Below are 55,511 nucleotides of genomic sequence, written 5' to 3'. Positions count from 1 at the left end.
GCACTACATCCCGCGTGCCGACGTCGACTTCGGCCTGCTGGAGCGGACGGACCACTCGACGTACTGCCCGTTCAAGGGCGACGCGTCGTACTACAGCGTCCGTACCGGTGACGGCGTCGCCGAGAACGCCGTCTGGACCTACGAAGCGCCGCACGACGCGGTCGCCGAGATCAAGGACCACGTGGCGTTCTACCCGACGAAGGTCGACGCGATCGAGGAGCGCTGACCGTCACGGGAGCTGGTTGATCCGGTCCCCGTCGGCCGCGAGCGAGGTGTCGGATTCGATCCGCCAGACCTCCAGCCCCGGTGCCTTGACCAGGGCGTCGACGAGGGCCTCCTCGCCCGCGACGAGGGTCGAATCGAAGTCGACTTCGGTGGCCACGCACCACGCGCGGTCGTCCGGCCAGAACAGGTTGGGCGACTGCGCCTCGAACCAGTTCGGCCGGGGCCGCCAGCCGAGTTCCGTCGCGGACGTCAACGGTCCGTGGAAGAGCAGGTAGTCCCGGCCGGGGTGGCGCAGTCGCGGCGCGTCCAGGTGCTCGCGGGACAACATCGCCTCGTCGGCCCAGCCGTAGCCGTCCCAGAGGCCGAACCAGGCGTCCGAAGCGGACGTGTGATCGCCGAGAACGGCCAGCAGCGCGGTGAGGCTGTGCGACGGCAGTGTGCCGCGCCCGGGAGGGGAGCCGCGCCAGAGCGAGCCGGTGAGATTCACCGGATCCGGGGAGCCGACCAGCGCGTGCCACTGCATGGCGCCATGGGCACGCCGTCCCGTTTCGGCGGCGGCTTCGCTCCAGCTCGCCCAGCCACCACGGTCGCGCTCGGCGGGGTGGCAGAGGCGCGCGTAGGCCGCGTAACCACGCGGAACCGTGCGGCCTGCCGCGCCGAATGCCCCGCCGAGCCTGGGGGAGATCCACTCGGCGGGGGACGGGTCGAGCACCGGTCGCAGCACGGCGGCAAGTCTTCATCAAGATCATGTGAAGCGCATCTTGTCGGCGGGCGGGGGCATACTGCCGGACGTGGGTGTTCCGCTGCGTCGCCGTTCGGGCCGTTCGGTGTACCGCCAAAGCACGCCGGTCGCGGCCGTGGCCGGCGTGGTCGAGAGCGCCTGGACGGGTGTGGTGGGCTGCCGTCGTCCGCTGCGGGTGTTCCCGGACGGCTGTGTGGACCTCGTCTGGGACGGGACGGTGCTCGCCGCGGTCACCACGGTGCGCGGGGTGCTGCGGCACGAGCTGCCGTCGGCGGAGTGGACCGCCGGGCTGCGCCTGCGGTGCGGCGTCGGCGGCGCGGTGCTGGGCCTGCCGATGACGGAGTTGGGAGCGGGTGCCACCCCGTTGCGCGACCTGTTGCCCGCTGGTGCTCGCCGCGCGGAGGCCAGGCTGGCCGAATGCGGAGCGCCTGGCGAGGCGCGGTCGGTGTTGGAAGCGCTGGTCGCCGAAAGGCTCCGGGACGTCGAGGTGGACGGGCTGTCTCTCGCGGCCGCTCGCGCGCTGCGTGCGCCGGGTGCTCGTACCGACCGGGTGGCCGCCGAGCTGGGTGTGAGCGAGCGCGGCCTTCGGCGGCATGTGCGGCACGACGTCGGTGTCGGTCCCAAGGAGTTGCAGCGGGTGCTGCGATTCCACCGGTTCCTCGAGCGCGTCGAGGCCGTGGCTCGGGACCAGGCGTCGCTCGCCGACGTCGCCGCCGATGTGGGCTACGCGGATCAGTCCCATCTCGGGCGCGAGTGCCGCCGGCTGTCGAGCGCTTCGCCCGGCGCGCTCGTGCGCTCCTGGACTGGCCGAAACGTTCCAGACTGAGCGGCCCGCCGGGGCGAAGATCGGGAGGTGCCCGAACCTTTCCGCGTCACCATCGACATCCGCACCGACGATCTCGACATCAACGGTCACGTACGCGGCCCGGCCTACTTGGCGTACGCCGACCACGCGCGCTGGGAGTGCGTCTGGGCGGCCGGCGTGGACCCGTTGGAGCTCAAGGCCGGGAACCTCGGCCCGGTCAACCTCGAAACGACGATCCGGTTCCGCCGGGAACTGCGTGCCCGCGCGCGGATCGACGTCCTGACCAGGTTCACCTGGGAGCCGGGCAAGGTGTCCCGGGTCGTCCAGGAATTCGTGACACCGGACGGCGCCGTCGTGGCCGAGGTGGAGAGCCTTTCCGGACTGCTGGATCTCGAAAGGCGACGGCTGGTCCCGGATCCGGGACGGCACTGGCGGAAATACGCTTCACGGCCGGAGATCCTCGGCTTGCCGTGACCCGGCCGCCTTTTCGTAGAGGCTGGTGGGCCATTTCGCCTCGGGCGGGTCGGCCACGTGCTCGAAACCCCTGCGCTCGTAGAGCCCGCGCAAGGCCGGATTGTCCCTCGTGGTCGCCACCCGGACGAAGGCCTTGTGGTGAACCGCGGCCTTCTCAGCGACCCAGTCGATGATCCTGTTCCCGAGTCCGGCTCCGGCCGCTTCCCGCGCCACCGCGAGGCGGCCCAGACAGTAGGCCGGTTCCGTCTTTCCGCCCCAGAGTCCGGGATCCGCCTCGGTCACCACACAGGTCGCGATCGGCTTGCCGTGCCTGACGACCAGCAACGCTCGCCCGCCTGGATCTGGTGGTGTACCGACTCCCGGGGAAAGCGTTGCGGCCACAGGTGGATTCCGCGTCCGGCGAGCCAGGCGGCGTCCTCCTCGCCCGGCCGGGCCGGACGGACGGTGAGTTCCGGGGTGAGCGGCTCGGAGCCGGTCAGGATCGGCATGCCCGCGCGGTGGTTGGATGTCCGTCGTGGTCGACGAGAACCTGGTACGGAAGCTGCTCGCGGCACAGTTCCCGCGGTGGGCCGGACGGACGGTCGAACGGTGGCCGTCCGGTGGCACGGTCAACGCCATGTTCCGGTTGGGCGACGACATGGTCGTACGGCTGCCACTGACCAAGGGCGGCGCGAAAGACGTGGCGCTGGAGCAGGAGTGGCTGCCGCGTATCGCGTCGCGGCTGCCCACGCCGATCCCCGAGGCGCTCGGCGCGGGGCTGCCCGCCGACGGCTACCCGTGGCCATGGTCGGTGTATCGCTGGCTGCCGGGCGAGAACCCGCGGCCGGACGCGCTCGGCCGGCCCGTACCGCTGGCCGAAGACCTGGCCGAGTTCGTGCTCGCGATGCGGCGTATACCCACCGCGCAGGCGCCGAAAGCACACCGCGGCGGACCGCTCACGACACTGGACGCGGAGACGCGATCGGCGATCGAACGCCTGCGTGCGATCCCTGAGGAGAACGTCGACTGCGACGCCGTCCTCGCTCTCTGGGAGAACGCTCTGGGGATGCCCGAGCCATCGGCGGCGCCGGTGTGGCTGCACGCGGACCTGATGCCGGGCAACATCCTGCTGGACGGCGACCGGCTCTCCGCGGTGATCGATTTCGGCTGCATGGGCGCGGGCGATCCGGCCTGCGACCTCTTCCCGGCGTGGAACCTCTTGCCCTCTTCCGGGAGGGAAGTCTTCCGGGAGGCACTGAGCGTCGACGACGCGACCTGGAACCGCGGCCGCGCGCGGACGCTCTCGCAGGCACTGATCGCGCTGCCGTACTACCGGAAGACCAACGAGGCGATGGCGGGAAACGCGCGGCACGTGATCCAGGCGGTGCTGGACGAAATGAGTTGATCACCGGTTTACGGTGCGAGTATGACGAGGACACTCAGGCTGGCCGAGGTCACCGCCGCCAACTTCGACGCCGCGATCGAACTGAAGGTCCAACCGGAGCAAAGCCATTTGGTCGCGCCGGTGGTGAAGTCCCTCGCCGAGGCCTACGTGCATCCCGGCATCGCTTGGCCCCGTCTCATCTTCGACGGTGACCGGCTGGTCGGTTTCCTCATGGCCTTCCTGGACATCGACTTCGCCGGCGACGGCACGGGTACGGACATCCGCTCGGGCCTCTGGCGGCTCAACATCGCGGCGGGCGAACAGGGCCGGGGCTACGGTCGTTTCGCGGTCGACGCCGTGGCCGCCGAGATCCGCCGCCGGGGCGGTGACCGCCTCACCGCTTGCTGGCACCCCGGCGACGACGGGCCCGAGCGCTTCTATCTGAAGCTCGGGTTCCGGTTGACCGGGGAGATGAGCGGGGACCAGGTGGTCGGTGAGTTGGCGTTGGATCAGGGATTTCCGCCTGGTGTCACGGGTTTGGATGGGGCAGGTGAGGTGAAGGGACTTTCCTCGCCCACGCCGGGGTTTCCGATGGATGGCGGGGCGCTGTGGCTGAGGTAGGGGCGCGCGGTCGTGTCGCTAAAGAAGCTTCGCAACGTGGCGAAGGCGGGGCAGTCGCCTTGGGGGGTGGGATATCGAGGGCAGGGCAAGGTGTGAACAAGCCCCTGTCTTGTAGGCATTCCGCGCTGGCCTCAAGGGCTGAGAGCCTTCGTGGGTGGGCTGGGCGGCGGGTCGGCCGTGCCCTCTGTGTCCACACTGGACACTCTGGTCGCCAGATGCCTGATTGGCGCCGCTGGGCATGCTTCTTTCTGGGGTCGTGAGTGATAAAGAGCGTTAGAACGCTCTTTATCACTCACGACGCCTTGCGAAGTGTCAAATCGGTGCTTTGACTCGGGACCACGTCTCACGTGGACAGTCAGAGATCTGGTAGGTCTCTGTGTCCGGTGTGCGACCGGGCCCGATCGGGTCGGCTTATGTCCTGAGGTGCATGGTGTTCCGCCTTGGTGTTCCGGTGGGGTCGAGGTAGGTGGGTGGGGTGAACTCCGGCAGGCCGTCTTGGGCGATCTGGACTTTCCATTCGCTGTGGTGGATCAACCGGTGGTGCTTCGTGCACAGCAGGACGAGGTTGTCGATTTTCGTTTCGCCGTGGTGGCGCCAGAAGACGATGTGGTGGGCGGTGCAGCGGGGTACGGGCATGTCGCAGCCCGGGAACGAACACCCACCATCGCGGAGGGTGAGTGCGTATTTCTGGGCGAGGGATACGGTGCGTTTGGAGCGTCCGATGTCGAGGGGTTCGCCTGCGGTGCCGAGGACGCCGGGTCGGACGCGGGCGTCGCAGGCGAGGATGCGGGCGTCAGTGGCGCTGATCGGGCCGACCAAATCGAGGTGCGCTTCGCCGATGTCCCGGATGAGGTCGTCGTAGGACATGGTGACCAGGATGTGAGTCGCCTCGCCCGCCTGGCCGGGAAGGTTGCGGCTGGTGGTCTTCAACCGCACGTAGTCGGTGAAAGCATCCCCGTAGCGTTCGTCCTGGCTGCGGGAATCCCGCACCCCGTCGATGGCCTTGTGAGGTTTGGCCATCGGATCGAGGTCGGACTTCAGGCGGGCGTAGGTTTCGAGGTCGAGTCTGGCTTTGAGGCCGAGGGTGCCGTCGCGGTGTTTGACGAACCGCAGCTCCGGGCGGGTGTCTTTGGGGTCCTCGTTGCGGGGTTCTTTCCCGTCGGGGTCGAGCTTGTCCAGCAGGCGGCGCCCGGCGCGGGCGATCTGCCGGGGCCCGGCGCGGCGGGCGAGGTCGACGAGGATCTTCTCCCCCGCACGCACGTCTTCTTCGGGGACGGAGGAGGGGATGCGTGCCAGGGTGCGGATGATGGCGTCGATCTGACTGCCGCCGATCGCGCCCTCGGCGGCAGCTTCGGCCGTCAACGGCGCCAGGGGTGGTTCGGGGTCTCCGCCGATGGACGGGCCGGGATGCAAAGCGAGGACCCGGTCGGCGCGGGCGTCGGCTTCCTTGTCGGTCACGAGGAAGTCCTCGAATATCAGGGCCGACAACGTCGAATGACCACTACACCCGCGAATCCCACGGGAATTGATTTCAGCCAGGATCGCGTTCTGCTCTGCGTCTATCTGACGTTTTTGGATCTCAAGTTCCTGTTTACGGGCATGTAGCGTCGCGGTATCGACGCGCCACCACTCGGTGGACGTCCTCGGGGATGTATCGTCGCTGGCCACGACACCGACATTACTCCGAATCGAACACCTGCGCTAGCCCAAACGGTCTAGCGGAGAAAATTGCCAAAAATGGCAGCCGCGAAGGGGATTTAAAGCAGCGAAGCGCCTTAACGGTGCGAAGAGGCTTAGTTCGCCGAGTGTCTTTCGGTTAAGCGAAAGAGGCAAGGTAGGTGCGCATCGGCCCGGTCCCGTGCTAACGTCGTCGTCGAGCCCCGTATGGGCCTACGCATGGAGGTAGCGGCTACTCGGCCACCAGAGATCGGCACACACCGTCTCTCGTTTTCAGTCATCCCCGCGTCGTGGGATGACGCCTCCATGCGATGCGCCCGAAAATCGGGTGCGTCCAGGCTTGTGTGCGCTCTTCCGGTGGCGGTTCCGCGCCCTCCTGTCGACACATCGACGGGAAAGGATCGCATTGACCGGCTTCAACGACCAGGTGATCGAAGAATTCAGGCGGAGCAAGGGAAAGCTCGGCGGCATGTTCGAGGGGTGGCAGCTGATCCTGCTCACCACCGTCGGTGCCAAGAGTGGTGAGCGGCGGACGAATCCGCTGGGATATCTCGAAATCGACGGCAAGATCGTCGTCGTCGCTTCGAACATGGGGGCGCCGGCGCATCCGGGCTGGTATCACAACATCCGGCGTGACCATCGGGTCACGATCGAGACGGGGACCGAGACCTACGAGGCCGTCGCGGCAGTTCCGCCCGCGGCGGAGCGTGACGCGCTGTTCGCGAAGATCGTCGCCGTGGAGCCGGGTTTCGCCGAGTACCAGGCGAAAACGACGCGCGTGCTGCCGGTCGTGATCCTGTACCGGATCGACGACCGGGTGCGGGGGTTGGGGGACTTCCTGGTGGAGGTCCACGACTGGCTGCGGGAGGAGCTCAAGACGCTGCGCACCGGGGTGGACGACATCGTGGCCGGGCGCGCGGACGCGCTCTTCATGGAGAAGTCCCTGCGGGCGCACTGTGTTTCGTTCTGCGAGGCGTTGACCAAACATCATACCGGCGAGGACATGGGAGCGTTTCCCATGCTGGCGCAACGGTTCCCGGCGCTCGCGCCGGTGTTGACCGAGCTCGGGGAGGGCCATGTCGCCGTCGCGGACCTGCAGAAGCGGATCCGGAAGCTCGTCGAGGGGTACGTCCACGGTGAGAGTGACCCCGTTCGCTTGCGCGACGAGTTCGACGCGCTCGCGGGGACGCTCGAAGCACATTTCGCCCACGAAGAGCGGACGCTCGTGGCGGCGCTCAACGTGACGGCACCCGGCTGATCGATGCGGACGCCCTGGGGTTCCGGCCCCGGGGCGTGTATCGTGGCGGATGGCGGCGCCTTCACAGCGCAACGCCGATCCGGCACGAGGCGGGTGGAATTCGCCCCCGGCCTCGCCGAAGACCGCGAATCCGCGGTCCCTTCGAAAGGGTTTCACCGTCAAAACTCACAGCACCGACAGTGCGCTGTTCAGCCACCCGCTCGACACCCAGGTCGAGCGTCACGATCCCGCGACCCCTCAAGGTGAGCGATACCGGGATCTTTTTCGCGAACCCTCTTATCCCGCACCGGAACCTTCGGCCGACGCCGTTCGTTGACCGGAGCAGACCAACGTTTTGGGTGTCGTGTTGTCCAAGCACGCTCGCGCAGAATTCGTCGCGGGCGTCGCGTTCCGTGCGTCGCGCCGTGACATCGGCTGACACCGCCGATACCAGTCCTGGCCACCGACAAGAAGCGACGATATGACTTCAGTTCTAAGACACCCGGACAGCGAAGAACGGCAGGCGCCACAGCCCCTGCTGTCCGGGGAGCAGACCACCACCGAAAACTTTCTCGTCAAGCTGTTCGCGGTGGTGCCCCTGCTGGCGCTCGCCGCCTCCGTCCCCTTCGCGTGGGGCTGGGGCCTCGGCTGGGTGGACCTCGGCCTGGCCGCCGGGTTCTACTTCCTCACCGGTCTCGGCGTGACCATCGGTTTCCACCGCTACTTCACCCACGGCGCCTTCAAGGCCAACCGCGGCCTGCGGATCGCCCTCGCGGTCGCCGGCAGCATGGCCATGCAGGGCCCGGTCATCGGCTGGGTCGCCGACCATCGGCGCCATCACGCCTTCGCCGACCGCGAGGGCGACCCCCACTCCCCGTGGCGGTTCGGCACCACCCCTGCCGCGCTGGCCCGCGGCTTCTGGCACGCCCACATGGGGTGGCTTTTCGAGCGCGAGAAGACCAACGCGCAACGGTTCGCCCCCGATCTGCTCGCCGACCGTGACATCGCCCGGATCGATCGCCTGTTCCCGCTGCTCACCGTCGTCACGCTGCTCGCGCCCGCCGTCCTCGGCGGCGTGATCACGATGTCGTGGTGGGGCGCGGTCACCGCCTTCTTCTGGGCGAGCCTGGTCCGCGTGGCGCTGCTGCATCACGTCACCTGGTCGGTGAACTCGCTCTGTCACATGATCGGCGACCGCCCGTTCGCCGCCCGCGACAAATCCGCGAACTTCTGGCCGCTCGCGATCGCCTCGATGGGCGAGTCCTGGCACAACTCCCACCACGCCGACCCCACCGGCGCACGGCACGGCGTCCGCCGTGGCCAGCTCGACATCTCGGCGCGGCTGATCTGGCTGTTCGAGAAGGCGGGCTGGGCGACGGACGTCCGCTGGCCCAAGGCCGATCGCCTCGGCCGCAAGCTCAACCCCGGCCACTCCCTGTCACTGGGCCGGAGCGCAAGCCGGGTCTGAGCCCGTCAGCGAACCGCGCCCGCGATGGCGCCGATCAGTTCCGGTCCGTCGGACAACGCCGGATCGTTGTGATCGGCGCCGGGGACCTCGATCACCTCGGCACCGGCCGCCCGCGCCACGGCGCGGCTATGCTCGGCCGGGACGATCGAGTCCGCGGCGCCGTACACGACGGTCACCGGTGCCTTCACCCGCGCGACGTTGTCCCTCGTCGGGAACTCGTCCCGCAGGAGCCAGCGGACCGGCAGGAACGGATAGTGCCGCTGTCCGACCGACGCGAGGTCGGCGAACGGCGAACGCAACACGAGTGCGGACGGCGGCCGCTCGACGGCCAGTTCGGTGACGACCGCGGAGCCGAGGCTCTCGCCGAAGTAGATCAGCGGCGTCCCGGCCTCGCGTACCAGGAAGTCCTGCGCGGCACGGACGTCCAGCGCGAGGCCGTCCTCGGACGGCTCTCCGGGATTGCCTCCGTATCCGCGATAGTCCAAGAGCAGCACCGAGAGCCCGCGCGCGGTCAGCGCGCGGGCCATCGGCACGCGGTACGACCGGTTCCCGGCGTTGCCCGGCGCGACCAGCACGGCCGCCTTCGCGCCGGTGACCGGGAAGTACCAGCTCGCCAGGCCCAGCCCGTCGGCGGTGGTGAGCGTGACGTCCCTGCCGCCGGGCAGGACGTCGGCGGCACCGGCGAGCGGACCTGCCTCGGGGAGGTAGATCAGCTTGCGCTGGAAGGCGAACGCGCCACCGAAGACCACACCGACGATGGTGACGGCCACCGCCAGCGTGATCAACACCCTCTTGCGCATGCTCAGGCCTTCGCCGGGGGAAGGCCGAACCGCGCGAACAGGTCCGCGTCGAGGAACGAGGTGATCTCGCGGATCCGGTCTTCGCGCAGGGAAAGCACGTTGATGGACCAGGCGCGATGGACGGCGTCGGCCGATTCGCCCAGGTAGCAGGCGACGGCGGGCTGCCCGTTGGCGGTGAGGACCTCGGTGCGCCAGCTCGGGCACCGGCCCAGCGGGACCGCGACGGCGAAGCCGGTCACGGCCTCGATGCCGCTGTACCAGCGCATGAGCGGGGGCATGGACCAGGTGACGTCCTTGGTCAGCAACGCCACGAGCGCGTCGGCGTCGCCACGTTCCAGCGCGGACGCGAAGTCCGCCGCGATCTCGCGTGTCCGGGTGTCTTCGAGCTTCCGCTGCCCCTCGGGCGCCGGGACCTTCTCGGCCACGATCGCCCGCGCGCGTTGCAGCGCGCTGTTCACCGCCGCGACCGAAGTGTCCATTGTGGACGCGATTTCGGCGGCGGAGAAACCGAGCACGTCGAAGAGCACCAGCGCGGCCCGCTGGTTGCCAGGCAGGTGCTGCAGCGCGGCGACGAAGGCCAGCTCGACGGCCTCGCGCCGCTCGTACCTGGCGTCCGGCGCGTCGGGGTACGGGCCGAGCCACGCCACCTCGGTCGCCGGGGCGTCTTCGAACACGACTCGCTCGCTAGACGGGCCCAGGTCCATCGGCAAGGCCCGGTTGCCGCGGGCGGCCGCGATGTCCAGGCAGGTGCGGGTGACGATGGTGTAGAGCCAGGTGCGCATCGAGCTGCGGCCCTCGAACCGGTCCATCCCCCGCCAGGCTCGCAGGAGCGCGTCCTGCAGGGCGTCGTCGGCGTCGTGGGCCGAGCCGAGCAGGCGGTAGCAGTGGGCGTGCAGCTCGCGGTGCAACGGCTCGACCAGGCGATCGAACGCCGCGTCGTCGGTGCGCACGACGGCTACTTGGCGCGAAGCGCGGTGACGGCCGGGCTGAACATCGTCGTCTTGATCGCGGACAGCGTGCCGCGATCCTTGCCTGCCAGCGGGCGGACGAGGTCGGTCGCGTACTCCAGCAGCGCGGGCTTCTCGGCGACGGCGTCGACGAGCCCCAGATCACGCGCGTCCGTCCCGCCGAACCGCCGCCCCGTGGTCATCGACGCGATCGCGGCGGCGGGAGTGAGCTTGCCCTGGATCAGCGCCGCCATCCCCGGCGTGAACGGGATGTTGATATCCGCTTCGGGGAAGCAGAAGTACCCGCGGTCGGCGCGCATCACCCGGAAGTCGTGCGCCATCGCCAGCATGGCCCCGGCGCCGAACGCGTGCCCGTTGATCGCGGCGACCGTGTGCACGCCGAGGGTGAGCACGCGGGCCAGCAGTTCGTGGACGTCGGCGACGTACTGCGCGGCCTGTGCGGGGTTGCTGGTGAGCCATTCGAGGTCGAGGCCGTTCGAGTAGAACTTCCCGGAGCCGACGGTGACCAGCACGGCCGGATCCGGATAGGCGACGACGGTGTCCAGCTGGGAATGGACGGTTTCCAGCCAGGAGGGCGAGAAGCGGTTCTCGTCGTCTCCGAGGTCCAGCAGGAACACCGGGGCGTCTTGGCGCAGGGTGGGCATGTCAGTCCTTTCGTGGGGGTGGGAGCAGGAGTATGGCGCGGACCGCGGCGGTGAGCCGGGTGCGGGAGTCTTCGGAGATCGGCTCGCCCGCGGCGAACGCGCGGCGGAACAGGGCTGTCGGCAGATCGACCACGCAGGTGGTCAGCACCTCGACGGCCTGCGCGTCCCGCCGGTCCCAGAGCCGCTCGGCGAGCCGGACCAGGAGCGCGATCAGGCGTTTGTCGAGTGCGAGGAGTTCGCCCGCGAGGTCGTCGGGGACCTGCGGGCCGAGTACGTCTTCCTTCTTGACGGTGATGAGCAGGCGGGCCGCCTCCGGCCTGCGGTCGGCGAACGCGGCCGGTGTGCCCGCCGCGGCCGTGACCGCCTCGACCGGGTCTTCCGCTTGATCCGCCAGCTCGGTCTGGAGGTCGAGGAACTCGCCCGCCGCACGGAGCCAGACGCGGGCCAGCAAGGCGCCGAGTGAGCCGAAGGCGTGGTAGATCGTGCCGTTGGACACTCCCGCGGCGGCCGCGAGGGACCGGACGGTGACGCCGTGGGCGCCCGTCTCGACGACGAGGCGTTCGGCCGCGTCGAGCAGCCTGTCCAGGTCGTGCACGCGGGGCCGGGGCATGGGGCGACAGTAACAGAGCAATTGCTCTAAAACCATAAGAGAGCGATTGCTCCAAAACGCGTCAGGCGAAGAAGTCCGCCAGTACCTTCGCGAACACCTTCGGATCGGCGACGTGGCTCTGCCCCGCCACGATCCGCCTTGTCGCGTCCGGGAGCGCGGCGGCGACGGCGTCCGCGGCCGCCTCGAGGACGAGCGTGCCGCCGGACGACGCCCCGAACACCGACGCGGAGCCGCCGGCGGCCGTGATGAGCGCGTCGAGGTCTTCGAACTCCCGGTGCACCGAGTACGGCGGGGTGTCGCCGGCCGCTTGAGGTCAGGAATCCGGGGACCACACCGCGAGTTCGGCGCCGCCGGGCTCGCGGAAGTGGAACCGGCGCCCGCCGGGGAACGAGAACGGCTCGGCCGTGACGACTCCGCCCGCGGCCTCGACGGAATCCTTCGCCCGTTCGAGGTCGTCGGTGCGGATCGTCACCAGCGGCGCGGCCGTCCGCTGCGCGGTGTCCTGCTGGAAACCGAACGAGACCACACCGCCGCCCTGGACGTCGGTGTACGTCGGGCCGTACGCCGCCGCCGTCCACCCGAAGGCCGTTTCGAAGAATTTGCCCGAGCCCGCCGCCGAACTCGACGGGAACTCGACGAAGTCGATTTCGTACATGGTCCGGAAGCTACTCCGGACCACCGACAGAAAGTGTCAGACGCTGCGCAGGACCGACACCACGACGCCGAGCACGCTCGCGCGGTCCCCGTCGATGACGTCGTAGGCGGGGTTGCGCGGTTCGAGGTACACGTGGCCGTCGCGGCGGCGGTAGACCTTGACCGTGGCCTCTTCGTCGATCATCGCGGCGACGATCTGGCCGGAGTGCGCCTCCTGCTGCTGCTTCACCACGACGATGTCGCCGTCGCAGATCGCCGCGTCGATCATCGAGTCACCGCGCACCCGCAGCCCGAAGACGTTGCCGCGCCCGGTGAGTTCACGCGGCAGGGTCATCACGTCGTCGACATGCTCGACGGCCGAGATCGGCGTTCCCGCGGCGATGTCACCGACGACGGGCACCGGCACGGAGTCCTCTGTGGACGCTTTCGACGTGGTGCCGTGCAGGAAGGCGCGGACGTCGATGGGGCGGGAGATCGAGCTGCTGCGGCGGAGGAAGCCCTTCTCCTCCAGGGCCGCGAGGTGCTTCGACACCGAGGACGTCGAGCGGAGCCCGACCGCTTCACCGATCTCGCGTGTGCTCGGCGAGTATCCGTACTCCATCACCCATTCGCGGATGGTCAGCAGGATCTTCTGTTGCCGTTCCGGCAGGGAAGCGGCTTCCTCGAACAGCTCAAGATCTTGGTAGGCGGTCATCAGCGGAATGGTAGTTCGTGCAGGCCGCCGCGATCGCCGCGGTGTCCCAGTAGAACGGCCGCACCTCGGTGATGCGCCCGTCCTCGACGGTGATCGTCTGCAGGATCGGGAAGTCCAGCTCGCGGCCGGTGGCCCTGGCACGGGCGTGCACGTGGGTCAGGACGACCAGCGGGCTGGTCTCGCTCAGGAAGCTCTGCTCCACCATGTCGAAGACGTCCCAGGTGTCGCTCATCGCGGCGAAGAACCGCTCCATTCCCTCGTGGCCGCGCCAGATTCCGCCGTAGGGCAGGGAATCCGCCTGGTGCAGCACCACGGCGGGGGAGAAGAACGGGGCGAGCGGCGCGAAGGCGGCCTCGCCGGGGCCGCCCGCGGTGAGGTACTCGGCTTCCGCCGCGTACATGCCCTTGAGCACGGACAGGGCGTCTGTTGTCGTTGTCACGACGACCACTGTGGTGCGCCGCGTCGCCGATCGCTGGCGGTTATCCGTCGTGGAGATCGGCCGGATGGCGGCGCGGGCGAGCCGAAAGTCCGATCCCGCGGACGGTTCCGCGAGGTTGACTCGATCGTATGAACACGAAGATCACCGCGGCGGTCCTCGCCGCCGCGACGGCCACGGTCGCCCTGTCCGGATGCGGTCTCAAGGAAGGGCTGACCGAAAAGGCGAACGGGCACGTCAAGACGGTCGGCTACGCGACCGGCGCGGAGGGCAAGCGGGACGAGGACGCCCGCCTGCCGGAGTGGGTGCCGGACGGGGCGACGTCGGTCACCGAAGTCATCCGGACCACGGGTTCGGAGCGGCTCCTGAGGTTCACCGGTGGGACTCTGCCCGCCGTCTGCGTGCCGGGGGCGGCCGCGACACAGCCTGCCACCCTCGCCGCCCAGTGGTGGCCGCAGGGACAGGAAAGCCGGACCGACAAGGTCTGCGGTGAATGGCACGTGCTGGTCCAAGGCGCCGACGTGTACGCGTTCAAACCGGAAACGCTGGTGAGCAAGAGGTCTTGAGTCATTCCTCGGACGCGAGCGCGTCGGCGCAGGCGGCGAGGTCGTGGAGCAGCCGGTCCCGCTCGTCCGCCGAAAACGGCGTGAGCATCCGGTCTTGGACCGCGCGCACGACGCCGCTGGCGGCGCGGAGCCGTTCGCGTCCGGCGGGGGTGAGCGTGCTGGGCAGGGCGCGGCCCTGAGGCGCCGTCGTCGGGCGGGTGATGAGCCCGCGGTCCTGCAATCCGCGCAGGACCAGGTTCATCGACTGCCGGGTGACGAACACGGCCCTGGCCAGTTCCGCGTTGGACAGCCCCGGCCGCTGCGAGAGCACTTCGAGGCAGGAGTACTGCGGCACGGTCAGGTCGAGGGGGCGCAACGCGGTGTCCATCGCCGTCCGGAGCGCCGTCGCCGCTCGTTTCAGCATGTACCCCACCGCTTGGTCCAGAGGCCCGACCTGCTCACCTTGACTCATGTCAGCATCATGACATACGTTGGCTATGTCAACACACTGACATGGAGGACGACATGACCGTGACCGGACCCGATTTCTTCTCACTGCAGGTGCGCGACCTCGACCGTGCCGCCGCGTTCTACGAGACCCACCTCGGGCTGAGCAGGCTGCCCGTCGCACCGCCGCACGCGGTGGTGTTCGGCACGAAGACGATCCCGTTCGCGGTGCGGGAACCCGTGCCGGGCACGGATCTCGACGCCATCTCCCCGCGGCCGGGATCAGGGGTGGCGATGTGGCTGCACGCCGACGACGCGCAAGGCCTGCACGACCGGCTGGCCGACGCCGGCGTCACCATCCTCACGGAGCCGTTCGACGGGCCGTTCGGCCGCACGTTCGCCTTCGCGGACCCGGACGGCTACGCGATCACCGTGCACGACAAGGCCTGAGCCCGCCTGCCGGAGCAGCGCGAGGGCCTGCGCGTCGGACGAGCCGGCGGGGGTCGTGCACACGATCAGCAACTGATCCGGTGAACGGGCGATCGACAGGGTCTGCTGGGTCACCGTGACCGCGCCGACGACCGGATGCCGTAGTTCGTAGCTCTCGGCGTCACAGGGCCGCACGCGATGGTCGCTCCAGAGCGCGACGAACTCGGGACTCTTCATCGTCAGTTCGCCGATCAGTTCCGCGAGCAGCGGGTCTTCGGGATGCCTGCCGACGGCGATCCGCAGGCTGCCGACCACCGCGCGGACCTTCCGCTTCCAGTCGGTGTACAGGTCCCGGCAGTGCGGGTCCAGGAACAGCATCCGGCTCATGTTCGGCCGTCGCGCCGGGTCGTCCGGGGCGTGGAAGTCCAGATGCCCGCCCAGCAGGGCGTGGCCGAGGGCGTTCCACGCCAGGACGTCCGAGCGGCGGCCGAGCACCAGGGCGGGAGCGTCGACGGTACCCAGGAGATCCCGTGTCTCGTCGTGGAGCGTTTCGGGCCGTGGACGGCGTGCCCGCGGGGTGCGGCGGGCGGCGGTGGCGAGCCTTTCGAGGTGTTCGCGTTCGTGGCCGTCGAGCCGGAGCGCGCGAGCGATGGCGTCGAGCACCTCGGCCGAGGCGCCGCGCGACATGCCCTGCTCCAGCCGCGCGTAGTAGGAGACGCTGACTCCCGCGAGCTGGGCCAGTTCCTCGCGCCGCAGCCCGGCCACCCGGCGGCGTGCCCCGAAATCGCGCAGGCCGACGTCTTCCGGGCGCAGCCGAGCCCGTCGCGCCTGCAGGAAGTCGCCGAGCGGGCCAGGTCCGTCCATGAACCCGAGTATCCGTGGCGTGGCCACACTCAGCCACACCCTCCCAGTGGGAGGAAAAGCGGGGCGTGGTCCGGGCGCGCACGGGCCGCCAGGCTCGGTGGCATGGACGAGATCACCATCGGAGACGTCACGGTCACCCGGGTCAAGGAGTTCTACGGTTCGCTCGGCATGACGCCGGCCGAGTTCATGCCGGACAGCCCAGGCGGCGCGTGGGGCGAACACCGCGACTGGCTGGCGCCCGATTTCTGGAACCCCGAGACGAACGAGTGCCGTGCGGCGCTGCAGTCGTGGCTGATCCGCAGCGAAGGACGCACGATCCTCGTCGACACCGGGGTCGGCAACCACAAGGACCGGCCGTACGCGGCGGTGTGGAACCGCCTCGACACCGCCTACCTCGACAACCTCGCGGCCGCCGGGGTGCGGCCCGAGGACGTCGACGTCGTGGTCAACACGCATCTGCACATCGACCACGTCGGCTGGAACACGCGGCTCGACGGCCGCACCTGGGTGCCGACCTTCCCGAACGCCAGGTATCTGATGCCGCGGCCCGATTTCGACTTCTGGAATCCGGCCGAAGCGCACGATTCCGTGCTGGGGCGCGGAAATCAGAACGTCTTCGAGGACAGTGTCGCGCCGGTGCGCGAGGCGGGGCTGACCCATCTGTGGGACGGCACGCACCGCGTCGACCGGAATCTGCGGCTGGATCTCGCGCCCGGCCACACCCCCGGCTCGTCCGTGCTCACCCTGGAATCGGGCGGGGAGCGGGCGTTGTTCGTGGGTGACCTCGTGCACACCGCGCTGCAGATCGTGGAGCCGGACACCAATTCGCCCTATTGCGAAGACCCGGCCGGATCCCGGGCCACCCGGCACAAACTGCTCGGCCAGGCCGCCGACGACAACGCTCTCGTCTTCCCGGCGCATTTCGGCGCTCAGGGCGCCGTGCGCGTCGAGCGCCGAGGATCGAAGTTCGCGATCGCGCGGTGGGCCGGGTTCTCCGCCCTCTCCTGAGGAGTTTTTCGTGTACGTGCAAGCAGAAACCCCATCCGGTGTCGTGCGCGGCCAACGCGACTCCTCCGGTGAGCTCTACCGCGCCATCCCGTACGCGGCGGCGTCGATCGGGCCCGGCCGCTTCCTCTCGCCGACGCCGCACCCGGGCTGGTCCGGTGTCCGCGACGGCACGCGGCCCGGGCCGACGGCACCTCAGCCGGTGCGCGACTTCGGCGGGCTCGACATGACCCCGTATTTCGGACCCGGCTGGGTGCGCGGTGACGAGTACCTCACCGTCGACGTCCGGACACCCGCCGCGGACGACGGCCGTCGTCCGGTCATGGTGTTCGTGCACGGCGGCGGTTTCGTCACCGGTTCGGCCCGCGCCGCGCTGTACGACGGACGGGCGTTCGCGCGTGACGGCGTCGTCCTGGTGACGGTGAACTACCGCCTCGGCGTCCCCGGTTTCCTCGATCTGGAGGGTGCCCCACCCAACCGGGGGCTGCTCGACGTGCTCGCCGCGCTCGGCTGGGTGCGGGACACGGTCGCGGTGTTCGGGGGCGATCCGGACAACGTCACCGTCTTCGGGCAATCCGCGGGGGCGACGCTCACCGGCGCGCTGCTCGCGACGCCGGAGGCCAAAGGAACGTTCCGCCGGGCGATCGTCCAGAGCGGCAGCGGAACCGGCGCCTTCACACCGGAACAGGCCGCCAGGGTCACCGCGGCGGCCGCTTCCGCGCTGAGAACCGAGCCCACCGCGCGAGCGTTCGGCGAGATCCCGGACGAGCGGTTCGTGGAGATCCTGCCCGCGCTGGCCGGTCTCGATCTGCGGACCGAAACCGCCGAGGATCCGCTGGCCGGGCTGAGCCCGTTCAGCCTGGTGTCGCCGGTCCAGCCCGCCGACGGTCCTCTCGACGGCGACGTCGCGCTGCTCATCGGCACCAACACCGAGGAAGGAAACCTTTACGGCCGAACAGATCTCGGGCGGACACTGTTCGGCGCCGGTACCGAGCGGCTGGCAACGGCACACGCGCGGATCTCGGACGGCCACACCCACCGGTACTCGTTCGGCCATCGCTCGACGGCGTTGAACGGACGGCTCGGCGCCGCCCACACCGTCGAGTTGCCGTTCGTCTTCGACGTCGCCGGCGAGCCGTGGCTGCACGGGGAGACGGGCCTGCTCGGGCCCGATCCCGCCCCGGAAGGTCTCGCGGCCAGGATGCACGGCGCGTGGGTCGCCTTCGCGAGGACCGGCGACCCCGGCTGGTCCGGAGACACCGTCGAATTCTTCGGCTGACAGCGCCTGCCAGCCCGGTGCCAGCGTCGTGTGCGCCGCCTGCCAACGGCCCGGAGCACGCTCTTGAATGTCATTCCAGAAGCGCCTCGAGGGGTCACCATGAACACACCTGTCACGATCATCGGCGCCGGGCTCGGCGGCCTCACCCTGGCGAGGGTCCTGCACGTCCACGGCATCCCGTCCGAGGTCTACGAAGCGGAAGCGTCCCCGACTTCGCGTCTGCAGGACGGGATGCTCGACATCCACGACTACAACGGCCAGCTCGCCCTCCAAGCAGCCGGGCTGACCGAGGAGTTCCGCGGCATCGTCCTGGAGGGCCGTCAGGCGCTGCGCGTCCTCGAAGGGGACGGGGACCGTCCTGTTCGAACGGGGTGACGACGGCACGGGCGGGCGCCCCGAGGCGCAACGCGGGGATCTGCGGCGGATGCTGCTCGACTCGCTCCCCGAAGGCACCGTCCGGTGGGGGCGCAAGGCCGTCGGCGCCCGGACACTCGACGACGGCCGTCACGAGGTGACCTTCGACGACGGCACCACCGTCGTCGCGGGGCTCCTGGTCGCGGATCCGGCCGCTGCTCACCGACGCCGTTCCCGAGTACTCCGGCATGTCGTTCGTCGAGACCTAGCGGAGGGCGCGAGTATCAACGCCCACCGGGAAGCCGCGACACGCTGCACGCCTACGTGGAGCTCACCAAACCGCTGGAGTGGTTCGACGCCATCGACCTCACCGACGCCGAAGCCGCCAGGGCGCGGATCGCGGCGGAGTTCGACGGCTGGTCGCCGGAGCTCACCGCGCTGATCACCGAAAGCGACGTCGCGCCGATCCATCGTCCCGCCTTCGCCTTGCCGTCCGGGCCGCGCCGGGGAAGGCGCCAACCTTGCGATGCTCGACGGCGCCGAACTCGCCAAAGCCCTCGCCGCGCGTCCCGGCGACGTCGAGACCGCCCTCGCCGAATACGAGCAGGCCATGTTCGTCCGCTGTGAAACGCCCATGGAGGAGGACTTCCTGCTCGAAAGCGTCTTCGGCGACGACATCCCCGAGCGGCTGCTGAACCTGTTCGAGGAAAGGAAGGCCTGAGTCAGGCCGTGCCGACGGCGAGGGCCTTCAGGCCGCGGACGATCGTTTCCGCGCCGGGGGCCCGGTCCGGCGCGACGAGGTGCTGCATCATCACGCCCGCGATGAGGGCGAACTGGACGGCACCCGCCGCGTCGGCGTCGGTGGCGGACAGCCGTTCGCCGAGGACCTTCCGGGCTTCGTCCTGGGCGTCGGCGAGCCGTTCGCGAAGTTCCGGGAAGCGGATGGCCTGGGTGGCGCTCTCCAGGACGGCGGTCCACAGGTCGCGCTGCTCGGTGAAGGAGTCGACAAGGCCCTGCCAGGTGGTGGTGAGCGAAGCGTCCTCGGGCTCCCGCAGGCGCTCGACCACTTCGGTGGACAGCTCGATCATGGCCTCGTTCATGAGGGCCTCTTTGGAACCGAAGTGATACCCGATGGAGCCGAGGTTCGCTCCCGAGGCCGCGGTGATGTCCCGCGCGGTGGTGTGCGCGTAGCCGCGTTCGATCAGGCAGCGCTTGGCCCCGTCGAGGAGGTCCTCTCGTTGTCCCATGCGGTGATCCTAGCGGCAGGCTGTGACAAGCGTCTTATACAAATGTATTATACAAATGTTCAAGACGCTTCGTAGCAAGGGAACGACGATGAATCGCTATGTCCTCGGCAACTTCGCCCCGGTCACCGAAGAGATCACCGCCTTCGATCTGCCCGTCACCGGGAAGATCCCGGACGACCTCGACGGCCGCTACCTGCGTATCGGCCCGAACCCGCTCGGCATCGAAGACGCGTCGGCGCACATCTGGACCCTCGGGGAGGGCATGGTCCACGGCGTGCGCCTGCGCGACGGCCGCGCCGAGTGGTACCGCAACCGCTGGGTGCGGTCGGCCTCCGTGGCCGACCGGCTCGGGGAACCGCGGCGTGGGCAGGTCGCCGACGAGCGCCTCGACTTCGCGCCGAACGTCCAGGTCGCGGGACACGGCGGCCGCCTCTACGCGCTCATCGAAGGAGGCCTGGCCCCGTACGAGCTGACCGACGAACTCGACACCGTCGGGCCCGCCGCCCTCGGTGCGACGGAACAGGGTTTCTCCGCCAACGCGCACAGCAAGTACGACCACGCGACCGGCGAGCTGCATTCGCTGGCCTTCCGGTACGGCGCGGATTTCGTGCAGCACATCGTGATCGGCCCCGACGGGCGCAACCGGAGCGTCACTGACATCAAGGCGCCGACGCTGCCGTACATGCACGACTTCGCGCTCACCGAGCACTACGTGGTGTTCTACGAGTCCCCGATGGTCTTCGAGGCCGAACGTCTGGCGACGGGCGTGCCGTTCCACTGGAACCGGGAACTGCCGTCACGGCTGGGGCTGCTGCCGAGAGCGGGCGGGACGGTGCGGTGGTTCGAGACCGCGCCCGTCATGGTCGGTCACACCCTGAACGCCTTCGAGGACAACGGAACCGTGGTGGTGGACGTGGTCGTGCATCCCCGGCCGATCGACTTCGCCGACGTCGGCGCCTCGAAACCCGTGCTCGAACGCTGGACGGCGGACCTCACGGCCGACCGGGCCACGCGCACACTGCTGCACGGCCGCCCGCAGGACTTCCCTCGCCTCAACGGCCGGTTCGGCGGAAAGCCTTACCGCTACGGCTATTCGGCGGCGGCCGAGCTGTACGCCACGCCGAGCGCCACCGAACCGGACCGCCCCGACGAAGGCTTCAGCAGCGCTCTCCTCAAACACGACCTCCTGACCGGCGTCACCGAAGCCCACGAGTTCGGCCGCGACGCGAACGCGGGGGAGACCGTGTTCGTCCCGTCGGCCCGCGCGGCCGCGGAGGACGACGGCTACAACCTGGTCTACGTCCACGACCGCGACCGGGGTGCGGCGGATCTGGTGATCCTGGCGTCGCAGGACTTCACCGGCGAACCCCTGGCGAGGGTCCACCTGCCCACCCGTGTCCCGCTGGGACTGCACGGCAGCTGGATTCCCGCCGCCTGACTCCGGTGTGATGGCTAATCTGGAGCGATGCTGACCGGTGCGCGCGAGGTCGAGGTGTTCGAAGGGGCCCGTGGCCGGCTGGAGGCGATCGCGTATCGCCTGCTGGGGTCGGCGAGCGACGCGGAGGACGCGGTGCAGGACACTTTCCTGCGCTGGCAGTCCGCCGATCGCGAGTACGTCGAGACGCCGGAGGCGTGGCTGACGAAGGTGCTCACCAACCTCTGCCTCAACCGGCTCACCTCGGCGCGGGCCCGGCGGGAAACCTATGTGGGCCAATGGCTCCCCGAGCCGGTTTTCGCGGGGGACCGGATGCTCGGCCCGTCCGACACCGTCGAGCAGCGTGAATCGGTCTCCATCGCGATGCTCACGCTGATGGAGCGGCTCTCGGCCAAGGAGCGCGTCGTGTACGTGCTGCGCGAGGCGTTCGGGTACTCCCACGCCGAGATCGCCGACGTCCTCGACGTCACCGAGTCGAACTGCCAGCAGATCTACCGGCGGGCCAAGCAGCATCTGGCCGCCGACCGGCGCCGGGTGGAGGTCGACACGGCCGCGGCCCGCAAGATCGTCGAGGAGTTCCTCGCCGCGGCGCTCAGCGGCCGGACCGACGCGCTGGTGCGGATGCTGGCCGACGACGCGATCAGCGTGGGCGACGGTGGCGGTGTGCTCTTCTCGCTGCCGCGGCCGATCACCGGCGCGGTCCGGGTGGCGAGGTTCCTGCGCGGCCTCTTCAAGCCGAGCGCGGCCAAGTGGTCGTTGATCGGCGGCAAGCCCGAGCTGTTCTCCACCGTCGCCAACGGCGTGCCCGCGCTGGTGCTGACGGTGGAGGGCAGGCTCGTCGGCGTCGTCTCCTTGGAGGTCACCACCGACGGCATCACAGCGGTCCACGCCCAGGTGAACCCCGCGAAACTCGACCGCGCGGCGAGCCAGTGGGGCACCTCCGAGCACGGGGAACCGCTCACCGTCGCTTGGTGACCCGGATCACAGTCCGCCGCTGTCAGGTTTCGTGTCGCCGTCCGGTTCAGGAAGCGAACACCGACCGGACAGGAGTGAGACCATGAAGCACCGAATCGTCGTTCTCGGAGCCGGATACGCCGGAGCCAACGCCGCCGGGCGCCTTGCCAAGCGGCTGCACCCCGCCGACACCGAGATCACCCTCGTCAACGCCGATCCCGAGTTCGTCGAGCGGGTCCGCATGCACCAGCTCGCGACCGGCCAGGACCTGAAACCCCGCCTGCTGACCGACGTCTTCGCGGGCACGGGCGTGCGGGTGCGGACGGCGCGGGTCACCACGGTCGACACCGAACGCAAGACCGTCGCCCTCGACGACGGTGAAATCGCCTACGACACGCTCGTCTACGCGCTCGGCAGCGCGGCCGCGGACCGCGGCGTTCCCGGCGTCGCGGAACACGCTCACCACATCGACGGCAAGGGTTCCGCGCTGCGGCTGCGTGACCGTCTCGCCGCCCTGGCGGCGGGCGGAACCGTGCTCGTCGTCGGCGGTGGCCTCACGGGCATCGAAGCCGCCACGGAAATCGCGGAAGTCAGGCCGGATCTCGAGGTCGCGCTCGCGGCCCGCGGCGGTCTCGGCGCCTGGATGAGCGAGAAGGCCCAGCGTCATCTGCGCGGGACCTTCGAGAGGCTCGGCATCACCTTGTACGAGGACACCGACATCACACGTGTCGGGCCGGACGGGGCGATGACCGCGGCCGGCCGCGAGATTCCCGCCCAGGTTACCGTTTGGACGGCCGGTTTCGCCGTCCATCCCATCGCCGCCGCCACGACCCTGGACGTCTCCGCGACGGGACAGATCGTCGTGGACGACACGATGCGGTCGGTCTCGCACGCGGACGTCTACGCCGTCGGCGACGCCGCGCTCGCGCCGGGCGTGAACGGCATGCCACTGCGCATGTCCTGCGCCTCGGGAGTTCCCACGGCTTACCGCGCGGCCGACGCCATCGTCGCCGTTCTGACCGGAGGCTCGCTCCCCGAGAACAAGATCGGGTACACCGGCCAGTGCGTCAGCCTCGGCCGCCGCGACGCCGTCGTGCAGTGGGTGACCCCGGACGACCGGCCCAAGGACTCGGCGCTCACCGGCAAGACGGCCGCACGCCTCAAGGAGATCATCTGCAAGGCCGCGGCCTGGAGCATCTCGCATCCGACGTCGATGCTTCCCGTGCGCCGCCGCCGGATCGTCCCGGCCCCAGCACCCGTCAGCGTGTGACACCCCGCCCCGCCGAACAAGGGAACGATCATGATCCTGATCACCGGAGCGAACGGCGTCGTGGGACGTCAGGTGATGAATGTGTTGCTGAACCAAGGAATCGACGTCGCCGCGGTCACGCGCGGCGACGGGTCCGGGCTTCCCGGCGACGTGGAAGTCGTTGCCGGGGACCTGTTTCGCCCTGGCTGGATCGAGACGGCGCTGGAAGGTGTCGAAGCGGTCCAGATCAGCCCGCGTGCCACCGGTCCCGGCCTCGAAGAGCTGCTGAAGCTCGCGGCCGAGCGAGGTGTACGGCGTGTGGTGCTGCTGTCGGCCACCACCGTGGAGTACCCGGCCGGGGAAGCCCGTTTCGCCGCACAGTTCCAGTACGCCGAAGACCTCGTCACGCGTTCAGGTCTGGAGTGGACGGTGCTGCGCCTGGCGGATTTCGCCGCCAACGCGCTGGCTTGGGCACCGCAGATCAAGGCGGGCGACGTGGTGCGCGGCGCGTACGGCCGGGCCGCCACGTCCCCGATCCACGAAACCGACATCGCCGCAGTGGCCGCGCGAGCACTTCGCGGCGATCTCCCGGCGGAGTCGGTGTACACGCTGACCGGCCCGGGATCGGTGGACCAGCACGAGAAGGTGCGGCTCATCGGTGCGGCCATCGATCGGCCACTGTCCTTCCAGGAGCTTCCACCCGAGCAGGTACGGCAGGGCATGCTCGCGCAGGGACTCCCCGAGGAAGTCCCCGCCCGCCTGCTCGGCTCCCTGGCCGACTACAGCGAGCGTCCCGGACCGACGACCACCACGGTGGAAGAACTCCTCGGCCGTCCGGCGCTCACGTTCGACGGCTGGGCGCGCGACAACGCGGCGGCTTTTCAGGCCCAGCCGATCTTTTCGTAGAACGGCGTGATCCAGGCCCCGAACCGTTCCCCGTGGGCCTCCTGAGCAGCGGCCACGACGCCGTCCGGATCCTCGGCCGGCGTCAGGCCGCGCCCCCGGAGCCACTCGACGAACAGCTCGTGCGAGCCGCTGTGGTCGTCGTCTTCCTCGCGGTAGTAGTAGGCCGAATCGTGGTCGACCATGATCTCGGCGTCGAAACCCAGCAGCCGCAGTAAATCCGTGAACTCGCGGGCGACGACGTGCTCACCACCCTCGTCGCCGAAGACGACGACAGGCGACCGGGCGAGGTCCGTCTCGTCATCGGCTCGCCAGATCGCGTACGTCGAGCCGCTCCCGTTCGCCTGGGCGAAGGGGACCACCCGCGAGAGGAACTCGGGGTCGTCCAGCTCCTGGGGGAAGCGGCTTTTGTCGTCGTAGTCGTGCAGCTCGAAACCGTCGGCGAGGTAGTCGCGCGTCGAGTCGTAAAGGTCCTTCAGCTCGTTCAGGACTGGAATCGGTGAGTACACGCGGTCACCTTATGTCGCGACGGACTTCGGCGGCGTCGAGTGCGGGCGCGAGTGGTGCGAGTGCGGTGCGGAGCAGGTCGGGCAGTGAGCCGGACGGTACGACGAGCCCGCCGGCCGTGAGAGACGCGGCGCTCGGCTGGAGCCATCGCTGGAGCGCGATGCGCACCGCGGCGGTCACGCTCGCCGCGAGCACAAGGGCGATGTGCGGCGGGATGTTGCCCTGGCGTTGGGCGATCGCGTCGGCGAGGGGGAGTTCGAGCGCGCTGGTGGTGTCGGCGAAGGCGTCGCGCAGTGCTGGACGGGTGGTGATCAGCAGCAGCGCGTCGCGATGGTGTTCGCCCGGGTCGGTGTACTGCTCGACGATCGCTTCGATCACGGCGTCGGCGAGGCCGACTTCGGCGGGCCGGGCCACCACCGCCGCCGCGATCCGCGCTTCCCGATCGGCGGTGACGGCGGCGACGATGGCGTGCTCGCGGCTGGAGAAGTAGTTGTTGTAGGTCCGGGGCGAGACTCCGGCGGCTTCGGCGATGTCGTCGACGCGCACGTTCTCGGGACCACGCTCCAGGGCCAGCCGCAGCGCCGCCTCGCGCAAGGTCTTTCGGGTGGCCTGCTTCTTCTGATCGCGCAATCCGGTCCGCCGTGTCGTCACCGGCCGAGTATCCCAGCATACTTGCGCGAACGCAAACTTGCGCGCGCGCAAGTTTCTGCCTAGCCTCGGGCACCACATTCCGACACGAGAGGACCGAACCCATGCGTGCCAAAGGCATCGCCTACGACACCGGCTTTGTCCGGGGCGGCGAGAACTCCCGCGAGAACTTCGATCTCGACCTGGTGAAACGGGAGCTGGCCATCATCCGTGACGACCTGCACTGCAACGCCGTGCATCTCGTCGGCGGCGATCCGGAACGGCTGGAACAGGCCGCTCACCTCGCCGCCGAGCTCGGGCTGGAGGTCTGGTTCTCGCCCTACCCGCTGGAGCTGACGGCCCAGGAGATGCTGGCGTTGTTCACCGACAGCGCGCGGCGGGCGGAGCGGGTCCGGCGGACTGGAGCCGAAGTCGTGTTCGTCACCGGCGTCGAGCTGAGCCTCATGGACCACGGATTCCTGCCCGGTGACGACATCGCCGAGCGGCTCGAACGACTGTTCAGTATGCCGGAGAGCCTGGGTGAGCGAGTCGCCGAGGCGAGTGCGCGCCTCAACGACTTCCTCGAGGAGGTCGTGGCAACGGTCCGTGAGCGCTTTCACGGGAAGATCACTTACGCCTGCATCCCGTTCGAGCGGGTCGACTGGACCCTCTTCGACATCATGTCGGTCGAACTCATCCGGTCCGCGGAGGTGGCCGACCGGTTCCAGGAAGGGGTGCGCGCCCTTGTGGCGCAAGGAAAACCGCTCGCGATCACCGGCTTCGGCACGGCCACCTGGCGCGGCGCGGGCGACCTGGCGCCGCGCAGTATGGAGATCGTCGAGCACGACGAGATCGGCCGCCCGGTCCGGCTGAACGGGGAGTACGACCGCGACGAGGCCGGGCAGGCCAAGTACCTGCGCGAGCTGCTGGAGATCTTCGACGCCGAAGGTGTCGACGGCGCCTTCGTCTACCTTTTCGCGCTCTCCAACTACCCGCACCGTCCCGACGACCCTCGCCGTGACCTGGATCTGGCCAGTCTCGGCATCGTCAAAGTCCTCGAAGACCGCGACGGCGAAACCTATCCGGGCATGCCGTGGGAACCCAAGGCCGCGTTCGCGGCCCTCGCCGACTACTACCGCGGCTGAACACGGCGGCCCCGCTCCCTGGGGGAACGGGGCCGCCGGTCACGCGGTTATCTGACGTACACCGAGTAGCCGATGCCACCCGACTTGGTGCCGTCGGCCGTGTTGCCCCGCACGTGGACCGAGTAGATGCCCCGGTCCGGTGGGGTCCACGTCATCGTCCCCGCACCCGAACCGTCCGCCGGTACGGTGATCTCCTCGGTCACGGCACCCCGGTCGTTCCGGACGGAGTAGGTGTACGAGACGATGCCCGGCATACCCGGCGTGAAGGTGAACGTCCCCGGCACACCGGCACCGCCCGACCATGTGCTTTCCGGGTATTCCTTCGACGACACGTACGGCGCGCTCAATATGTTGAAGTAGTACGTTTTCTCCTGCGAGGAGACGTTGTCGGCGGTCACCGTACGCACCCGCAGGTTGTGGTCGGCCGAGCCGTCCGGTGGCAGCGGGGGAGTCCACGCCAGCACGGCGCGCCCGTTCTCGGCGGCCGTCCGCTGGAACGGACCCCAGTCGAACGAGTACTCGAACGCCACCGCGCCCGGCTGGCGGGCTTCGAACGTGAAGCTGCCGGGGAACACCCGCCCGTTCGCCTGGAACTCCTTCGAGGTCACCGTCGGATCATTCGTCACCGTCCACGTGATGTTGCCCGTCGACGACCACACGCCCGCCGTGTTCCTCGCGCGCACCAGCATCTCGTAGTCGCCGATCCTCGGCGGGGTGTAGCTCACCGTCGCGGTGTTCCCGCTGACCGGCACGGTCCACCTGGTCGCCGGGTCCGCCGCCGGCCAGTACTCGAACTCCACGGCGTTCGGCATCGGGGTGGTGAACGTGAACGTGACGGCTCTGCCCTCCGTCCCGATGTCGCCCACGTAGCCGATCGTGGGTCGCCAGGTGTTGAGCCACAACCGTTTCTCCGTCACCGGGGACAGCCCGCCGGACGCGTCGCGGGCCTGGACCCGCAGCAGGTTCTGGTCGGCCGAGGCGAATTCGACCGGCAGCGCGGCGGTTCCGTCGGCGTTCGCCTTGACCGTCCACTTCGTACTCTCGGCACTCGCGAACCAGTAGTCGTACTCGACGACGTGCGGCATTCTCGGTTTCGCCGTGTACGTGACCGACGTGCCCAGGTCGACGTTTTCGGGCCCGCTCACCACCGGTGACGCGTCGACGAGGAATCGGTACTCCCGTTCCGGCGACTTCACGCCCGAGGTGTCGGTGCTGCGCACGAACAGCACGTGATCACCACCGGTGGCCGGCGTGATCGTCACCTCGGCGACGCCGTCCTGGCCCGCCGTGACCGTGGCGGACGCGCCGTCGTCCAGCCGGTAGCCGTACGCCACGATGTTCGGCATCCCCGGCGCGAACCGGAACACGCCCGGCACGCCGATGCCGCCGTCCGGGCCGCCCTGCGGCGGGTAGCGGTCGGACGTGACCGTCGGCCGCGTCTCCTTGACGATGAACGAGTAGTAGGTGCTGAGCGAGAGGTTGCCAGCCCGGTCCCACGCCCGAACGACCACCGACTGCCAGCCGTTGGCCGTCGGCGTGAAGCTGACCGTGCCCGTGCCATCGGGGCCCGCGGCGATCTCCCGCGTCCCCGCGCCGAAGTTGTAGTCGTACCGCACGACGTCGGTGGAACCGTTGGGGGAGAAGGTGAACTCGCCCGCCACACCGACCCCGCCGCCCTCGGCGCCTGCCGGGTACGTCGCGGAGACGACGGCAGGCGCGTTCGGATCCGTGCGGTCGACGGTGAACCGGCACGGGGCAGTCGTGGACGACTTCGCCCCCCAGCTGTCCTGTGCGTACACCTCCCACGCGTAGGTACCGTCGGCGAGGCCCGAGGTGTCCGGGTACGCCGCGGCGGGATTGCCCGACCCGGTACCCGTGTGCCGTTGCGCCGGGTCCGCCACCGGCCACCACGTGAACCGCCCGTACGTGGGGTCGCCGTCCGGGTCGGATATCTGTGCGCTCAGCTTCACCTGGTCGCTCACCAGCGCGCCGGCGCCGTCCTTGGCACAGGGTTCGTCATTGGTGCGCAGGTCGGTCGGCGTCGCGGGCGGAGCGTTGTCGACCACCCGCAGCGTCGCCGGGGCCTTGATCATCCGATAGAACGCCGGGTCCGCCTCGTGGGCTTCGGCGACGCGGAAGCCCAGTGTGAGGTGACGGACCTTGTGTTCGATCGCATCCCGCACCGCGGTGGTGACGTCGAACGTGGCGTCGTTGTCGATGCAGGTGCCGTCGGCACCCCTGGACGCCACCCGTGTCCGCTCCGCCGGGCGGCTCTGCCAGGTCGATTGCTTGGTGTAGGCGGAGGTCCGCCACACCTCGGTGGCGCGGCCGTCACAGCCGACGTAGTGCGTCTCGCCTGCCGACAGCAGCACCGTCGTGAACGGCACACCCCGCAACGAGCGCAGGTCGAAATTCACGTAGGAGCGTTGAAGGTGCGGTGTGCTGTCCCCGGTGCCGATCGGCAGGTTGCCGGATGGCTTGAAGTAGGCGGTGGTCGGTGTCGCCGAGTCGACGTAACCCCAGGACGTCGCGGACAGCGTCACCTCTGAACGCTGTTGATCAGTGGTCGCCGCTGCCGCCATCCCGCCATCGGTGACGGTGAGCGCGATGGCGAGCGCGACAGCGGGCAACGTCAGTGATCTTCGTAAGGTCATGCTGGCCCTCCCCTTGTGGCATGCACGACGTACACGCCTCAAGGGGAGGGTTGGTTGCCCCTCGTCCTAAGCCGTCGGGCGGCCGGCCCCGGCGTAGTCGTCGCCCTGCTTCCGGTAGGTGTGCACCTGTACCGCCTGACCGGTCTGCGGGGCGTCGATCATCTGCTGGTTCCCGATGTACAGCCCGACGTGGTGGATCTTCGTGTTCGGTTCGCCGTAGAAGATCAGGTCGCCCAGCTGGGGATCGGTCACCTTGTCCACGCTGTGGTACTGCGTGTGGGCGGTGCGCATGAGCTTGACGCCGGCGCTGGCGTACGCGGCCGTCGTCAGGCCGGAGCAGTCGAAACCGGGGTCGCTGCCACCGGTGCCGTTGCCACCCCAGACGTAGGGCAGCCCGATCTTGTCGATGGCGAAGTTGACCGCGCTCAAGGCCGCCGCGTTCGGCGGCTGCGGGCTCTGGCCGACCGTGCCGTAGACGTTCACCGTCGCGAGCGTGCGGTGCATCAGCAGCGGCGCGGGCTGCAGCGTGCTGACGGCGTTCCACCACGTCTGACCCTGGCCGAGGTCGCGGCCGCCCGCGCACAGGGCACGCCCGGCGGTGAGCGTGGCGTCGTCGATGTTCTGCGGGTTCGGTTTGCCGCCCGTCGCCGACGCCTGGAACCGGTCCCACACCGACGGCGTCAGCTGCAGCGGGCCGCTCGCGTTCGCGGACGAGACGACCTTGTTGTAGAAGTCGCGGACCTCGATCGCGCCGAGCGGCTTGGTCAGCACGCCGTCGGCGTTCAGCCCCGAACCGGTGGCGCGGCCGTGATCGGAGGCGATCTTCCCGAGCGCGGCCAGCGTCACCCAGGAAAGACGGCACCCCGGCGTTTCCTTGCTCAGCGCGACGGTGGTCTTCGCGTAGCCGGTCATCGCGCGCAGCGGGATGTCGAGCCAGCCGCTGGTCTTCGACACCCAGGCGTCGAACTCCTGCCCCATCTGCTGGGGGACCTTCGGCTGTTCCTTCGGCATTTCCGCCGGGGCGGACGACGGCGACGGCGGCGCGGGCGGGGCCGAGGACTGGACGGCGGCGGCCTCAGTCTTCGGCGCGTCCTTCGGCGCGAAGGTGATGGCGGCGACGAGTGCGGCGCCCGCGACGACGACGGCGGCGATGATCACCGGGAGTCTGCGGCGGCGCGAGGTTTCCTGTTCCATCACCGGCCCCCGGTGATCCGGCCGAGGACGAACTCGCGGAAGGCGTCGACGTCGGTGGTCAGCGCGACGTCGATGGTGCGGCCCGGCACGGCCTGCGGATCGGTGCTTCGCAGCCTTCGCCGGTCTACCAGTGTCGCGCCGCGCGCGGGGCCGAAGCCGCACTCGACGTCCACGGGGTACGACTCGAGGTCGAGGACGCCCGGCCGGATCGCTTCGGCCACCGCGACCGCGTCGTGCATGACCATCCCCGGCATGCCGAGGATCGGGGTGTAGTGCTTCACGTACGTCGGGGTCAGCGCTTCGAGTGCCGCGCCGAGCGGGCCGGACGCGGCGAGTTTGCCCAGCCAGTCCGTGTCGACCGAGCATTGGTGCGTGATGTCCAGCGGGACCAGCACCGTCGGGATGTCCTCGTCGACCAGCACCCGGCGCGCGGCCTCGGGGTCGCTCCAGATGTTGAACTCGGCCGCCGTGGTGGAGTTCCCCTTGGTCACCCCGCCGCCCATGACGACGATCCGGCCGATCTTCTCGCGGATGCCCGGATGGGCCGCCAGCAGCAGCGCGATATTCGTCAGCGGGCCGATCGGGGCGATGGTCACCGGCTCGTCGGCGGCTTCCAGCAGATCCACCAGCAGCCGGACGGCGCCGCGTTCGTCGAGCGGGCGCTTCGCCTCCGGCAGCGTCCCGGCGTGGCCGGAAAGGCCGTCCTGGCCGTGGACGTACCCGGCGGGCTTGGCGTTGTCGTACACCAGCGGCCGCGCGGCGCCGGCGGCGACCGGGACGTCGTCGCGGCCGAAGAGCTGCAGCAGGCGGCGGGCGTTGGCGGTGGTGTGGCTCAGCGGGACGTTGCCGAACACCGTGGTCACGCCGAGGAGGTCGACGTCCTCGGATTGCGTGGCCAGCGCCAGCGCGAAGGCGTCGTCGACCCCCGGGTCGGTGTCGATGATCAGCTTGGTGCCCATGCGCGTGCTCCCCTTTGCGGTCGGCGGCCTGAACACAGGTTACGGTCACCGGTATGACGTCCATGTGGGGTGCGCCCGCGCTGTCGCGGCTCCGCGCCTGGGGCCAGGCCCGTCGTGATCCGCGTCAGGCGAAGTTCCTGACCAAGGATTCGCTGCGCTGGGTGCTGCGAAACCGCGCGTACACGCCTTGGTACCTGGTCCGCTACTGGCGGCTGCTGAAGTTCCGGATCGCGAACCCGCACATCATCCTGCGGGGGATGGTGTTCCTCGGCAAGGACGTCGAGATCCACTGCCGCCCCGGCTACGGGCGGCTGGAGATCGGCCGCTGGGTGCACATCGGCGACGGCAACGCGATCCGCTGCCACGAGGGTTCGCTGCGCATCGGCGACAAGGCGGTGTTCGGGCGGCAGAACGTCCTCAACGGCTACCTCGACATCGAGCTCGGCGCGGCCACGCTCGTCGCGGACTGGGTGTACATCTGCGACTTCGACCACGTCACCACCGACATCACCGTCCCGATCAAGGACCAGGGCATCGTGAAGTCGCCGGTGCGGATCGGGCCGGACACCTGGATCGGCACCAAGGTCTCGGTGCTCAAGGGCACCCGGGTCGGCCGCGGCTGCGTCCTCGGCGCGCACGCCGTGGTGCGGGGCGAGATCCCGGACTACTCGATCGCCGTCGGTTCGCCGGCGCGCGTGGTGCGGAACCGGCAGGACGACTACGCCGCCGACGCCGCTCGCCGCGAAGCCGTCGCCGACATGGCGCGCAAGGCGAACAAGGCGCTGCAGAAGACCCTGGGCGTCGACTCGTAACTCGCGTGCTCCGAGGCGGATCTCGCGTGCTCAGAGGCGTGACACGTGAGTTACGCCTCCAAGCACGCGAGTGCGGTGTCCAAGCACGCGAGTGCGGGCTTTGGTCACGCGAGTTACGCGAAACTAGCCGCGCAGTTGCTCCCGGACCTCCATGAGCGCGAAGCCCAGGAGGTTCTGCCCGCGCCAGTAGTCGGGGCGCGTGGCGTTCTTGTCCTCGCGGGCGAGGCCGCTGCCCCAGACCAGGTCCATCCTGGAGGCCTCGACGATCACCTTGTCGCCCGTGGCCAGCAGGAACTCACGCTCTTCGGCGTGCTGGCGGAACTTCTCGAGGTTGCCGTCGATGACGATGTCGAAGCGGTGCCGCTCCCAGACCTCGGCATCGAAACCGGTGACCTCGCGGCCGAGGATCTTGGCGGTTTTGGGGTCCGGCGCCCGACGGATGTTCGCCGCGGCCTCGTGATCGCCGAACAGTTCCGCCTTGCTCGCCATCATGAAGTGCTCGGCCGTCGGGTAGCGCTCGCCGTTCACCACGAACGGTGCCAGCCACCACTGGCTCAGGCAGGCCGCGTTGACCCGGCCGCTTTTGAGCGGGGTGTGGCCGTAGAAGAGCTGGTACTCGGGGTCCGCGCCGCTGTGGACCAGTTCGCGCAACGCATCGAGACTCCGGACTCCGTCGACCTTGCTCACCATGGCGACCAGTGGACCACAGGCCACCGACGACTTCCGCAGTGGCCCACCGCGGAGGTTCAGACCAGGAAATGGAACAGCGGGCTCCCCGGCTCCACCCGCTCCACCTGCAGCGGGCTCGCCTCCAGCCGGTGCAGCAGGCCTTCCAGGTCGCCGGGCCGCGCGAGTTCGACGCCGATCAGCGCCGGGCCGGTCTCGCGGCTGTTGCGTTTCACGTACTCGAACCGCGTGATGTCGTCGTCCGGCCCGAGGACCTCGTCGAGGAACCGCCGCAGCGCGCCGGGCTCCTGCGGGAAACCCACCAGGAAGTAGTGCTTCAGCCCTTCGTGGATCAGCGACCGTTCGAGCACTTCGCCGTAGCGGCTGACGTCGTTGTTGCCGCCGGAGACGACGCACACCACGATCTGCCCGGGATCGATCTTCACCGTCGTGCCCAGCGCGGCGGTCGCGAGCGCGCCCGCGGGCTCGGCGATCACGCCGTCGGACTGGTACATCGCGAGCATTTCCGTGCAGATCGCGCCCTCGGCGACGTCGGTGAGCTCGACCCCGCCGTCACGGACCAGCGGGTACGTCACCGCTCCGGCCTGCGCGACCGCCGCGCCGTCCACGAAGGTGTCGACGCTTTCGAGCCGCACCGGCTCACCGGCCGCCAGCGCGGCCGCCATGCAGGTCGCGCCCGCCGGTTCGACGCCGACGATCCGCATCTCCGGCGCCCGTTCCGCGGCCCACGCGGCGATCCCCGCGAGCAGCCCGCCCCCGCCGACCGGCACCACCATCACGTCCGGGATGAACCCGAGCTGCGCGACGACCTCCATCGCGACCGTGCCCTGACCGGCCACCGTCTCGGGCGCGTCGAAGGCGGGGACCAGCGTCGCGCCGGTGCTCTCCGCGTCCTGCTTCGCGGTGGTGAAGGCGTCTTCGTAGGTCTCTCCGACGACTATGACTTCGATATGTGAGCCGCCCAGTGTCGCGATCCGCTCGCGCTTCTGCCGGGGAGTCGTGCCGGGAACGTAGACGCGGCCGTTCGCGCCGAGCCGGCGGCACGCGTACGCGACGCCCTGCGCGTGATTGCCCGCGCTCGCGCAGACGACGCCGCGCTCCCGGTGCTCCGCGTCGAGCTGGACGATGAAGTTGTACGCGCCGCGGATCTTGTACGAGCGCACGGTCTGCAGGTCTTCGCGTTTGAGCCAGACCCGGGCGTCGACCCGCGCCGAGAGCCGCTCGTTCGGTTCGAGCGGCGTGCGGGTCACCACCCCGGCCAATCGCTTGGCGGCCTCTTCGACCGTTCGGGCGCTCACCGTTTCGATCCCTTGCACGAATGCTGAATGTACTGACCGGCCCCGGCCACGACGGAGAGACGTCCGCTTTCCGCCTGGGCCGGTGCAACCGAACCGGGCACGGCGACCGTCTCCCGGTCATGACGGCGTTCACCCGGTCCCTCGCGCTCGGCCTGGTCATACTGCTCGCGGCCTGCGGAGCGGAACCCACCCGTGAGGAACTTCCGGCGCCGCTGCCCGTCACCCAGCAGGTGACGCCCGGCACGGCAGCGGCGGTCAAGGCGGCCGGCGGTTTCGGGCTTGACCTGCTCACCGCGCCGGCGCTGGCGGGCGGGGCGAACCTGGTGCTGTCCCCGGCGAGCGTGTCCACCGCGCTGCAAATGGCCGGCGCGGGCGCGAAGGGCGACACCGCCATGCAGATCCGGAAGGTGCTGCGACTTCCCGGAGACGGATCTCCCGTTCCGCCGGTCGCCGGTCACGAGGACCTGAAGGTGTCGAACACCGCCTGGATCCAGCGAGGGCTCGGGATCAAGCCCGGATACCGGGACGTTTTGCGCGACCGGTTCGGTGCGGCGACGAGCGAGGAGGACTTCGCCGCCGACCCCGGCGGCGCCCGCGACCGGATCAACCGGACGGTGGCGGACCAGACCGAGGGGAGGATCCCTGACCTTTTCCCGGAGACGGCGATCACCGACGAAACCAGGCTCGTCCTCGCCAACGCCCTGTACCTGAAAGTGCCCTGGGCGCGGGAGTTCCCCCGCGACCGGACGGCGGACGCGCCGTTCACCCGGGCCGACGGGTCGACGGTGACCGTCCCGATGATGCGTACCGCGCCGGAGGTTCAGTTGGGCTACGCCGAAGGGCCGGGCTACCAGGCGGTCACACTGCCTTACCGCGGCGGGCGGCTGGCCTTCACCGTGATCGTGCCCGCGGCGATCGACGCCTTGCGCGGCAAGGGAATCGCCGCGCTGCTCGGCGAGATCCGGCCGGCCACCGTGGACCTGGCCATGCCCAGGTTCACCGTCAGGTCCGCGCTGGACCTGACGGCGCCGCTCAAGGAGGCGGGCATGCCCTCGGCGTTCGAACCCGGTGCCGACTTCAGCGGCATCACCGACGAAGCCCGGCTGCGGATCGCTTCCGTGCAGCACAAGACCTTCGTCCAGGTCGACGAGGAGGGCACCGAGGCCGCGGCGGCCACGGGCGTCGATGCCCGCGCCGTGTCCGCGGAGGTGCCGCGCACCGTGACCGTCGACCGCCCGTTCCTCTTCGTCATCACCGACACGGCCACCGGGGCGCCGTTGTTCCTCGGCAGGATCGGCGACCCGGCGGCGTGACCGGCCGAAGGCTAGCGGAAAGCGGCCAAATGCGTGCGTGCCCAGGTCGCGAACGGCCGCGGCTCCCGTCCCGTGAGGTCCTGGACGGCACCCGTGACCGCGGAGTCGTCGAACTCGCCCTCCGCGAAGAAACGGAAGAAGGCGTCGACGTACTTCTCCGGCATCTCCGCGCTCATCGTCACGCGGGCCTCGGCGTCCGAAAGCGGTTCCAGCCGTAGCTCCCGTCCGAGCAGTTCACTCAGGACACGGAGCCGGTCGGCGGGCCGGAGCGAACCCGGCCCGGTGATGGCGTACGCGAGCCCCTCGTGTCCCGGCGTGGTCAGTGACTCCGCGGCGACGGCGGCGATGTCGTACGGGTCGATCGTCGCCACCGGGACGTTCGCGAACGGCTCGCGGACGACGTCCCCGGCGCGAAGCTGCGGGACCCACTGCAGCGAGTTCGACATGAACCCGCTCGGCCGCAGAAACGTCCACGCCAGCTTCGAAGCGCGCACCGCCGCCTCGGCCGCCATGTGCATTCCCGCGACGGCGTTGTCCGCGTGCCCGCCGACGACCGAACGGGACGACAGCAGCGTGACGTGCTCGACGCCCGCGTCCCGCATCACCGCCAGCGCGCCGGGCATGTCCTCGTAGCCGCCGAGCAGGAAGACCGCCCGGACACCGGCCAACGCCGGTTTCAGGCTCGCCGGCTCGTCGAGATCTCCCGTCACTCCTTCGACGCCGTCCGGCAACGGCCGCGGCGTGCGGACCAGCGCTCTGACGGGATGCCCGCCACGCGCCAGGATTCCGGTCAGTTCCGAGCCGACGTTGCCGCCTGCCCCGGTCACCAAGATCATTATTTTCTCCCCAGTGCGGTGGCCGCCGTCACAGGCCGCGGCCGTCGTCGGTCACCCTGCCAGGGAGATCAGGGCGGCTCAAGGCGACTTGGGCACCGCCGGGTACGGGACGAAGGTGCTCGTGTTCTCGTCGACGGTCAGCTGTTTGCCGATCGTCGGGAACGCGCGCTGCGAGCAGGCCGGGCGTTCGCAGACTTTGCACCCCATGCCGATCGGGGTGGCCGCGGCCCGGTCGTCGAGGTCGAGCCCGGTCGAGTAGATCAGCCGTTTCGCGTGCCGCAGTTCGCAGCCGAGGCCGACGGTGAACGTCTTGCCGGGGCTGCCGTAGCCGCCGATGTTGCGGGACACCGTCCGCGCGACCCAGAAGTAGCTCTTCCCGTCGGGAAGGGTCGCGATCTGGGTGAGGATCTTGCCGGGCTGGGCGAACGCCTCGTAGATGTTCCACAGAGGACACGCGCCGCCGACGCGGGAGAAGTGGAAACCCGCGGCGGACTGGCGTTTCGACATGTTCCCCGCCCGGTCGACCCGCACGAACGAGAACGGCACGCCGCGGTTCTTCGGACGCTGCAACGTCGAGAGCCGGTGGCAGACGGTCTCGAAGCCGACGCCGAAGTGGTCGCACAGCCGCTCGATGTCGTAGCGGAAGCGTTCCGCGCTCGCCAGGAACGGTCCATAGGGGAGGATCAGCGCGCCCGCGAAGTAGTTCGCGAGCCCGACGCGGGCCAGCGAACGCGCGGCCGGCCCGGAGAACGCCCACGAGTCGGCGAGCTCGGTGATCAGGTCGTCGTATTCCAGCAACGCGATCTGCGAGGCCATCCGGAACGCCTGCTGCCCGACGCGCAGGCTAGGCGCCAGCCGCAGCACTCGCGGCCCCGGTTCGTACCGGTGCTGTTCGCCGTTGGTCTCGTCGATGCCCTCGTTCGTGACGTCGACGCCGTAGCGCTGGATCAGGGTCTCCTTCAGCGCCGCGAGCACCTGGCCACGCTGCAGGGGGATGTCGTGTGCCATCCGTTCGGCGCGTTCGTCCAGCTCGGCGACGTAGTTCTCCCGTTCGTAGAAGAAGTCGCGGACCTCTTCGTGCGGCAGGGCGGTCGCGGCGCTGCCGTGCAGGCCGAGGCCGTTTTCCATGGTCAGCGCGGCGGTGTTCTCCACGGCGTTGCGGTAGCTGCGGTGCAGTTTGACCAGGGCCTGGGCGATCGTCGGCAGGTTCGTGGCGAGGTCGTTGAGCTCGCTGTTCGTGACGTCCACGCCGAGGACCTCGTCGAGCAGCGCCTCTTTCACATCGGCCACCAGCCGGGCGGTGTCGTTGTTCGCGAAGAACTCGGTGTCCACACCGAACGCCTGCGTGATGCGAAGGAGCACCGGGACGGTCAGCGGACGCGAGTTGTGCTCGATCTGATTGAGGTAACTGGGTGAGATCTCCAGCACACGAGCGAGATCCGCCTGGCTCATCGACCGGCTTTCGCGCAGATGCCGCAGCTTCGCTCCGGCGAAGGTTTTGTCCACTGAGGCCTCTCTGTCCGCAAGGTTTCCGGGCCTGAACGATTCAGTGAACGGTCAAGCCCGTGGATTTTGCCCCGGCTTGCGAATCTGCGATTCGCAACCTTTGCAAGATGCTACGGAAGCTTCGCAGAAATTGGCAAATTGGAGGCCTGGATCGGATTTCCCCAGTCATGTCAGGGTCGGATCAGGAAAGGCGATCACTCGCAAACTTCGCAACACCGGGAGAATCCGATGACTCAGCACGCGCAGCAGCTGGAGCAGGCGGCCGCCGAACTGGCCAAGCAGTGGGAGACCGACCCCCGCTGGGCGGGCGTGAAGCGTTCGTACTCCGCGGCTGACGTGGTCAAGCTGCGCGGCAGCGTGGTCGAGGAGCACACGCTCGCTCGCCGCGGCGCCGAGAAGCTGTGGGACCTCCTGCACAACGAGGACTACGTCCACTCGCTGGGCGCACTGACCGGTAACCAGGCGGTGCAGCAGGTCCGCGCCGGCCTGAAGGCCATCTACCTGTCGGGCTGGCAGGTCGCCGCCGACGCCAACCTCTCCGGCCAGACCTACCCGGACCAGAGCCTCTACCCGGCCAACTCGGTGCCCGCCGTCGTCCGTCGCATCAACAACGCGCTGGGCCGCGCCGACCAGATCAACTGGGCCGAGGGCAACACCGACATCGACTGGTACGCCCCGATCGTCGCCGACGCCGAGGCCGGCTTCGGTGGCCCGCTCAACGCCTTCGAGCTGATGAAGGGCATGATCGCCGCCGGTGCCGCGGGTGTGCACTGGGAGGACCAGCTCGCGTCCGAGAAGAAGTGTGGTCACCTCGGCGGCAAGGTGCTGATCCCGACCAAGCAGCACGAGCGCACGCTGAACGCCGCCCGCCTCGCCGCGGACGTGCTGAACGTGCCGTCGCTGATCGTCGCCCGCACCGACGCACAGGCCGCCACGCTGATCACCAGCGACGTCGACGAGCGTGACCGCAAGTACGTCACCGGCGAGCGCACCGCCGAGGGCTTCTACAACGTCACCAACGGCATCGACCCCTGCATCGACCGCGGTCTCGCCTACGCCGAGTACGCCGACCTGCTGTGGATGGAGACCTCCAAGCCGGACCTCGAGGTCGCCCGTCAGTTCGCCGAGGCGATCAAGGCCAAGTACCCGGACCAGATGCTGGCCTACAACTGCTCGCCGTCGTTCAACTGGAAGAAGCACCTGGACGACGCGACGATCGCGAAGTTCCAGCGCGAGCTCGGCCACATGGGCTACAAGTTCCAGTTCATCACCCTGGCGGGCTTCCACGCCCTGAACTACTCGATGTTCGACCTGGCGCACGGTTACGCCCGCGAGGGCATGACCGCCTACGTCGACCTGCAGGAGCGCGAGTTCGCTTCGGAGGACCGCGGTTACACCGCCACGAAGCACCAGCGCGAGGTCGGCACCGGCTGGTTCGACAACGTCGCGACCGCGCTGAACCCGGAGAGCTCGACCACCGCGCTCGCCGGTTCCACCGAGGCCGAGCAGTTCTGATCCCTCGCAAGTAGGTGCCAGGTGGCGGTCTCTCGACTCCCAGGGGAGACCGCCACCTCCCATCCCCTTCAATCTCTCGCGAAGCCCCAGCGGAGGCACACCATGGTTGAGAAGCTGAACTACCGGATCGACGTCTGCGGACCCGCCGGTGACCGGTTCGACGAGATCCTCACCCCGGCCGCACTGGACTTCGTGGCCAAACTGGACAACGCGTTCGCCGGCCGCCGCCGCGAGCTGCTCGACGCCCGCCGTCTGCGCCGCGAGAAGCTCCAGTCCGGTGAGGAGCCGCTGGGCTTCCTGCCCGAGACGCGTGCCATCCGCGACGACAGCAGCTGGTCGGTCGCCCCGGCCGCGCCCGGTCTCGAAGACCGCCGCGTCGAGATCACCGGCCCGACCGACCGCAAGATGACGGTCAACGCGCTGAACTCCGGCGCGAAGGTCTGGCTCGCCGACTTCGAGGACGCGACCTCGCCGACCTGGCACAACGTCATCGACGGCCAGCTCAACCTGTTCGACGCGATCCGCCGCAACATCGACTTCACCACCGAGGCGGGCAAGCGCTACACGATCGGCGAAGAGCCCGCGACGATCGTCGCCCGCCCCCGCGGCTGGCACCTGGTGGAGAAGCACATCCGCATCGACGGCCGCCCGGTCTCGGCGAGCCTGGTCGACTTCGGCCTCTACTTCTTCCACAACGCGCGCCAGCTGCTGGCCCGCGGCAGCGGCCCGTACTTCTACCTGCCGAAGCTCGAGAACCACCTCGAAGCGCGGCTGTGGAACGACGTCTTCCTGCTGGCGCAACGGGAACTCGGCATCCCGCGCGGTTCCGTCCGGGCCACCGTGCTGATCGAGACGATCACCGCCGCGTTCGAGATGGAGGAGATCCTCTACGAACTGCGCGAGCACGTCTCCGGGCTGAACGCCGGCCGCTGGGACTACATCTTCAGCGTCATCAAGAACTTCTCCTCGCACGGCGCGGACTTCGTGCTGCCTGACCGCGCGCAGGTGACGATGACCGTCCCGTTCATGCGGGCCTACACCGAACTGCTGGTGCGCACCTGCCACAAGCGCGGGGCGCACGCCATCGGCGGCATGGCCGCGTTCATCCCGAGCAAGGACCCGGAGATCAACGCGACCGCGCTCGAGAAGGTCCGTCAGGACAAGGAACGCGAGGCGAACGACGGTTTCGACGGCTCGTGGGTCGCGCATCCCGGTCTCGTCCCGGTCTGCCGCGAGGTGTTCGACGAGGTGCTCGGCGGCTGGCCCAACCAGCTCGGCAAGCTCCGTGAGGACGTCGTCGTCACCGCCGAGGACCTGCTCGACGTCGCCAGCGCGGGCGGCGAGGTCACCGAAGCCGGTGTCCGCGCCAACATCAACGTCGCGCTGCGCTACATCGACGCGTGGCTGCGCGGTACGGGCGCGGCGGCGATCCACAACCTGATGGAGGACGCCGCCACCGCCGAGATCGCCCGCTGCCAGGTGTGGCAGTGGATCCGCAACGGCACGAAGCTCGAAGACGGCACCGCGCTCACCCGCGAGCTGGCCGTGTCCTATTTGGACGAAGAGCTGGCGTCGGTGCGGGCCGAGCTGGGCGAGGGCAACCGGCTCGGCGACGCCTACGAGATCTTCACCGAGACCGCGCTGGGCGAGAAGCTGCCGAGCTTCCTCACCACCGGCGCGTACGCGCGATACCTGACCGCGCGGTGACGCAGGCTCCGGCCGCCTCTACCTGACGCGGGGCGGCCGGGTTCCACACCGGTTTGGGACGGTGTGGCCCAACGGGTCCGGTGGCGGCGGCTCCCCGCCACCGGACCCGCTTCACGCGCGCGCCCCTCCGGTAGCGCTGTCGGGCGTGCGCTTCGCCGCGGAGGCCCCGTCCTCACCACACCACCGTGGACGGGGCCTCCGCGGCCTTCCGCCGTGCGCGAAAGCGGTGGCGAGGGATCCTCGGGCAGGTCACGATCGCGGGATGACGATCCTGAAGTTCAGCGGCGAGGTCGCCGAGTTCTATCAGCGCTACCGCCGCGGCTACCCCGTCGAAGTCTTCGACAAGCTGGTGGCGGAATTCGGGCTGTCCACCGAGGACACGGCACTGGACCTCGGCTGCGGCACCGGTCAGCTGACCCGGCCGCTCGCCGCCAGGACCCGCTCGGTCATCGGGATGGATCCCGAACCGGACATGCTCGCCCAAGCCAGGAAAGTGGCGTCCGGGCTCACCAACGTGAACTGGCTCGTCGGTGCCGACAGCGACGTTCCGGCGCTGCGGACGTTGCTGGGGCGGGACGGTCTCGGCGTGGTCACGATCGGGCAGGCCCTGCACTGGATGGACCACGCGACCTTGTTCCCCGTGCTCCGTTCGCTGCTGCGGCCCGGCGGCGGGGTCGCCGTGCTCACCAACGGGGCGCCGATGTGGCTGCACGAGAGTTCGTGGTCGAAGGCGTTGCGCGAATACCTTTCCGGCTGGCTCGGTCAGCCGCTCGTGCGTACCTGCGGGGCCGAACAAGAGGAACAGGACCGGTACCGCGCGAGCCTGGAGGCCGCCGGTTTCGCCACCGGTTCGCGCGTGGTCGAGTACGAGGACGAAATCGACCTGGAGTTCGTCATCGGCGCGGTCTACTCCGCGACCCCGGAGGACAGGTTGCCGAAGCCGGCCGAGCGCGCCGGATTCGAGGAGCGGCTGAGCGCTGCCATTTCCCCGTACGCGCCGTTCGTGGAGCCGGTTCAGGTACGGATGCTGACCGGCAGAAAGGGATGAACCGGTCACGGACCGCGAATAGGTAGGGATACGTAGTGATTCCCCCGTTGTTTCGGCGGCGGGTCGCGCGGATGCTCGGCGCCGGGTGGGAATTCCGCCCGTTTCCCCGAGGAGCCACCATGAAGAAGCAGTTGAGGACCCTCTTGGCCGCGACCTTCGCCGTCCTCGCCGTCGCCCTCGCCGCCCCGGCGGTGTCCGCTTCGGCCGGGGTCTCGGTGCAGCCGGGCTGTGTTCGGCCCTGCCACTTCTGATCTTCGTCACCTAGAGCAGCCCCGGGGGTCGCGCCCCTCGCGACCCGCGACGCTCGTGAAGGGGGATCCGGGTCCCCCGACGTCCCGGATTCCCCTTCGCCCCGCGCCACCGCCGCAAAGCGGCTGCTCGGCCGAAGTAACTCGCCCTTCACACCTTTCCCAAGTACATGAAGGGGTCCTTCACGTACTTCGAGCGGCGCGAAGGGCATCAGGACAGCTTGGGCCGGGGTCGTGAGTGGCGATTCGGGTTAGAACACGAATCGCCACTCACGACCCACACGCGCCTCCGCGATTAGTCCTCTGAATGCGTCGAGCGATCAGGGCTCGAAGGCGTTCCCGGTCGCGATCTTCGGCCGCCCCAGTTCCACCGGCTCCCCGGCGCGAGCCCGCCGGTAGACCGCGACGGTCGCTTCGGCGATCCGCCCCCAGTCGAAGTCCGCGGCCAGGCGCGACTGCGCGCTCAGCGCGCGGCGGGCGGCCGCGACCTCGTCGTCCAGCACCGCTTCGACGGCGTCCCCGAGGGCGTCGACGTCGCCGGGGCTGAACGCCAGGCCGGTCTCGCCGTCGACGACGACCTCGCCGAGCCCGCCCGCGGTCGAAGCGACCAGCGGCGCCTTCGCGGCGGCCGCCTCCAGGGCGACGATCCCGAACGGCTCGTAGCGGCTGGGCAGCACGACGGCGTCGGCCGCGGCCAGTACGGCGCGCAGTTCGCGGTCGGACAGGTGCCCGACGAAGTCCACCGCGCGGCGGACGCGCAGCTTGCGGGCCTGGTCGACCAGTTCCTCCAGATGCCGTCCCTTGCCGGCGACCACCAGCCGCGTCCCCGGTTTGGCGCGGCGGATCCGGGGGAGCGCGGCGAGCAGGTCCTGCACGCCCTTCTCCCATTCCAACCGTCCGAAGTAGAGCAGCAGGGGCGCGCCGGAGGGGCTGTAGACCTCGCGCGCGTGCGCGACCTCCTCCGCGGGCACCTGCCAGGTGCGTTCCTCGATGCCGTTGTGGATCACGGTGACCGCGTCACCGTCGACCTCGAACAGATGCGCCACCTCGCGGCGCATGGCCTGCGAACAGGTGATCAGCGCGTCCGAGCGGTTCGCGAGCCACCACTCGACCGAGTGAACCTGCTGGTTCAGCGGATGCGAGAGCCAGCCGGAGTGCCGCCCGGCCTCGGTGGCGTGGATCGTGCCGACCAGCGGCACCCGCGCGGCCTCCGCGATCGCGATCGCGGGGTGGGTGACCAGCCAGTCGTGCGCGTGCACCACGTCCGGCTGCCAGGTGCGCAGCAGGTCGGTGGCGGCGCGGACCATCGCGTGCCCCATGGCCAGCGTCCACGCGACGAGGTCCCGTTCGAAGGTCACGTGCATCGGGTCTTCGGCGACCCGGATGATCCGGACGCCCTCGACCACGCGATCGGTCCTGGGGTGGGTCTCGGCGTCGGTGCCCGCCGTGTGACGGCACAGGACGACCACGTCGTGCCCCTGCCGGGCGAGATGCCGGGCCAGGGCGTGGACGTGCCGTGCGAGTCCGCCGACGACCACGGGTGGGTACTCCCACGACAACATCAGCACGCGCATGGGTGGAGGTTACTCGTGAGTCGGTCGTCACCGGGACGGGGCGATCACCCCTGCCGGTGAACCCGATCGAGGGCGACAGGAGCGACGATCTTTGCCACCATCGGGTTGATGACGTCCTCGGTGAACGCGGCCGGACCGGCCTTCGAAACCGTCGAACCGGTGCTCTCGACGCCGTGGTCCGCGCAGGTCGGGCCCGGCAACGCGCTGCCGGAGTATCCGCGTCCGCGGCTGGTCCGCGAACGCTGGCTGAACCTCAACGGCGTCTGGGAGTACGCGGGCAGCGGCTCGCCCGGCCGGAACGGGTACGGCGAGCGGATCCTGGTGCCGTTCCCGCCGGAGTCGGCGCTCTCCGGTATCGGACGGCGGGACGAAACCCTCTGGTACCGCAAGGTTTTCGAGGTCCCGTCCGGCTGGGACGGTCAGCGCGTGCTGCTCCACTTCGGCGCCGTCGACCAGTCCGCGACGGTCTGGGTCAACAACCAGGAGGTGGCCGCCCACGAGGGCGGGTACACGGCCTTCAGCGCGGACATCACCGGCGTGCTGCGCCCGTCGGGATCGCAGGAACTGACCGTCCGGGCCACGGACCGCACCGACGCTTCGACACACCCCGTCGGCAAGCAGCGGAACGACCCGAAAGGGATCTTCTACACCGCCGCGTCGGGTATCTGGCAGACCGTCTGGCTGGAGCCGGTGCCGTCCGAGCGCGTCCGGGATCTCCGGGTGACGTCAGACCTCGAAGGGGTGACGGTTGTGCCCAAGGTCACAGGCGGCGCCCGGGTGGAGCTGATCGTGAGCGAGCCCGATGGCCCCGAAGTGGCACGTGCCGCGGAGGACGTGGGACGCCGATTGCGTGCGGAGGTGCCTTCGCCGCGCCTCTGGACGCCCGATGATCCGTATCTCTACGACCTTCAGGTCCGTTTGCTCGACGAGAGCGGCAATCCGCTCGACGTCGTCGAGTCCTATACCGGGCTCCGCACGATCGGGACGGTCTCCGACGCCCAGGGCAGGCCGCGGATCGCGCTCAACGGCCGGATCACCTTCCTCCACGGCCCGCTCGACCAGGGTTACTGGCCGGACGGGATCCACACCGCCCCGACCGACGAGGCGTTGCGGTTCGACCTGGAGAAGACCAAGGAACTCGGCTTCAACTTCGTCCGCAAACACGTCAAGGTCGAGCCGGAGCGCTGGTACCACTGGACGGATCGGCTGGGCCTGCTCGTCTGGCAGGACATGCCGTCGCTCACCGTCTCGTTCGACGGCCCGCCCGGGACGGCGCCCGATCCGGTGCCGGAAGCGAAGGCGCGGTTCGAAGAGGAATTGACCGAGATGATCGAGCAGTTGCGCGGGGTGACCTCGATCGTCGGCTGGGTGCCGTTCAACGAGGGCTGGGGCGAATTCGACACCGCGCGGATCGCGAACCTGGTGAAGGACCTCGACCCGACCAGGCTCGTCGTCGCGAACAGCGGAGTGAACTGCTGCTTCTCGTGGCCGGACACCGGCGCGGGCGACGTCTACGACGACCACACCTACGTCGGGCCGGGAAAGCCCTCGGTGAAGGACCACAGGGTGATCGTCGACGGCGAGTACGGCGGCCTCGGCCTGGTCCTCGACGAGCATCGCTGGCCCGGGGAGCCGCAGGCCTACGAGATGACGCTGACCTCGGCACAGCTGACGAAGCGCTATGCCGAGGTCAGCGAGCATCTCGAACGGATCATCGCCGGAACCGGTCTTTCCGGCGCGATCTACACCCAGACCACCGACGTCGAGAACGAGGTCAACGGCCTGCTCACCTACGACCGGCGGGTGGTGAAGGCGGACGCGCCGACCGTCGCCACCCGCAATCGCGCGGTCATCGAGGCGGGTCAGTCCGGCTGAGCCTCCACCGGACCACCCGAATCCCGGACCCGGACGGGCACCCCGAGCAGCTGAGAAGGCAGCCGCCCGGGGTCGTGACCGGGGGTCATCCACACGTCGATCGTGGGTGCCCCCTCGGCCTCGCCCTGCCCGACGCCGACCACTCCGGGGACGTCGTCGAGCCACCGGGACGCCGCCACGAGCGCGGCATCGACGTCGGAGATTTCGTCGGCCACTACGGGTGCACCCGGATCCCGAGCGACGCTTCGACCAGCGAGATCCGGTTGATCACGGTGACCACCGGCGAGCCGGCGAACAGGAGGCCGACGGCGTTCTCGCTCAGGTCCGCCACGAGGCTGCCCGAGTCGCCACCGGCCGACATGTCGGTGGTCAGCAGCTGCTGCGCGAACCGGGCCACCCTGCCTCCGCCGTAGTTCACGTCGACGGTGGCGTTGATGTTCGTGATCCGCCCGGTCGTCCAGTTCGTGGTCCGGCCGGTCTTCTGCACGAGCGTGCCGACCGCGGGCGCCACGTTGGTGCCCTTGAGGTCGCCGACCCAGAAGATCCGCCGGTCGAGGTCGTGGAACTGGCCTTCGGCGATCGCGGCGTCGACGAAGTTCAACGGCACCGGCTGCCCCGGCTGGATGAACTTGATCGGCACGAACCGGCTCAGCCTGGCGATGACGTCGGTGGGGACGACGCCGCCGTCGAACGGGCCGGGCTGCAGGATCGGGTCGCCGATGGCGGCGGCGTTGGAGTTCGCCAGCACGTGGTTGTTGCTCAGGATGTAGTATCTCGGCGGTTTGCCGGGCAGTGCCGTCGCGTCGTAGACCGCGGTGCCGTAGGTGCCGGCGGTGATCTTGAAGTGGCCGACGCTCAGCCCGCCGTACGCCGGGCGGAACTTCTTGGCGAGGGTGAACGGGCCGACCTGCTCACGGGCGAGTTCGTCGGGGCGGGCGAGCGTCGGAGCCGGGGGCTCGTCGATCATCGTGGCGGCGCCGTTCACCTTCGGCGCGGCGATACTGCGGCCGGCCTGGAGCACCCCGACCTCCTGGACGTCGGTGGGCACGCCCGCCAGCGTCGCCGGGACGAGGTCGTCGTCACGCAGCATCTCGTGCGGCAGTTTCGTGTCGACCAGGACGGTGATCGCCTTTTCGCCGGTGTCCCTGCCCCCGGACCATTTGGTACCGAGCGCGACACCCACCACGTTCTGCCGGTTCAGCAACGCCTCCTCCTCGGCCGCCTGCACGCTCGCGAGGGAGAGGAAATCGTCCGGGATCATATTGTTTTCGATCATGTCGGCCACACTTTTCTGGTTGTCGGCGTTGACGAAGTGCGGGAGTCCCGACGAAAGAGTCTTCCCTTGTCCGCGGGGTGGCGCCATAGTGCAATCGGGTACGGCGCTTCACCCGGGAATGTCAGTATTTCCCTTATGTGACAGGGGTTTGTGATCGAGCAACCAGTCATCGCGCGAGTGGTGGGATATTCAGGGACTTTGGTCACCGGATCGCCGGAAAAGGAAACGGGCGGGGTTTCCGGATCGCTCCGGAAACCCCGCCCGTATCGGGAAAGCGCGCGTCAGCCGATCGCGGCGTCGATCGCCTTGGCGATCACTTCGTCCTCGGGTTCGGTGCGCGGGCGGAATCGTCCCACCACCTCACCGGACGGGGCGACGAGGAACTTCTCGAAGTTCCACTGCACGTCGCCGGCGGCGCCTTCCGCGTCGGCCGCCTTCGTCAGTTCGGCGTAGAGCGGGTGACGGGTTTCGCCGTTCACGTCCAGCTTTTCGAACAGCGGGAACGAAACGCCGTACGTCGTCGAGCAGAAGGCCTGGATCTCCTCGGCGGTGCCCGGCTCCTGTCCGGCGAACTGGTTGCACGGGAACCCGACGACGGAGAAACCCTTGTCCGCGTAGCGTTCCTGCAGCTTCTCCAGCCCGGTGTACTGCGGGGTCAGCCCGCATTTCGACGCCACGTTCACCACCAGCAGCGTCTTGCCTTCGAACGCGCCGAGCGTCGTGTCCTCGCCCGCGAGCGTCTTCAGTGGAATGTCGTGGATCCCCATGCTCTCCCTTTCGTCATTTCCTCAGCAGGTCACGGGCGTCGACATGGCCGAAGGGCCCGTCGTCGCGCCGGAACGCGGACGCGGTCTCCCGCGCGCGGTCGAGCGCTCCCTCGCGGAGCAGCCCGGCGAGCGTGTCGAACCGTTCGGTGTGCACCCTCGCCCGCCGCCGCGCGTAGTCGGCGGCGGAATCCTTGGTGACCATGAACGCCCAGTCGCTCGACAGTGCCAGCATCGCCTCGGCGACGGCCTGGTCGCGGACGGCGTCACGCGTCGTCGTGTCCATCCCGGTGACCAGGTCGAGCATCCGGTGCTGCAGCGCGGTGTTGTCCCGCACCATGTCGGCGACCTGCTCGCCGTCCCAGACCCGCCAGTCCTTGCCCGAGCCCCACGACGACGCCGGGAGATCGACCTTCCCGCCGAGGTGGCCCGCTTCGAGCGCGCCCTTGAGCGTGGTGACGCGGACCCCCGCCTCGGGCAGCGCGCGCAGGACACCTTCGAGCCAGGCCGGGCCCTCGTGCCACCAGTGCCCGAACAGTTCCGTGTCGTAGGCGGCGACGACGAGCGATTCGCGGCCGTGCTCGGCCTTGAGCGAGCGCAACCGGGCGACGACGGTGTCGACGAAGTCCTGGACGTGGCCGCCGAGGGTGGCCGTCGCCATCGCCGGGTCGTACGGCGCCTTGTCCGGCGGCTCGACGGTCTTGCCGGTCACCCGTGACGGTTTGAGGCCGACTTCGTGCGCCCAGGTGTGGAAGTCGCGGTAGGCGGCGTGGCCGGGGTAGCCGGCCTTCGGCGACCAGACGCGGTACGTGACTTCGAGGTCGCGGCCGAAGCAGACGACGTCGGAATCGCCGACGGTCCGCGCCGCCGACGTGTCACCGTGCAGGGACGGTCCGTCGACCATGAACCGCCGGACGCCCGCGGCGGCGTATCCGGCCTCCATTCCGGGCGCGTAACCGCATTCGGGTGCCCAAATGCCTTCGGGACGTTGTCCGATCCGCAGTGCGGTGTCGGCCAGCCCGCCGCGCAGCATGAAGTCGCGCACCGCCGGGTCGAGCAGCGGCTGGAACGGATGCGCCAGCGGGCCGCCGAGCAGTTCGATCGTCCCGTTGTCCACAAAGGACCGGAGGATCGGCGAGAAACCGTGACGCCAGCGCGTTTCGAGTTCTTCCGACGCCTTCAGCGCCGTCCGGTACTCGCCCGCCGCGAGGTCGCGCAGCAGCGGGTCGCCGCGCCAGAGCGTGGACGCGTGCCAGGCGCGCAGCTGCCAATGCCCGAGCCAGTCGTGGAAGGCGTCGATGCAGTAGGGGTCGTCGAGCTGTGCGGCGAGGATCGGCGTCATGCCGAGAGTGAGGACGTCCTCGCGGCCTTCGTCGGCGAAGCGGCGCAAGAGGTCGACCATCGGCAGGTAGGAATGCGCCCACGCCTGGTAAAGCCATTCCTCGCCGACCGGCCAGGAGCCGTGATGCGGCAGCCACGGCAGATGGCTGTGCACGACGAGGCAGAACGTGCCTTCGTACTCGCTCATGCCTGCTCCTCGTAGTGGGTCGCTTTGCGTCGCATGAGCAGGCGCACTGTGTCGAATGATTCGCTCGCAAGCTCCCTCATGGGCGCACCGCCACGGCCACGAGGTCGAGGCTGGCGTCGAGGTCCTCACCGTGGATGGCGAAATCCGCGGCCTGGATGGCTTGGACATCGGCGAGCAGTTCCGCCGGCCAGGTCGCCTGCCCGGGCAGTTGCCCCATGACGACGTCGAGCTGCGCGTCGATGATCGAGCCGCCGTACTTGGCGTCGAGCTTCGCGACGCCCTCGCCGTGGTGGAGGCCGTGCAGCGTCTCGACCTCGAAACCGGCTTCACGCAGCAGTTCGTCCAATTCGGACGGTGCGAGTTCCCTGGTGTGGAACGGGTTGAGCGGGGTGTCGCTGTCCGGGGTGAAGGTCAGCCGGTTGGGTGTGGTGACGATCAGCCGTCCGCCGGGGGAGAGCACGCGGCGGCATTCGGCGAGGAAGGCGCCCTGGTCCCAGAGGTGCTCGATCACCTGGAAGTTGGCGACGACGTCGACCGAGGCGTCCCGAAGCGGCAGGAACACCAGGTTGGCCCTGGCCACGCCGATGCCGGGGTAGCGGCGGGCGACGTGCTCGGTGGTGGGGATGTCGTAGTCGAGCGCGAGCACCCGCTCGGCGACCGTGGCGATGAGCCCGGCGCCGTAGCCCTCACCGCACCCGGCTTCCAGGACGGTCTTGCCTTCGCACAGGGGCAGGAGCGTTTGATACGCGGCCTCGTGGCGGCGGTACCAATAGTTTTCCTCGGCGATGCCCGGCACGGTGCGTTCACCGGTGAGGTGCAGCGCTTCGGCCCTGGTGGCTGGGGTGGTCACGCCGCGACCCTACCGGCCGGTCACTTCCCTCCCCGGCGCAGTTAGTCCTCTGGATGCGGTCCTTGCACGTGCAAGGACCGCATCCAGAGGACTAACTGCGTGTCACGTTTCGCGGTGCTGTCCAGTCCAGGAGGTATGCAACGGACATTCACCCGCGTACTGCTCGTCGTCTTCGGTCTCATCGAACTGCCCGTCGGGCTGTGGCCGCTGTTCAGCCCGGACGGCTTCTACCGGGACTTCCCGGGGTTCCGCACCGGCTGGGTGGCGATGGACGGCCCCTTCAACGAACACCTGATCCGCGACTTCGGCGGCCTCAACCTGGCGCTTTCCGCGATCCTGATCGGCGCCGCCGTGATCGGGACGACCGCCGTGGCCAGGCTCGCGGCGCTCGCGACCTTCCTCTTCGGACTGCCGCACTTCCTCTACCACCTCGGCCACGTCTCGCATTTCGAGCCGGTGGACCAGGTGCTGATCGTCGTGACGACGGCGCTGGGCGCGGTGCTCCCGGTGGTGCTGGCGCTGATCCCCTCGAAGCGGGCTACACCGGCGACACCGTGATGCCGATGGCGCCGGGACCGAGGTGGGCGCCGAGGATCATGCTGGCGTCCACCAGGGTGCTGTCGACCATATGCGGCAGCCGCGCCCGCAGCCGCCCGCCGATCTCGAGATCGCGTTCGTCCGGGCCGAACCGGGTGATGGCGACCTCCACGTCCTGATCGCCCGCGCAGTCCACCGCGAGGTCGACGAGTTTGTTGAGCGCCCGCCGCTGGCCCGGGACCCGGGTCAGCGGGGCGACCTCGCCGTTCTTCACCGTCAGCAGGGGTTTGATCGAGAACGCCGAGCCGAGCAAGGCCTGCGCGGCGCCGATCCGGCCGCCGCGGCGCAGGAACTCCAGCGTGTCGACGTAGAGGATCTCCCGGCTGCCGCGGAACCGGCGTTCGGCGGCGTCGATCACCCGGGTCGCCTGCCCGCCGGCGGCGGCGACCTTGGCCGCCGAGGTCGCCGCGAAACCGAGGCTCATCCCGGTGGTCCCGCTGTCGAGGACGTGGACGGGGACGCTCACCTGCTGGGCGGCCTCGCGGGCGGCGTTCACCGTCTCCGACATCCGGCCCGAGATGTGGATGCTGACGATCGCCGAGGCACCCTTGCTCGCGGCGTCCTGGAACGCCCAGAAGAACGCGGCGACCTCGGGCGGCGCCGTCTTCACCGGGGTCCCGGCGCGCAGATGGCCGATGATGTCCTCGCGGTCGTAGCGGTTCTCTTCGTCGAACTGCTCTCCGACCTGCAGTTGGACCTGAACGACGCCGATTCCCCAGCGTTCGGCGACCGGGGCGGGGAGGCAGGCGGTCGAGTCCGTGATCACGGCGACGGGGCCTGGCAAGGAACGCATGGTCGGGCAGGCTATCGCCTCACCCCCGCCACGAGTACCCCGGAATACGGCCGTTCGGGTTAGTCGCCCGGTAACACTCACTTCCGGGTGAATTACCTGGACGATGGTCCCACTAAAACGTGCATCCAGGTGAATGAGGTCACCTCGGCGGGCCGCGGCACTGAAATGGCCCTAATCTACCGGCCAGTAGAGCTGTTGCCCCGTGGCCGACGCCGGCCACCAACGGGAGGTCGAAGTAGACCCATGACGAACATCGTTGTCCTGGTCAAGCAGGTACCGGACACCTACTCGGAGCGGAAGCTCTCCGGTGCCGACAACACTCTTGACCGCGAATCCGCCGACGCCGTGCTCGACGAGATCAACGAGAAGGCCGTCGAAGAAGCCCTGAAGATCAAGGAAGCGGGCGAGGGCGAGGTCACCGTCGTCTCGGTGGGTCCCGACCGCGCGACCGACGCGATCCGCAAGGCGCTGTCCATGGGCGCCGACAAGGCCATCCACGTCTCCGACGAGGCCCTGCACGGCTCCGACGCCATCGCCACCGCCAAGGTGCTGGCCGCCGCGATCTCGAAGGTCGAAGGCTTCGACCTGGTCATCACCGGTAACGAGGCCTCCGACGGCCGCGGTGGCGCCGTCCCGGCGATCATCGCCGAGCTGCTCGGCCTGCCGCAGCTGACCCACGTGAACGAGCTGACCGTCGACGGCACCTCGATCAAGGCCGACCGCTACACCGAGGACGGCGTCACGCACCTCGAGGCGAACCTGCCCGCGGTGGTGAGCGTCGGCGAGAAGATCAACGAGCCGCGCTACCCCTCCTTCAAGGGCATCATGGCCGCGAAGAAGAAGCCGGTCGAGACTCTGACCGTCGCGGACCTTGGCGTCGACGCCGGCGAGGTCGGCCTCGGCAACGCCTGGTCGTCCGTGCTCGAAGCCTCTCCGAAGCCGCCGCGCACCGCCGGCGAGCGCGTCGAGGACGAGGGTGACGGCGGCAGCAAGGTGGCCGCCTACCTGGTCGCGCAGAAGCTCATCTGAGACAGGTTTCGAGGAGGAATAGGGAAATGGCTGAAGTACTCGTCCTCGTCGACCACGTCGACGGTGAAGTCAAGAAGGTCACGCTCGAGCTGCTGACCGCCGCTCGGGAACTGGGTGAGCCGTCCGCGGTCGTCGTCGGCCCGACCGGCACCGCCGCCAAGGCGAAGGAAGCCCTCGCCGCGCACGGCGCCGCCAAGGTGTACGTCGCCGAGGGCGACAACGCCACCGGCTTCCTGGTCACCCCGAAGGTGGACGTCCTCACCGCTCTCGCGGAGCGGACCTCCCCGGCCGCCGTGCTCGTCGCGGCCAGCGCGGAGGGCAAGGAGGTGTCCGCCCGGGTCGCGGTCCGCCTCGGCTCCGGTCTGCTGTACGACGCCGTCGGCGTGAACGGCGACGGCACCGTGGACCAGTCCATCTTCGGTGGCGCGTTCTCCGTGAAGTCCAAGTCCACCAAGGGTGTCCCGGTCATCTCGGTCCGCCCCGGCGCGGTCGAGGCGGCCCCGGCCGAAGGCGCGGCCGCCGAGGAGACCGTCGAGGTCCCCGCGGGCGACCCGGCGAAGTCCGCCAGGATCACCGGTGTCGAGCCGATCGTCGGCGGCGACCGGCCGGAGCTGACCGAGGCCTCGGTCGTCGTCTCCGGTGGCCGCGGTGTCGGCTCGGCCGACAAGTTCGACGTCGTCGAGGCGCTCGCCGACTCGCTCGGTGCCGCCGTCGGTGCTTCCCGCGCCGCCGTCGACTCGGGTTACTACCCGGCGCAGTTCCAGGTCGGCCAGACCGGTAAGACGGTTTCGCCGCAGCTGTACATCGCGCTCGGCATCTCCGGCGCGATCCAGCACCGCGCGGGTATGCAGACCTCGAAGACCATCATCGCGGTCAACAAGGACGCCGAGGCGCCGATCTTCGAGATCGCCGACTTCGGTGTGGTGGGCGACCTGTTCAACGTCGCGCCGCAGCTGACCGAAGAGGTCCAGAAGCGCAAGGGCTGAGACCCCTCGTCGCGCGAAGGGGCCGTCCGGGATTTCTTTCCCGGGCGGCCCCTTTTCTGTGATCCGAAAGTGATCTTCCAGCCTGAGAGAACCCTGAGAACCCGCAATTAACTGAACGTGCACTAATCGGCCATCAGGCGCATTGTCGTTGGTACCCCCCGAGGGGTAGACCTGGGTCATGACGACGTCACAGCTCCTCGTCAGTACTGACCAGGCAGGTGTCGAACTCCCGGCCGATGCGCCGCGTTACTCCCTCCTCGTGGCGAACGGGAACGAAGAAGTCGTTGCCGCGCAACGACTTCGCCATCAGGTGTTCGCCGAGGAAATGGGGGCGACGCTCAATTCCCTCGAACCCGGTCTCGACGTCGACTACTTCGACGAGTTCTGCGATCACCTCGTGGTGCGGGACGACAACACCGGCGAGATCGTGGGCACGTACCGGATGCTGCCGCCCGATCGGGCCGCGCGGGCGGGGAAGCTGTACTCCGACAGCGAATTCGATCTCACCGCGCTCGATGCGCTGCGCCCTTCGCTGGTCGAGACGGGGCGGTCGTGCGTGCATCCCGACCACCGCAGCGGCGCCGTGGTGAGCCTCGTCTGGGCGGGCATCGGGCGCTACATGCTGCTGGCCGGCCACCGGTATCTCGCGGGCTGTGCTTCCGTACCGCTGACGGACGGCGGGGTCTACGCGGCGGGCGTCTGGGATGTCCTGCGCGCCAAGCACTACGCGGAGGAATCCTTTCGGGTGACGCCGCTGAACCCGTGGCGGACCGAGGGTGTCGAGCGGCCCGCCCGCGCGATCCTCCCGCCGCTCATCAAGGGCTACACCCGACTGGGTGCGAAAATCTACGGCCCGCCCGCGCTCGACGCGGATTTCGGTGTCGCGGACTTCTTCGTCCTGCTGGATCTGCACAACGTCGACGAGCGGTACCTCAAGTTCTTCCTGGGAGTGCAGGGATGACTCACGCCTGGATGCCGAAGTCGCCGTGCGGCGACGGCTGCCTGAGCGAAGGGGCGCCGACGGTGGCGTTCCCGCGGCGTGTCCTGCGGTTCACCGCGGCGATCGGCGTCATCTTCGGCGCTTTCCTGTCGGCGCCGCTGGTGCTCGTGCTGCGCGGCATGCCACGGGAACGGTTGGTGCGCCTGCTTTTCGCGGGGATCTTGAAATCCTTCGGGGTGAAGCTGCGCGTACTCGGCGACGAGCGTTTCCGCGCCGTGCCGGGCCGTGGCGCGCTCGTGGTGAACAACCACATCTCGTGGCTGGACATCATCGCGGTGAACGCCGTCCAGCCGATGCGGGCGCTCGCCAAGAAGGAGGTCGGCGCCTGGCCGGTGCTCGGCCTGCTGGTGCGCCGCGGCGGCAGCATCTTCCTCGACCGGGAGAACCTGCGGAGCCTGCCCGCGACGATGGACGAACTCGCCGACGCGATGCGCGGCGGATCACTCGTGAGCGTGACGCCGGAAGGCACTACCTGGTGCGGTCTCGGTTCGGGTCGATTCCGTCCCGCGACCTTCCAGGCCGCGATCGACGGCGGCGTCCCGGTGCGGCCGCTCGCGCTGCGCTTCCGGCTCGCCGACGGGCGGGAGACGACCCAGCCGGCGTTCATCGGGCCGGAGTCGCTCATCGCCTCGCTGCGACGGGTCGCGGCGCTGCGCGGTCTGGTGCTGGAGGTGCACGTGTGCCCGGAGATCGCGCCAGGGCGCGCCGCGGACCGGCGGGAGCTGGCCGCGCTGGCGGAATCCGCGGTGCAGGCGGCGCTCGGCCGGGTGCAGATCCCGGTGCAGCGGCGGTGTCGCGTCGCGGCGGTTTCCCCGGTCGCTCCTTCGGTGCCCTCCGCTCCCGAGGCGGTCTCTCCGTAGCCCCGGATGTCCTGAACGACCCTTTCCTGACATTCGCCAGGGGTTGGTGCGACTGCGGTGACAGATGTGGCGTTGGTCGAGGGGGTCGTGGGGGGGGGTTTTGGTTTGGGACCCCAAAACCCCCCCCCACCCCCCCCCCACCACCCCCCCCTCCCCCGTACCCAAAGGCCCCCCCCACACCCCCCCACTACGCT

The 55,511-nt window shown here is 69.3% G+C and carries 57 protein-coding genes and 2 pseudogenes (1 of these 59 cut by a window edge); 29 read left to right on the top strand and 30 right to left on the bottom strand.

The genetic code is table 11. The features are described 5' to 3' along the window. Positions 1-226 carry the 3' portion of a DUF427 domain-containing protein gene (locus tag AC069H_RS07620; RefSeq protein ID WP_478228515.1) on the top strand. Its footprint begins 149 nt before the window's first position, so the window shows 226 of its 375 coding nt (coding positions 150-375); the start codon falls outside the window, past its left edge; it ends in the stop codon at positions 224-226. Between the two features lie 3 nt (positions 227-229). Here AC069H_RS07620 and AC069H_RS07615 read toward each other — a convergent pair whose 3' ends face one another. After that, positions 230-949 (bottom strand): hypothetical protein, encoded by a 720-nt coding sequence (locus AC069H_RS07615; protein ID WP_478231712.1) that lies wholly within the window; start codon positions 947-949, stop codon positions 230-232. Positions 950-1,016: 67 nt separating this feature from the next. On the opposite strand from AC069H_RS07615, the gene AC069H_RS07610 reads away from it, so the two are divergent. Together AC069H_RS07610 and AC069H_RS07605 are read left to right on the top strand one after the other, a co-directional pair. Then, positions 1,017-1,793, top strand: coding sequence for a helix-turn-helix domain-containing protein (locus AC069H_RS07610; RefSeq protein WP_478231711.1), 777 nt, complete (start codon positions 1,017-1,019; stop codon positions 1,791-1,793). 27 nt (positions 1,794-1,820) lie between these two features. After that, positions 1,821-2,246 carry an acyl-CoA thioesterase gene (locus tag AC069H_RS07605; protein WP_478228578.1) on the top strand — a complete coding sequence of 142 codons (426 nt, stop codon included), beginning with the start codon at positions 1,821-1,823 and terminating at the stop codon, positions 2,244-2,246. Here the strand turns inward: AC069H_RS07605 and AC069H_RS07600 are convergent. Further along, entirely contained in the window at positions 2,217-2,570 is a 354-nt protein-coding gene (locus AC069H_RS07600; RefSeq protein WP_478228513.1) for a GNAT family N-acetyltransferase, read from the bottom strand. The two genes, AC069H_RS07605 and AC069H_RS07600, sit on opposite strands and share 30 nt — an antisense overlap. Positions 2,571-2,751: 181 nt before the next feature. Between AC069H_RS07600 and AC069H_RS07595 the strand changes: the two genes are divergently transcribed. Both AC069H_RS07595 and AC069H_RS07590 read left to right on the top strand, forming a co-directional pair. Further along, complete coding sequence (locus AC069H_RS07595) at positions 2,752-3,630, top strand: aminoglycoside phosphotransferase family protein (protein WP_478231710.1); 879 nt, start codon at positions 2,752-2,754, stop codon at positions 3,628-3,630. A 21-nt stretch (positions 3,631-3,651) separates the two neighbouring features. After that, entirely contained in the window at positions 3,652-4,230 is a 579-nt protein-coding gene (locus tag AC069H_RS07590; RefSeq protein WP_478231709.1) for a GNAT family N-acetyltransferase, read from the top strand. A 411-nt stretch (positions 4,231-4,641) separates the two neighbouring features. On the opposite strand, the gene AC069H_RS07585 is transcribed toward AC069H_RS07590, so the two are convergent. Further along, a complete protein-coding gene (locus AC069H_RS07585; protein ID WP_478231708.1) occupies positions 4,642-5,898 on the bottom strand; it encodes an HNH endonuclease signature motif containing protein in 1,257 nt (418 codons plus the stop codon). A 415-nt stretch (positions 5,899-6,313) separates the two neighbouring features. Between AC069H_RS07585 and AC069H_RS07580 the strand changes: the two genes are divergently transcribed. Continuing rightward, on the top strand, positions 6,314-7,165 hold the full coding sequence (locus AC069H_RS07580; RefSeq protein WP_478231707.1) for a nitroreductase/quinone reductase family protein: 852 nt from the start codon (positions 6,314-6,316) through the stop codon (positions 7,163-7,165). 460 nt (positions 7,166-7,625) lie between these two features. Beyond that, positions 7,626-8,612, top strand: coding sequence for an acyl-CoA desaturase (locus AC069H_RS07575; RefSeq protein ID WP_478228508.1), 987 nt, complete (start codon positions 7,626-7,628; stop codon positions 8,610-8,612). A gap of 5 nt (positions 8,613-8,617) precedes the next feature. On the opposite strand, the gene AC069H_RS07570 is transcribed toward AC069H_RS07575, so the two are convergent. From AC069H_RS07570 to AC069H_RS07535, 8 genes are all read right to left on the bottom strand, one after another. Then, positions 8,618-9,412: an alpha/beta hydrolase gene (locus AC069H_RS07570; protein ID WP_478231706.1), complete on the bottom strand. Its 795-nt coding sequence runs from the start codon at positions 9,410-9,412 to the stop codon at positions 8,618-8,620. Positions 9,413-9,414: 2 nt separating this feature from the next. Further along, on the bottom strand, positions 9,415-10,362 hold the full coding sequence (locus tag AC069H_RS07565; protein WP_478231705.1) for a sigma-70 family RNA polymerase sigma factor: 948 nt from the start codon (positions 10,360-10,362) through the stop codon (positions 9,415-9,417). A 5-nt stretch (positions 10,363-10,367) separates the two neighbouring features. Next, positions 10,368-11,024 (bottom strand): enoyl-CoA hydratase-related protein, encoded by a 657-nt coding sequence (locus tag AC069H_RS07560; RefSeq protein WP_219149199.1) that lies wholly within the window; start codon positions 11,022-11,024, stop codon positions 10,368-10,370. Between the two features lies 1 nt (position 11,025). Further along, a complete protein-coding gene (locus AC069H_RS07555) occupies positions 11,026-11,634 on the bottom strand; it encodes a TetR/AcrR family transcriptional regulator (protein WP_478228505.1) in 609 nt (202 codons plus the stop codon). Between the two features lie 61 nt (positions 11,635-11,695). Next, complete coding sequence (locus tag AC069H_RS07550) at positions 11,696-11,914, bottom strand: hypothetical protein (RefSeq protein WP_478231704.1); 219 nt, start codon at positions 11,912-11,914, stop codon at positions 11,696-11,698. Positions 11,915-11,947: 33 nt separating this feature from the next. Next, on the bottom strand, positions 11,948-12,289 hold the full coding sequence (locus tag AC069H_RS07545) for a VOC family protein (RefSeq protein WP_478231703.1): 342 nt from the start codon (positions 12,287-12,289) through the stop codon (positions 11,948-11,950). Positions 12,290-12,325: 36 nt separating this feature from the next. Further along, entirely contained in the window at positions 12,326-12,982 is a 657-nt protein-coding gene (lexA, locus tag AC069H_RS07540) for a transcriptional repressor LexA (protein ID WP_340683553.1), read from the bottom strand. Continuing rightward, complete coding sequence (locus tag AC069H_RS07535; RefSeq protein WP_478231702.1) at positions 12,960-13,421, bottom strand: nuclear transport factor 2 family protein; 462 nt, start codon at positions 13,419-13,421, stop codon at positions 12,960-12,962. Before AC069H_RS07535 ends, lexA begins: the two co-directional genes overlap by 23 nt. A gap of 128 nt (positions 13,422-13,549) precedes the next feature. Between AC069H_RS07535 and AC069H_RS07530 the strand changes: the two genes are divergently transcribed. Further along, positions 13,550-13,984 (top strand): hypothetical protein, encoded by a 435-nt coding sequence (locus AC069H_RS07530; protein ID WP_478231701.1) that lies wholly within the window; start codon positions 13,550-13,552, stop codon positions 13,982-13,984. A 1-nt stretch (position 13,985) separates the two neighbouring features. Here the strand turns inward: AC069H_RS07530 and AC069H_RS07525 are convergent, their stop codons facing one another. Further along, positions 13,986-14,435 (bottom strand): MarR family winged helix-turn-helix transcriptional regulator, encoded by a 450-nt coding sequence (locus AC069H_RS07525; protein ID WP_478231700.1) that lies wholly within the window; start codon positions 14,433-14,435, stop codon positions 13,986-13,988. Between the two features lie 53 nt (positions 14,436-14,488). Here AC069H_RS07525 and AC069H_RS07520 point away from each other — a divergent pair, with 53 nt between their 5' ends. Then, complete coding sequence (locus AC069H_RS07520) at positions 14,489-14,860, top strand: VOC family protein (RefSeq protein WP_340683549.1); 372 nt, start codon at positions 14,489-14,491, stop codon at positions 14,858-14,860. A 24-nt stretch (positions 14,861-14,884) separates the two neighbouring features. On the opposite strand, the pseudogene AC069H_RS07515 reads toward AC069H_RS07520, so the two are convergent. Continuing rightward, positions 14,885-15,703: pseudogene (locus tag AC069H_RS07515) on the bottom strand (helix-turn-helix domain-containing protein); the annotation flags it as partial. A gap of 102 nt (positions 15,704-15,805) precedes the next feature. On the opposite strand from AC069H_RS07515, the gene AC069H_RS07510 reads away from it, so the two are divergent. The 3 genes and pseudogenes from AC069H_RS07510 to AC069H_RS07500 all read left to right on the top strand — a co-directional run bounded on the left by AC069H_RS07510 (position 15,806) and on the right by AC069H_RS07500 (position 19,062). After that, positions 15,806-16,711 (top strand): MBL fold metallo-hydrolase, encoded by a 906-nt coding sequence (locus AC069H_RS07510; RefSeq protein WP_478231699.1) that lies wholly within the window; start codon positions 15,806-15,808, stop codon positions 16,709-16,711. A 10-nt stretch (positions 16,712-16,721) separates the two neighbouring features. Then, complete coding sequence (locus AC069H_RS07505) at positions 16,722-17,987, top strand: carboxylesterase/lipase family protein (RefSeq protein ID WP_478231698.1); 1,266 nt, start codon at positions 16,722-16,724, stop codon at positions 17,985-17,987. Positions 17,988-18,086: 99 nt separating this feature from the next. Then, a pseudogene (locus AC069H_RS07500) lies at positions 18,087-19,062 on the top strand (FAD-dependent oxidoreductase). Between the two features lies 1 nt (position 19,063). On the opposite strand, the gene AC069H_RS07495 reads toward AC069H_RS07500, so the two are convergent. Then, positions 19,064-19,588 (bottom strand): TetR/AcrR family transcriptional regulator, encoded by a 525-nt coding sequence (locus AC069H_RS07495; RefSeq protein WP_478231697.1) that lies wholly within the window; start codon positions 19,586-19,588, stop codon positions 19,064-19,066. 88 nt (positions 19,589-19,676) lie between these two features. On the opposite strand from AC069H_RS07495, the gene AC069H_RS07490 reads away from it, so the two are divergent. The 4 genes from AC069H_RS07490 to AC069H_RS07475 all read left to right on the top strand — a co-directional run bounded on the left by AC069H_RS07490 (position 19,677) and on the right by AC069H_RS07475 (position 24,132). Beyond that, positions 19,677-21,026: a carotenoid oxygenase family protein gene (locus AC069H_RS07490; protein WP_478231696.1), complete on the top strand. Its 1,350-nt coding sequence runs from the start codon at positions 19,677-19,679 to the stop codon at positions 21,024-21,026. A 27-nt stretch (positions 21,027-21,053) separates the two neighbouring features. After that, positions 21,054-21,998, top strand: coding sequence for an RNA polymerase sigma-70 factor (locus tag AC069H_RS07485; protein ID WP_478231695.1), 945 nt, complete (start codon positions 21,054-21,056; stop codon positions 21,996-21,998). An 82-nt stretch (positions 21,999-22,080) separates the two neighbouring features. Then, a complete protein-coding gene (locus AC069H_RS07480; protein WP_478231694.1) occupies positions 22,081-23,247 on the top strand; it encodes an NAD(P)/FAD-dependent oxidoreductase in 1,167 nt (388 codons plus the stop codon). Between the two features lie 30 nt (positions 23,248-23,277). Continuing rightward, a complete protein-coding gene (locus AC069H_RS07475; RefSeq protein WP_478231693.1) occupies positions 23,278-24,132 on the top strand; it encodes an NAD(P)H-binding protein in 855 nt (284 codons plus the stop codon). On the opposite strand, the gene AC069H_RS07470 is transcribed toward AC069H_RS07475, so the two are convergent. Beyond that, a complete protein-coding gene (locus AC069H_RS07470) occupies positions 24,108-24,638 on the bottom strand; it encodes a hypothetical protein (RefSeq protein ID WP_478231692.1) in 531 nt (176 codons plus the stop codon). The genes AC069H_RS07475 and AC069H_RS07470 overlap by 25 nt on opposite strands. Positions 24,639-24,642: 4 nt before the next feature. Next, a complete protein-coding gene (locus tag AC069H_RS07465; protein ID WP_478231691.1) occupies positions 24,643-25,287 on the bottom strand; it encodes a TetR/AcrR family transcriptional regulator in 645 nt (214 codons plus the stop codon). A 101-nt stretch (positions 25,288-25,388) separates the two neighbouring features. Here AC069H_RS07465 and AC069H_RS07460 point away from each other — a divergent pair, with 101 nt between their 5' ends. After that, positions 25,389-26,408, top strand: coding sequence for a hypothetical protein (locus AC069H_RS07460; RefSeq protein ID WP_478228491.1), 1,020 nt, complete (start codon positions 25,389-25,391; stop codon positions 26,406-26,408). A 47-nt stretch (positions 26,409-26,455) separates the two neighbouring features. Here the strand turns inward: AC069H_RS07460 and AC069H_RS07455 are convergent, their stop codons facing one another. The 3 genes from AC069H_RS07455 to AC069H_RS07445 all read right to left on the bottom strand — a co-directional run bounded on the left by AC069H_RS07455 (position 26,456) and on the right by AC069H_RS07445 (position 31,215). Continuing rightward, positions 26,456-29,062, bottom strand: a complete 2,607-nt coding sequence (locus AC069H_RS07455; RefSeq protein WP_478231690.1) for a hypothetical protein — start codon at positions 29,060-29,062, stop codon at positions 26,456-26,458. A gap of 66 nt (positions 29,063-29,128) precedes the next feature. Then, a complete protein-coding gene (locus AC069H_RS07450) occupies positions 29,129-30,256 on the bottom strand; it encodes a C40 family peptidase (protein WP_478231689.1) in 1,128 nt (375 codons plus the stop codon). Beyond that, on the bottom strand, positions 30,256-31,215 hold the full coding sequence (locus AC069H_RS07445) for a nucleoside hydrolase (protein WP_478228488.1): 960 nt from the start codon (positions 31,213-31,215) through the stop codon (positions 30,256-30,258). Before AC069H_RS07445 ends, AC069H_RS07450 begins: the two co-directional genes overlap by 1 nt. A 53-nt stretch (positions 31,216-31,268) precedes the next feature. On the opposite strand from AC069H_RS07445, the gene AC069H_RS07440 reads away from it, so the two are divergent. Further along, positions 31,269-32,027, top strand: a complete 759-nt coding sequence (locus AC069H_RS07440) for an acyltransferase (RefSeq protein ID WP_007031648.1) — start codon at positions 31,269-31,271, stop codon at positions 32,025-32,027. A 123-nt stretch (positions 32,028-32,150) separates the two neighbouring features. On the opposite strand, the gene AC069H_RS07435 is transcribed toward AC069H_RS07440, so the two are convergent. Both AC069H_RS07435 and ilvA read right to left on the bottom strand, forming a co-directional pair. After that, entirely contained in the window at positions 32,151-32,717 is a 567-nt protein-coding gene (locus AC069H_RS07435; protein ID WP_478231688.1) for an NADAR family protein, read from the bottom strand. A gap of 56 nt (positions 32,718-32,773) precedes the next feature. Then, positions 32,774-34,030 (bottom strand): threonine ammonia-lyase IlvA, encoded by a 1,257-nt coding sequence (gene ilvA / locus AC069H_RS07430; RefSeq protein ID WP_478231687.1) that lies wholly within the window; start codon positions 34,028-34,030, stop codon positions 32,774-32,776. A 2-nt stretch (positions 34,031-34,032) separates the two neighbouring features. Here ilvA and AC069H_RS07425 point away from each other — a divergent pair, with 2 nt between their 5' ends. Then, complete coding sequence (locus AC069H_RS07425; protein WP_478231686.1) at positions 34,033-35,325, top strand: serpin family protein; 1,293 nt, start codon at positions 34,033-34,035, stop codon at positions 35,323-35,325. An 11-nt stretch (positions 35,326-35,336) separates the two neighbouring features. Here the strand turns inward: AC069H_RS07425 and AC069H_RS07420 are convergent, their stop codons facing one another. Continuing rightward, complete coding sequence (locus AC069H_RS07420; protein WP_478231685.1) at positions 35,337-36,161, bottom strand: NAD(P)H-binding protein; 825 nt, start codon at positions 36,159-36,161, stop codon at positions 35,337-35,339. Positions 36,162-36,239: 78 nt separating this feature from the next. Continuing rightward, a complete protein-coding gene (locus AC069H_RS07415; protein WP_340683536.1) occupies positions 36,240-37,667 on the bottom strand; it encodes a short-chain fatty acyl-CoA regulator family protein in 1,428 nt (475 codons plus the stop codon). Between the two features lie 228 nt (positions 37,668-37,895). Here AC069H_RS07415 and aceA point away from each other — a divergent pair, with 228 nt between their 5' ends. From aceA to AC069H_RS07395, 4 genes are all read left to right on the top strand, one after another. After that, a complete protein-coding gene (gene aceA, locus AC069H_RS07410) occupies positions 37,896-39,182 on the top strand; it encodes an isocitrate lyase (protein WP_072030536.1) in 1,287 nt (428 codons plus the stop codon). A gap of 102 nt (positions 39,183-39,284) precedes the next feature. After that, a complete protein-coding gene (gene aceB / locus AC069H_RS07405) occupies positions 39,285-40,889 on the top strand; it encodes a malate synthase A (RefSeq protein ID WP_478228483.1) in 1,605 nt (534 codons plus the stop codon). Positions 40,890-41,151: 262 nt separating this feature from the next. Further along, the gene (locus AC069H_RS07400; protein WP_478231684.1) at positions 41,152-41,937 is read left to right on the top strand and encodes a class I SAM-dependent methyltransferase; all 786 of its coding nucleotides are present in this window, start codon (positions 41,152-41,154) and stop codon (positions 41,935-41,937) included. Between the two features lie 119 nt (positions 41,938-42,056). Next, complete coding sequence (locus AC069H_RS07395; RefSeq protein WP_478231683.1) at positions 42,057-42,188, top strand: hypothetical protein; 132 nt, start codon at positions 42,057-42,059, stop codon at positions 42,186-42,188. A 317-nt stretch (positions 42,189-42,505) separates the two neighbouring features. Here the strand turns inward: AC069H_RS07395 and AC069H_RS07390 are convergent, their stop codons facing one another. Continuing rightward, complete coding sequence (locus AC069H_RS07390) at positions 42,506-43,759, bottom strand: glycosyltransferase family 4 protein (protein WP_478231682.1); 1,254 nt, start codon at positions 43,757-43,759, stop codon at positions 42,506-42,508. Between the two features lie 108 nt (positions 43,760-43,867). Between AC069H_RS07390 and AC069H_RS07385 the strand changes: the two genes are divergently transcribed. Then, a complete protein-coding gene (locus tag AC069H_RS07385) occupies positions 43,868-45,634 on the top strand; it encodes a glycoside hydrolase family 2 protein (RefSeq protein ID WP_478231681.1) in 1,767 nt (588 codons plus the stop codon). On the opposite strand, the gene AC069H_RS07380 is transcribed toward AC069H_RS07385, so the two are convergent. The 5 genes from AC069H_RS07380 to AC069H_RS07360 form a co-directional block, all read right to left on the bottom strand. After that, positions 45,622-45,849: a hypothetical protein gene (locus AC069H_RS07380; RefSeq protein ID WP_478231680.1), complete on the bottom strand. Its 228-nt coding sequence runs from the start codon at positions 45,847-45,849 to the stop codon at positions 45,622-45,624. The genes AC069H_RS07385 and AC069H_RS07380 overlap by 13 nt on opposite strands. After that, a complete protein-coding gene (locus AC069H_RS07375; RefSeq protein WP_478231679.1) occupies positions 45,849-46,910 on the bottom strand; it encodes a chymotrypsin family serine protease in 1,062 nt (353 codons plus the stop codon). Before AC069H_RS07375 ends, AC069H_RS07380 begins: the two co-directional genes overlap by 1 nt. A gap of 281 nt (positions 46,911-47,191) precedes the next feature. Further along, positions 47,192-47,677, bottom strand: coding sequence for a glutathione peroxidase (locus AC069H_RS07370; protein WP_478231678.1), 486 nt, complete (start codon positions 47,675-47,677; stop codon positions 47,192-47,194). A gap of 13 nt (positions 47,678-47,690) precedes the next feature. Next, on the bottom strand, positions 47,691-49,202 hold the full coding sequence (locus AC069H_RS07365; RefSeq protein WP_478228477.1) for a 1,4-alpha-glucan branching protein domain-containing protein: 1,512 nt from the start codon (positions 49,200-49,202) through the stop codon (positions 47,691-47,693). 76 nt (positions 49,203-49,278) lie between these two features. Next, positions 49,279-50,052 carry a class I SAM-dependent methyltransferase gene (locus tag AC069H_RS07360; RefSeq protein ID WP_478231677.1) on the bottom strand — a complete coding sequence of 258 codons (774 nt, stop codon included), beginning with the start codon at positions 50,050-50,052 and terminating at the stop codon, positions 49,279-49,281. Between the two features lie 135 nt (positions 50,053-50,187). On the opposite strand from AC069H_RS07360, the gene AC069H_RS07355 reads away from it, so the two are divergent. Then, entirely contained in the window at positions 50,188-50,610 is a 423-nt protein-coding gene (locus AC069H_RS07355; protein ID WP_478228475.1) for a hypothetical protein, read from the top strand. Here AC069H_RS07355 and AC069H_RS07350 read toward each other — a convergent pair. Further along, complete coding sequence (locus tag AC069H_RS07350; RefSeq protein WP_478231676.1) at positions 50,591-51,442, bottom strand: DegV family protein; 852 nt, start codon at positions 51,440-51,442, stop codon at positions 50,591-50,593. The two genes, AC069H_RS07355 and AC069H_RS07350, sit on opposite strands and share 20 nt — an antisense overlap. A 243-nt stretch (positions 51,443-51,685) precedes the next feature. Between AC069H_RS07350 and AC069H_RS07345 the strand changes: the two genes are divergently transcribed. The 4 genes from AC069H_RS07345 (at position 51,686) to AC069H_RS07330 (ending at position 55,317) form a co-directional block, all read left to right on the top strand. Beyond that, positions 51,686-52,471: an electron transfer flavoprotein subunit beta/FixA family protein gene (locus AC069H_RS07345; protein WP_016336566.1), complete on the top strand. Its 786-nt coding sequence runs from the start codon at positions 51,686-51,688 to the stop codon at positions 52,469-52,471. Positions 52,472-52,497: 26 nt separating this feature from the next. Then, on the top strand, positions 52,498-53,457 hold the full coding sequence (locus tag AC069H_RS07340) for an electron transfer flavoprotein subunit alpha/FixB family protein (RefSeq protein ID WP_340683521.1): 960 nt from the start codon (positions 52,498-52,500) through the stop codon (positions 53,455-53,457). A 178-nt stretch (positions 53,458-53,635) separates the two neighbouring features. After that, positions 53,636-54,418, top strand: coding sequence for a GNAT family N-acetyltransferase (locus AC069H_RS07335; RefSeq protein WP_478231675.1), 783 nt, complete (start codon positions 53,636-53,638; stop codon positions 54,416-54,418). Then, positions 54,415-55,317: a lysophospholipid acyltransferase family protein gene (locus AC069H_RS07330; protein WP_478231674.1), complete on the top strand. Its 903-nt coding sequence runs from the start codon at positions 54,415-54,417 to the stop codon at positions 55,315-55,317. Before AC069H_RS07335 ends, AC069H_RS07330 begins: the two co-directional genes overlap by 4 nt. Positions 55,318-55,511 lie beyond the last annotated feature (194 nt).

Source organism: Amycolatopsis sp. NPDC043887 (assembly GCF_056435665.1).
Note: the sequence above shows the minus strand (reverse complement) of the source record. Positions and strands in the feature narration are given on the sequence as shown.

Coding starts and splice junctions, on each gene's coding strand:
- aceB (WP_478228483.1), top strand. CDS start 39,285: ATGGTTGAGAAGCTGAACTACCGGATCGACGTCTGCGGACCCGCCGGT.
- AC069H_RS07400 (WP_478231684.1), top strand. CDS start 41,152: ATGACGATCCTGAAGTTCAGCGGCGAGGTCGCCGAGTTCTATCAGCGC.
- AC069H_RS07385 (WP_478231681.1), top strand. CDS start 43,868: ATGACGTCCTCGGTGAACGCGGCCGGACCGGCCTTCGAAACCGTCGAA.
- AC069H_RS07475 (WP_478231693.1), top strand. CDS start 23,278: ATGATCCTGATCACCGGAGCGAACGGCGTCGTGGGACGTCAGGTGATG.
- AC069H_RS07395 (WP_478231683.1), top strand. CDS start 42,057: ATGAAGAAGCAGTTGAGGACCCTCTTGGCCGCGACCTTCGCCGTCCTC.
- AC069H_RS07345 (WP_016336566.1), top strand. CDS start 51,686: ATGACGAACATCGTTGTCCTGGTCAAGCAGGTACCGGACACCTACTCG.
- AC069H_RS07375 (WP_478231679.1), bottom strand. CDS start 46,910: ATGATCGAAAACAATATGATCCCGGACGATTTCCTCTCCCTCGCGAGC.
- AC069H_RS07520 (WP_340683549.1), top strand. CDS start 14,489: ATGACCGTGACCGGACCCGATTTCTTCTCACTGCAGGTGCGCGACCTC.
- AC069H_RS07510 (WP_478231699.1), top strand. CDS start 15,806: ATGGACGAGATCACCATCGGAGACGTCACGGTCACCCGGGTCAAGGAG.
- AC069H_RS07545 (WP_478231703.1), bottom strand. CDS start 12,289: ATGTACGAAATCGACTTCGTCGAGTTCCCGTCGAGTTCGGCGGCGGGC.
- AC069H_RS07485 (WP_478231695.1), top strand. CDS start 21,054: ATGCTGACCGGTGCGCGCGAGGTCGAGGTGTTCGAAGGGGCCCGTGGC.
- AC069H_RS07445 (WP_478228488.1), bottom strand. CDS start 31,215: ATGGGCACCAAGCTGATCATCGACACCGACCCGGGGGTCGACGACGCC.
- AC069H_RS07570 (WP_478231706.1), bottom strand. CDS start 9,412: ATGCGCAAGAGGGTGTTGATCACGCTGGCGGTGGCCGTCACCATCGTC.
- AC069H_RS07555 (WP_478228505.1), bottom strand. CDS start 11,634: ATGCCCCGGCCCCGCGTGCACGACCTGGACAGGCTGCTCGACGCGGCC.
- AC069H_RS07350 (WP_478231676.1), bottom strand. CDS start 51,442: ATGCGTTCCTTGCCAGGCCCCGTCGCCGTGATCACGGACTCGACCGCC.
- AC069H_RS07340 (WP_340683521.1), top strand. CDS start 52,498: ATGGCTGAAGTACTCGTCCTCGTCGACCACGTCGACGGTGAAGTCAAG.
- AC069H_RS07370 (WP_478231678.1), bottom strand. CDS start 47,677: ATGGGGATCCACGACATTCCACTGAAGACGCTCGCGGGCGAGGACACG.
- AC069H_RS07450 (WP_478231689.1), bottom strand. CDS start 30,256: ATGGAACAGGAAACCTCGCGCCGCCGCAGACTCCCGGTGATCATCGCC.
- AC069H_RS07575 (WP_478228508.1), top strand. CDS start 7,626: ATGACTTCAGTTCTAAGACACCCGGACAGCGAAGAACGGCAGGCGCCA.
- AC069H_RS07525 (WP_478231700.1), bottom strand. CDS start 14,435: ATGAGTCAAGGTGAGCAGGTCGGGCCTCTGGACCAAGCGGTGGGGTAC.
- AC069H_RS07420 (WP_478231685.1), bottom strand. CDS start 36,161: ATGATCTTGGTGACCGGGGCAGGCGGCAACGTCGGCTCGGAACTGACC.
- AC069H_RS07355 (WP_478228475.1), top strand. CDS start 50,188: ATGCAACGGACATTCACCCGCGTACTGCTCGTCGTCTTCGGTCTCATC.
- AC069H_RS07490 (WP_478231696.1), top strand. CDS start 19,677: ATGAATCGCTATGTCCTCGGCAACTTCGCCCCGGTCACCGAAGAGATC.
- AC069H_RS07440 (WP_007031648.1), top strand. CDS start 31,269: ATGACGTCCATGTGGGGTGCGCCCGCGCTGTCGCGGCTCCGCGCCTGG.
- lexA (WP_340683553.1), bottom strand. CDS start 12,982: ATGACCGCCTACCAAGATCTTGAGCTGTTCGAGGAAGCCGCTTCCCTG.
- aceA (WP_072030536.1), top strand. CDS start 37,896: ATGACTCAGCACGCGCAGCAGCTGGAGCAGGCGGCCGCCGAACTGGCC.
- AC069H_RS07530 (WP_478231701.1), top strand. CDS start 13,550: ATGAACACGAAGATCACCGCGGCGGTCCTCGCCGCCGCGACGGCCACG.
- AC069H_RS07435 (WP_478231688.1), bottom strand. CDS start 32,717: ATGGTGAGCAAGGTCGACGGAGTCCGGAGTCTCGATGCGTTGCGCGAA.
- AC069H_RS07560 (WP_219149199.1), bottom strand. CDS start 11,024: ATGCCCACCCTGCGCCAAGACGCCCCGGTGTTCCTGCTGGACCTCGGA.
- AC069H_RS07590 (WP_478231709.1), top strand. CDS start 3,652: ATGACGAGGACACTCAGGCTGGCCGAGGTCACCGCCGCCAACTTCGAC.
- AC069H_RS07365 (WP_478228477.1), bottom strand. CDS start 49,202: ATGAGCGAGTACGAAGGCACGTTCTGCCTCGTCGTGCACAGCCATCTG.
- AC069H_RS07425 (WP_478231686.1), top strand. CDS start 34,033: ATGCTGAATGTACTGACCGGCCCCGGCCACGACGGAGAGACGTCCGCT.
- AC069H_RS07335 (WP_478231675.1), top strand. CDS start 53,636: ATGACGACGTCACAGCTCCTCGTCAGTACTGACCAGGCAGGTGTCGAA.
- AC069H_RS07495 (WP_478231697.1), bottom strand. CDS start 19,588: ATGGGACAACGAGAGGACCTCCTCGACGGGGCCAAGCGCTGCCTGATC.
- AC069H_RS07330 (WP_478231674.1), top strand. CDS start 54,415: ATGACTCACGCCTGGATGCCGAAGTCGCCGTGCGGCGACGGCTGCCTG.
- AC069H_RS07480 (WP_478231694.1), top strand. CDS start 22,081: ATGAAGCACCGAATCGTCGTTCTCGGAGCCGGATACGCCGGAGCCAAC.
- AC069H_RS07460 (WP_478228491.1), top strand. CDS start 25,389: ATGCGTGCCAAAGGCATCGCCTACGACACCGGCTTTGTCCGGGGCGGC.
- AC069H_RS07455 (WP_478231690.1), bottom strand. CDS start 29,062: ATGACCTTACGAAGATCACTGACGTTGCCCGCTGTCGCGCTCGCCATC.
- AC069H_RS07595 (WP_478231710.1), top strand. CDS start 2,752: ATGTCCGTCGTGGTCGACGAGAACCTGGTACGGAAGCTGCTCGCGGCA.
- AC069H_RS07390 (WP_478231682.1), bottom strand. CDS start 43,759: ATGCGCGTGCTGATGTTGTCGTGGGAGTACCCACCCGTGGTCGTCGGC.